Below are 48,860 nucleotides of genomic sequence, written 5' to 3' on the forward strand. Positions count from 1 at the left end.
ATGACAACGGCACTCCGTCTTCGCCGACCGGCACCTGACGCGGTGCGAGGAGATCATGCGGGCCGTATGCGAGGACTTCGAGGCCGAGCTGGTCGAGTTCAACGGCGAGGCCAGCTACGTTCACCTGCTGGTGAACTTCCCGCCGAAGGTCGCCGTGTCCAGGCTGGTGAACTCCCTCAAGGGCGTGTCCTCGCGCAGGCTCCGCCAGGAGTCCCCCGACCTCGTCCGCCATTACTGGCGGGCGCAGCGCCTGTGGTCCGGCTCGTACTTCGCCGGGTCGGTCGGCGGTGCGCCGCTCAGCATCGTGAAGCAGTACATCGAACAGCAGAACCGGCCACTCTGACCTGGGCTGAGACGAACAGCGCGGATCCGTGCACACAGCCGAGGTCCCAACGGGCCAAAGACTCGCTTCACTACCGGGCTGAAGCCCGGTGCACTGCGAATAGACCCGGTAGCGGACCGCGAAGCCGCTGCGGCGGTTGCCCTCGGCGCTGATCACCGTCGCGTTGCGGTTGGGTACGGCGGCGGTCTGGGCCCAGGCGGTGACGGTGAAGCTGCCGCTGGTGTCCACCGGGGTGCCGGACGTGGCCGCGTAGTCGTCGGTGCCGTCCAGCAGCAGGGCGCCGCCGTCGACCCGGCCCGGGCCGGTCTTCGCGCCGCCGGAGAGGGTCATGGCGCGCTGGGCGAGCGAGGCGTCCGGGGAGCCCGCCGGGGTGCCGGTGGCCGAGTCGAGCTGCCAGCGGCCCTTGACCGGGGGCGCTGCTGGAAGAGCTGGTGCGGACCTCGTCGTCGGTCACGGTTCGTCAGGAACCCCTATCTTCATGCAGGTCAGCGGCTCACACGCCGTGCTCACGCTTCCGTGAGTGCGCTCGGTGCCTCGTAGCGTGCACGCCGGACCAGGCGTTCGGGCGGTGACCCTCTATCGGATGATGGGCCGCCGCTCGTCGCCTCCTGGTAACTGACGGGGAGTACCGTCTTGTTGTAGGCGCAAGGACGGAGCCCGACATGGCGGACGCAACCGACAAGTACATCGGCGCTCGGATCGCGGAGCGGCGCGATGACAGGCACCTGACGCAGCAGGGTCTGGCGATGCTTGCCAACGTGTCGAAATCGCTGGTTTCCAAGGTGGAATGCGGCCAGAAGCCAGCGACCCCGGAATTCATCGCGGCCTGTGCGCGCGCCCTCGGGGTCGCTCCCGCAGAGCTTCTTGGCCAGCCCTACCTCGATGAGATGCGCAAGGATCAGGTTGACATACTGATCAACCCGATTCGCGAAGCGTTGAGCCTGCACAACCTTGGCCACGACCCGTCAGTCCGCCCGCGCTCATTGGATGAGATCAGCTCCGACCGGGACCGGGTTTGCGGACTGGTGCACAAAACCGACCTCAAAGCGGCGGCAATCGAGCTGCCCGCTCTGATGGTCGAGGCTGTTTCCGTCGCGCACGAGTCCGACGACCCTCGGGCCTGGGCCATTCTGGTCGGACTCGACCGCGTAGCGTTCAATGTCACGTCCAAGCTCGGGTTCCATGACCTTTCGGTTGTGGCGGCGAGTCGGGCAGAGTACGCGGCCGAGCGAGCGCAGGACCCGTTGATCGCAGCCATGCCTTTGAGTATGCAGGCAATCGCCTGTCTGCGCTCCGGCGATTTCAGCACAGGTAAGCGGCTCGAAGTGCTCGGCTTTCGTTGCATGGAAGATGCCGATCCCGGGCTTGAGCGCGATGCGGCAATGGGGCGAAGGTGTCTATCGTCGGCGCTCATCGAAGCACGCATGGGAAACATGAGCGAAGCCGAGTCCTACTTCAAAGAAGCTGAGAGGTATGCGAGTCGGACAGGCGACGTAACGCCTGAGCGCTGGCTGCATTCAGATCCGCCCGCAGAGATTTCAAGGGATCGAATCGGCTACAAGGCCCGAGGAATCCACTGGTACGTGTTCGGTCCGACCAACGTCGGAGTGCATAGAGTCTCTTCCCTGGCAGACCGGAATAATTATGGCAAAGCGATAGCGGAGGCAAGCAAGCTGCACATCCCCCAGAATTGGCCCGTAATTCGGGCTGGCCAATTTTACGTCGATGTGGCTCGCTCCTACCTGTGGACCGGGAAGGACGATGCGGCCTTCAGGAGCCTGTTGCAAGCGTCGAAGTTGGCGCCGCAACAGACGCGGTATCACCCTCAGGTGAAGGAAACCGTTATTCATCTGCGTCGGCGGGAGCGCACCCGACGCGGGAGTCTGGCGCATTTCGCGGAGTGGGTCGGCGTCTGACGCTGGCAGCACTCGCGGGGCGTTGCACGAACTCGTGCAACGCCCCGCTGTCGTATGGCTACATGCTGTGAGGTCCCAAGGCAAGACCCCCGCAACCGCGTTGCGTGCGGCCCGGGGGCTTGGCCACCAGCTTTCAGGGAGCTGACGACATTGGCAGACCTTACAGCGGCCTTAGCCGCTTGTGTGAAGCGAATTTTCGGACGTCGAACGCGTGGCCGACATCGAGTGGAGTCGGCGCCTGGTTCGGTGCCGAGCGCGGCCCTGCCGCGACCCGGCGCGGGCGGCGCGGACGTGCCGACGCTGGCCGGGCGGCTGCGTGCGGACCGGGAGCGGCGGTTACAGCGTCGGCGGCGGTGGGCGGTGTGGCTGGCCGCGTACGGGATCGACGTGGGGCCGCGCCGGATTCACGGGGTGCGGGTCGCGCGGGTGCGCGTGACGGCGTCGTGGCCGGTGGTGGGGGGTGGCTGGGCGTGACGGCGATGACGATCCGGGTCTACCGGCTCGACCCGGAGACCGGTGAGCGGGTCGAGGTGAGTTCCTGCTCGTACCTGGCCGAGCCGCGGAAGTCCTTCGCTCCGGCGTCCCCTCAGTGGCCGCGCTGCGAGTGCTCGCGCTGCCGGGAGGGCGCGGGCCCGGAGTGCGGGGCGGAGGGCGCGCGGTGATGGGGCCGGGGGTGCGGTTGCTGCCGTGGACGACGGTGGACGGCAAGCCGTGCTACGTGGTCGGGGCGTCCGGCGGCGAAGGGCCGGGGGCCGGTGTCGCGGCTGGCCGACCTGTGGGAGGCGCGGCACCTGCTGGAGGCGCGTACGTTGCTGGGCGCGCTGGGGGACAGGCTGCCGGTGCTGGAGCGTGCGGACGCGGGGCGGTTGCGGGCCGCGTGCGTGCGGCTGGTGTGGTCGCTGGCGCGGGTGCTGCGGGTCGCCGACAGCCGGGGCGAGCGGCTGGGGCGGTCGGACGAGCGGGAGGCGGCGCGGCTGGAGATGGCGTGGGTGCTGCTGGGGCACGCGCGGGACCTCCTGACCACCGGCCACGGCGAGCCCTCGCAACTCCGGTACGTCGTCCCTCGGTTGGCCGAGTGCCTTGCGGAGGCGGTGGCCGTGGCGGACGCGCGGGCGGTGCTGCTGGCCGCGCCCGACGACGACCCGCCAGACGACGACCCGCCGGACGGCGACCCGCCGGACGGCGACCCGCCGGACGGCGACCCGCCGGACGGCGACCCGCCGGACGGCGACGGCGGCGAGCCGGGTGGTGGCGGGCGGCGTTGCGGGAAGGGCGGCGGCCGGTGAGCGGGAGGGGGGTACCCCTGGGCGGCGGGTCCGGCGGAGCGGCGTGGGTGTCGGCGCAGTGCGCGGTGGCCGGGCGGCCGGGCGGTGTCGTGGAGGCGCACGCCCTGTGCCGGTCGCGCGGCCGGTGCGCGTGCCGCTGCCATCGCAAGTACGCGGTGAGTCTGGGCACGCTCATCGGCGGGCCGACCCTCGTGACCGACGCCCCCGACCCTGACCCCGGCCTGGCGCCCGCGCCGTTGCCCGTGGTCCCGGCCGGGCGGCCGGGCCGGGCGTGGGACCGGCGCCGTACCCCTCCGGTGACTCCGGCCGAAGCGGCGGCGGAGTTGCATGAGGCGGGGTTCGAGCCGATCGAGGCGTACCCGGGCCGGGCGTCGAAGGGCTGGTCGTGCCGGTGCGTGACGTGCGGCGCGGCGCGGCGATTGAAGCTGTCCGAGGTCCGCGCCGGACGCCGCTGCCTGCACCGGGGCCTACCGCCCCCATGAGACGGGGGCGGGCGCGCTCGGCCCCTTTCCGGCGATCCCCCGCGCCGGGCATGGCCAGGCCGCGCGCGCCCGCCCCTCGGCCCGGCCCGCCCGTACCGCACCGTCGGCGTCCTGTCCGGAGGCGGCGCGGCAGGCCGGGCCACCTCCAGCCGGACCGGCCGGGAGCCTGAGGACATCTCCCGGCCGGACCTCCTGACCGGTCCGCGTAACGGGTGCGGCGTCTACCAGCCCTGGCCGCGCGCCCGTCCCCTGCCCGGATGGCAGGGGCTCGGACCGACCACGGGCCCCGGGGAACGCGGAGAAGAACTCCGCGTTCCCCGGGGCCGCTTCACGCCCGTCGGCCGCCGCACCGACCCGGCGGCGGGCCCGGGCGCGGGCGTGCGCTGCCGCGGGTCCGGGCTCGCCGCCCATGGGCGCTGGTCAGGCCGCCGCCGGGGGCGCGTCCGCCGTCAACGGCGCGTCCGTACGGGCCGCCAGGCCCCGGTGGTAGCGGCGCAGGAGCAGCAGCGCGGTCGCGGCAAGCCCGGTCAGCAGGCCGAGCCACACCCCCGTGGTGTCCCAGCCCGCGAGGCGGCCGAACAGCCAGGCGGCGGGCAGGCCGACGAGCCAGTAGCCGACGAGCGTGACGCGGAAGCCGCCCTTGGTGTCGTCCAGGCCGCGCAGCAGGCCCACGCCGATGTTCTGCGTGCAGTCGAAGAACTGGAGCACGGCGGCCACCAGCAGCAGGTCCGTGGCGATGGACATCGCCGCGTGGTCCGACGCCGCGTCGGCGTCGAAGAACGGCCGCAGGACCAGTTCGGGAGCGGCCGCGTACGCGACGGCGACCACGGCCATGACCGCCGCCGCGCACGCCAGCGCGGTGTTCTTGATGCGGCGGGCGGCCTCGGTGCGGCCCAGCGCCAGCTCGCGGCTGACGTTGATGGACGCGGCGTGCGACAGGCCGACGGCGATCTGGAAGACGATGTAGACCAGCTGGTTGACGGCCGTGTGGGCGGCCAGCGCCGCGCTGCCGAAGGTGCCGACCATCAGCGCGACGACGAAGAAGAACCCGGCCTCCGAGCCGTAGGTGGCCGCGATCGGCGTGCCCAGCCCGGTCAGCCTGCGCAGCGTCGCCCCGCGGGCCTTCCAGATCCGCAGGTCGAGCAGCGGGGCCAGCTGCGGGTCGCGGCGCGCCGAGCCGTACAGCGCGAGGCAGGACAGCGCGTACACCAGCGTCGTCGCCACCCCGATGCCGGGCAGGCGCAGCGCGGGCAGGATCCACGTGCCGTGGTAGAGCGCCCAGTTCAGGGCGGCGTTGACGGCGATGGACGCGACCGTGATGCGCAGCAGGGCCTGCGGGCGGCGCATGCCGACGGTGAACTGCCGGATCGCCTGGAACCACAGGGCCGGTACGAGCCCGGGCGCCAGCGCCAGCAGCACGGGCCGGGCCTTGTCGACCACCTCCGGGTCCTGGCCGAGCCAGGTCAACGCCTGGCCGCACAGCACGATCAGGAGCGCGCCGACGACTCCGGCCAGGGTCGCCAGCGCCAGCGCCGCGCGGACGATGTCCCGGACCTCCTCCTGGGCCTTCTCCTGGGCGGCGGTACGGGCCTGGGCGTCCGTACGGGCCTGCTCGGCCGTACCGGCCCGTACGGCCTCCGGAGCCGCGGCCTCCGCCTCCGCCAGCTCCAGCCGCGCCGACGCCGCCGCCACCTGGTTGCCCACCGCCGTGACCATGCCCACGCCCATGGTGCGCATCTGGTTGAAGACGACCATGGCCAGGCCGCCCGCCGCCAGGGCCTCGGCGCTGATCATGCCCATCATCACGGTGTCCGTGGTGGTCAGGGCGACCTGCGCGAGCTGGGTCAGGGCCAGCGGGACGGCCAGGGTGGCCAGCGCCCGGCTGTCGTCGACCAGGGTGCGTATCGGTATCGGTATCGGTATCGGTATCGGCATCGGTGCGGCTCGCTGTCGGGGTCGGGGCCGGGGCCGGGCTGGATCGGGGAGGGGGCCGGGCGTCGGGTCAGTGCCCGCGCAGCTTCGTCAGCAGCTCGTCCACCTCCCGCTCCACGGCGGGGTCGATCAGGCGGCGCGCGGCCATCCACTCGTCGTGGAACACCGTGTCCATGTACTTCTCGCCCCCGTCGTTGAGCAGGGCGACCATAGTCGTCTCCGGCGGCAGGTCCGCCATGCGGGTCAGCGCCTCGTACACCACGCCGCCCGCCGAGCCGCCGATCAGCAGCCCGGTCCTGCGGGCGACCACGCGCGCGGTGGCGAACGCCTCGACGTCCCCCACCTTCACACCCTCGTCGATGAGCCCGTAGTCGACCAGGGCGCCGATCTCGGCGCCCTCGGGCGTGCCGGTGCCGGACTGGTAGTAGTCGTGGGCGGGCGGGCCGAAGGCGATGGAGCCCTTGGGTTCGACGCCGATGACATGGACGCCGGGTACGGTCCTGGCCAGCTCCCGGGCCGTGCCGCACAGCGAGCCGCCGGTGCCGACGGCGCCGATGAGCTGGTCGATCCGGCCGTCGAGGGCGGCGGCCAGCTCGTGGGCGACGGGGAAGTAGCCGACGCCGTTGCTGGGGTTGTTGTGCTGCTCGGTGAAGATCGCGTTGTCGTCGGCGTCCGCCATCTTCTCGGCCAGCTCCTCGCGGGCCGCGGTGGCCAGGTCCTCGCTGCCGTCGTCCACGACGTAGACGAGTTCGGTGCCGAGCGCCTTCATGCCGCGCAGCTTGTCGGCGCAGGCGTGGTTGTCGACGACGGCGGTGAAGGTGTAGCCGCGTTCGGCGGCGACCACGGCGAGGCCAAGGCCGGTGTTGCCGGAGGTGGACTCGATGATGCGGCCGCCCGGGCGCAGTTCGCCGCGCTCCTCGGCGTCGAGCACCATCTGGCGGGCCATGCGTATCTTGGCCGTGCCGGTGGGGTTGAAGTGTTCGAGTTTGAGCAGCAGGCGGCTGCCGGTCGCGGTGGCGCACAGCTCGAACAGCGGGGTGTAGCCGATCAGGTCGGACACGCGGCTGACGACGGCGGGGCGCAGCAGGGCCGGGTGGGTGCTGTACGTCGGGGGCCGGTACGGCGCGGGCGCGGACGGGGCGGACACGGGCGGCTCCGGGGCGGCGGGGGCCAGGGGCTGCGAGGTCGAGGGCGTCGGAGGCATCGGCTGAGTCCAATCGCGGGCGGTCACGAGGGCGGACGGCGGTCGAGGCGCCAGCGGGGCTGCTCGCCCGTGGTCTCGATGACGACCTTGGGCGGCAGCGGCAGGTCGTGGAAGGGCGATTCGTTGGAGTCCATCTGGTATCCGGCCGTGTTGGGGTAGACCAGCAGGTCGCCGGGGGCCGGACGGACCGGGAACGCGATCTTGCGCCAGGTCAGCAGGTCCGACTCCAGGCAGCTGGCGCCGCCGACGCAGGCGCGGAAGGGCGTTCCGGCGGGATCGTCTGCTGGGTCGTCGGCAGGGGTACGGCCGTCGGCGGGGCGATCGGCCGCGCGGTCGGTTGGGCGGTCGGCGGCGGGCAGGAGCACCGGGTCGGGCAGGTACTCGCTGTTGAACCACTGCTCGGACAGGCTCAGGCTGGTGCCGTCCACGGTGAGGATGCCGTAGCCGGTCCCGGCGGGCGTGCCGCGCTCCTTCACGCCTTGCACACGGAACACCGTGCAACCGGCCCGGTCCAGCAGCGCCCGGCCTGGCTCCACCAGCAGCGTCACCCCGGCCGCGCGCAGCCGGTCGGCCAGCGGGGCGCCGGTGCCGCCGGGCCGGGCGGCCAGGACGGCCCGCAGCGCGTCGGCGCCCGCGACCGGCGAGTGGTACGGGTAGAAGTCGCCCACGTTGAAGGACTTGCGAGCGTGGTAGTCCGCAGGGTCATGGGCTTCCAGGAAACGCGCCCAGTCACCGGCCGCCACGTAGTCCACGGCGAAACCGCCGCCGATGCTGATCCGGTCGGCGGACAGGCCCATGGCGCGGGCCGTGCGGCACAGTTCGACCAGTTCGCCCGCCAGGTCGGCGCGGGGCTGCACGGCGTAGCCGGACAGGTGGAAGGAGAAGCCCTCCACGCGTACGGCGCCGTCGTCCGCGCGGCACCGGTCCAGGGCCGTGCCGAGTTCGCCGCCGGTCAGGCCGAAGCGGCTGTGCGGCTGCTCCGGCGGCAGGCGGCGCAGCAGCACGCGCGCGGTGCGGCCGGTGGCGCGCGCGGTGGCGGTGATCCGCTCCAGCTCGTCCAGCGCGTCCACGGCGACCAGGCAGCCCTGGAGGACGGCCACGCGCAGCAGGTCGTCGGACTTGGCCGGGCCGGTGACGACGGTGTCCTCGCCGCGCACGCCGTGCCCCAGCGCCTCCCGCAGCTCGCCGAGGCTGGCCACGTCGGTGCCGATGCCGTGGGCGGCGCACCGCTCGATCCACACGGCGGCCTTGTTGGCCTTCTTCGCGTAGTAGACCCTGCCGTCCACGCCCGCCTCGGCGAAGGCCGCGCGGAAGGCCGCGACGTTGGCGTCGAAGCGGCCGGGCAGCAGCAGGTGGTACGGGCCGCCGAGGGCGTACGCGAGGTCGTGCGGCAGTCGGCCGCCCAGGACGGCGTCCAGTTCGGGGTCGGGGTACGCGGGCAGCCGCGGGACGGCGGTACGGGCCGCGGCCGCCGCGTCGGAGGCCCCCGATGCGGCGGAGGCACCCGATGCGGCGGAGGCACCCGGGGCGTCGGAGGCGGTCACTGCCACAGCGGCACCCGCGTTCCCAGGCCCTGCGCCAGGGCCAGCTGCGCGAAGCGGTGGCCGAGCGCGATGTCCGTGACGACCAGCCCGCTGTTGTACGCGAAGATCCGCTCTTCCGGCGAGCGCCGCCCGGGCGCGCGCCCGGCCAGCACCTCGGGGAACTCGGCGTCCACCTCCGGCAGGTCGCCCTCGGCGTCGGCCATGTCGGTGCCGGTGACCGCCATCTGCGCCGCGCTGGTGGCCACCACCCGGTCCGCGTCGTGCAGCGTGGACGGCGCGAGCCCGTGGCCGACGAGCACGGACACCGCGCCGGGCCGCAGCCAGTCGGCCTCCACGGCGGCCGGGGTGTGCGCGCCGGACGTGGCGACGATCACGTCCGCGTCGGCGGCCGCGGCCTTCAGGTCGGTGACGACCTCCACCTCCCGGTCCGGCGCGTAGCGCGCCAGCTGCTCCCGCACCGCGGCTATGCCCTCGGGATGGGTGCCGAAGAGCGTCAGCCGGTCCAGGTCCGGCAGCGTGGTCAGCAGGAACGGCAGCGCGAGCCGCCCCTGCGTGCCGGTGCCGATGACGAGGGCGGAGCGGGCGCCGGGCGCGGCCAGTTCGCGGGCGAGCAGCGCGGAGACGGCCGGGGTGCGCAGCGAGCCGACGCGGCCGCAGTCCATCATCGCGATGGGCAGGCCGGTCACGTCGTCGTAGAGGGTGAGCGAGGTGTAGTAGTGCTGCTCGGTCCGGCTTTCGTGCAGGCCGTGCTTGTAGGAGGTCTTGATGGCGACGACCTCGCGCGTGCCGTCGCGGCCCAGCATGGCGTACGCGACCGAGTGGCCGTCGTCGGGCTTGACCGTCAGCTTGCGGGGGTTGGCCGACTGCCCGGCGGCCAGGGTGCGGTAGGCCTGCTCGACCACGTCGACCACGTCCGGCAGCGCGATGTCGAGCCCGGCCAGGTCCGTGGTGCTCAGTACGCGCAGGCTGGTGTCGTCGGGCGCGGGGACGCTCTCGGGCATCGGGGTTCCTTTCACGCGGTCGGCGCGGTCGGCGCGGTCGGCGGCCGTTCCGTCGGCGGTCGGCGGGTCGGTTTCCGTACGGCCGGGATTCGTGCGGTCGGGACGCGTCAGGCCGGAGGGCGCGCCCGTACGGCCTGTGATCACTCTCACGCCGTCCCGGCCCGCCTCCGGGCGGTCGCCGCTCACGCGTACGCCTCGATCGCCGCCTGCCCGTAGCCGTGTTCGGCCTTCTCCGCCTCGGGGCGGGTGCGGCGGTCCGGGACGCGCACGGAGGCGCGCTTGAGCCACCGGTCGGTGCCGTCGTAGCGGGCCTGGAAGGGCACGCGGCCGTGCACCACCAGGTCGTTGTCCACCACCAGCACGTCGCCCGGCTCCAGGCTGACGGCCACCGAGACGCGGGCCAGCTCGTCCGACAGCCGGTCGTAGGCCGCCCGGTAGGCGGGGTCGGCGTCGTCGAGCGGCGTGTAGGCGGGGTCATAGCGCAGGGTGGGGCCGTCCGGGGTCTGGCACAGGGCGGGCACCTTCGGCGGCGCCGCGCCCGTGAAGCCCTGGGCCTCGGTGTACGCGTCGTCGGGCAGGATCGGCAGGGTCGGCCGGGACAGCAGTTCGACGTCGTCCGCGGCGAGTCGGGCCTTGCGGACGCTGGCGGCGGTGGTGGCGATCCGGTCGTGGTTGCGCATGCAGGCGAGCATCAGCAGGTGGGCCCGGCCGGGGTGGAAGGCGTCCTCGGTGTGCGGGCTGAGCAGGGTGGCGCTGCTGGCGCCGGTCTGCTCGTGCTCGTGGCCGGGGCTGGGCACGATGTTGTGCACGAACCGGCCGTCCTGCTGGCCCTCCCACGCGATCGGGTTGCCCATCGCGGTGGCGAGCAGCAGCAGCGTCACGTCCCACTCCGCGGCCTGGTCGCCGACGGTCGCCCAGCTCAGCGGCGTGGGGCCGATGTCGGCGTCGTCCAGGGGCAAGCCGCGCAGGACGAACAGGCCGTCGGCGGTGTCGACGGGTCGGCAGTGGTGGCGGGTCCGCTCGCTCAGCCGGGCGGCCTCCCGCGCGACGCGGTCGAGCACGCGCCGGTCCACCGGGTCGGTGCCGGAGCCCGGACCGTCGGTGCCGGTGCCCGGTTCGCCGCTCCGCGCCGGGGGACGTGACGCGCCTGACACCGCGTCGGCCGGTGTCCCGGGCCGGGTCTCGCGGAGGATCCGCCGGGCGGCTTCGGTGAGTTCGGCGATCGTGGCGGCGTCGAGTTCGCGGACGGGTGCGGGTCCCGTGGGCATGGGTGTGTCACCGTTTCCAGGTAGGGGAAATCGGGGCGGGACATGCCAGAGGGCATGGCTGAAAGAGACCACCTGCCGGGGGGACCGGTGGCCGTGCGGGTGTGGCAGCGTCAGCAGCCGCCGGGAACGTAGCAGTCTGATTTAGGTGAGGCAACCCTTACCCCTACGTACCGCCGTCCCGCGTCTTTTCATCCACCGCTGAGTACATGAGGCCATCCATAAGGGCGAGTTGACCACTTCTGGACATTGCGCCCCGGGAACCGAGCCAGGGGTTGTCCTGTCGACGACTTTTAGGGTAGGCACACCTAAGTAATCCCCATCTTGCAATGATTTTCAGCCCTACCTACGAGGACGACGCGTGACTCTGAACAGACGGCAACTGCTGGGAGCGGCCGGCGGCCTGGGCGCGGCGGCACTGGTCGCCGCGTGCGGTGGCGACGACTCCGCAGGCACCTCCGGAGCCTCCGCGGACGCCACCGCCAAGCCCAAGCGCGGCGGCACCCTCACCGTCGGAGCCCTCGGCCGCGCCTCGGCCGTGACCCGCGATCCGCACGGCACGCAGGCCAACGAGAGCGACTACCTGATCCTCTCGCTCGTCTACGACACCCTCACCGTGCCCGGCACCAAGCCGAACACCGTGCCGCGCCTGGCCGCCAAGTGGGAGTCCTCCGACGACCTGAAGACGTGGCGGTTCACCCTCGCCGAGGGAGCGAAGTTCCACGACGGCAGCCCGGTCACCGCCGAGGACGTGGTCTACTCGCTGCGCAGGCTGCGCGGCACCCCCTCCGGCGCGTCCCGCCTGCCGGGCATCAAGGCCGAGAACATCACCGCCGACGGCACCGGCACGGTGGTCCTCGTCTCCGACTACCCCAACGCCGAACTGCCGCTGCTCACCCGCCTCACCACCTTCGTGGTCAAGAACGGCACCAAGGACAAGGACATCGCCGGGGCGCCGGGCACCGGCCCGTTCAAGCTCGACTGGTTCCGCGGCGGCAACGCCCGGCTCGTACGCAACGACGCCTGGTACGGCGGCGAGGTGCCGCTCGACGCCATCGAGGTCAAGATCTTCGAGAGCCCGCAGGCCATGGCCAACGCCCTGCTCGCCGGGCAGATCGACGTGGCCTCCAACGTCGGCGCCGTGGCCGCCCGTACGGCCGCCAGGCGCAAGGACATCCAGGTCGTCCGCCGGCCCAACGACATGGCCATGCCGATCGTGTTGCGCACCGCCGACGGCAGCCCGTTCGCCGACCCGCGCGTGCGCGAGGCGCTGCGGCTGGCCGTGGACCGCAAGGCCATGGTCACGCAGGTGCTGTCCGGCTACGGCACCGTCGCCAACGACATCCTCGGCACCGGCGACCCCGCGTACGCCAGGGACGTCCCGCAGCGCGCCCGCGACCTGGCCCGCGCGCGGGAGCTGCTGAAGGAGGCGAAGTTCGACCTGTCGAAGACGTACGAGCTGCTGACCACCGAGGACATCGCCGGGCTCGCCGAGTCGGCGACCCTGTTCGCCACCCAGGTCCGCGAGGCCGGGGTCAAGGTGAAGGTGGTCAAGCAGGAGTCCGCGACCTTCTGGGACAAGACCTGGCTCAAGGGCGACCTGTACACCACGTACTGGGGCACCAACGACTCCGTGGTCTTCTTCGCGAGCAAGACCATGGTCTCCGACTCGGCCACCAACGAGGCGGGCTGGAAGAACGCCGCCTTCGACGCCGCGTACCGCAAGGCCATGGCCACCAGGGACCCGGCCGAGCGCGCGAAGCTGCTGCACGAGGTGCAGCGCGTCGAGCACGAGGAGTCCGGCTACGTGCTGTGGGGCATGGCCGACGGCATCGACCTGGCCGGGCCCGCCGTGCGCGGCCTGCCCACCCTGCCCGGCTACGGACGCGTTCAGCTCCAGAGCGCATGGCTGAACCGCTGACCGGCGGCGCGGCGGCAGGCGGCGCGGGACGTACCGGCGCAGCCGCCCGTACGTCCCGGGCCGCCCGCGCCGCCCTGCGGCTCGCCGGGCTGCTGGCCCGCCGGGCCCTGCTGCTCGCCGTCCTGCTGGCCGCCGTGTTCCTGGCCGTCGAGCTGCTGCCCGGCGACGCGGCCAGCGCCACCTCCGAGCGCGGCGAGAGCGCCGCCGACCTGGCGCACCGCCGCGAGCTGCTGGGCCTGGACCGGCCGGTGCCGGAGCGGTTCTGGGACTGGATGACCGGCCTGCCCACCGGCGACCTGGGCACCTCCGCGCGCGGCGAGTCCATCTCCGGCCTGCTGGACCGCCCGTTCCCCAACACGCTCATGCTCGGCGGCCTCGCCCTGCTGCTCACCCTCACCGTCTCGGTCGCCCTCGGCGGCTGGGCGGCGCTGCGGCCGGGCGGCGCGGTGGACCGTACGGTGTCGGGGGCGGCGACCGGCGTGCTGGCGCTGCCGGAGTTCATCGTCGCGGTCGCGCTGGTGCTGGTCTTCGCCCAGTGGCTGGACTGGCTGCCCGCCGTGACGCTGACCGACGGCGACGGCTATCCGGCGTCCTGGCGCATGCTCGTGCTGCCCGTCGTCGCGCTCGCCGTGCCGCAGATCGGCTGGAACACCCGCATCGTGCGGGCCGCGCTCGCCGACGAGGCCAGGGCCCCGCACGTGGAGACCGCCGTGCTGGACGGCCTGCCGCGCCGCCGCGTGCTGGTCCACCACGTGCTGCCGGGCGCCGCGCCCGCCATCGCGGCCGGGGTCGCCACCTCGACGGGCATGCTGCTGGGCGGCGCCGTCGTGGTGGAGACCATCTTCAACTACCCCGGCATCGGGTCCGTGCTCGCCGGGGCCGTCGCCGACCGGGACAGCCCCGTCATCGCGGGCGTCGTCGCCGTGACCGGCGCGGTCATCACCGGCGTGCTGCTGCTGGCCGACCTGGTACGGGCCCGGGAGTCCGGAGGGAGCCTGTGACCGCCATCCGCAACCCCCTGCGCCGGGGCCGCCTCCGAGGTGCCGGGGGCCCCGCGGCCCGTACCCGCCGGGGCGTACTGCCGCGCACCCTGCCCGCCCTGCTGCTGGTCCTCCTCGCGGTCGTCGGCCCGTGGCTGGCGCCGCACGCCGTGGACGCGCCGGTCGCCGCGCCGTACGCCGAGCCCGGCGGCGGCGCGCCGCTGGGCGGCGACCAGCTCGGCCGCGACGTGCTCACCCGGCTGCTCGCCGGGGGCCGGGACCTGATCGCCACCTCGCTGCTGGTCACCGCCCTGGTCACCGGCATCGCGGCCGTACTGGGCACGGTGGCCGCGCTGCGGCCCGGCGTCGGCCGGGTCATCGACCGGGCCGCGGACGTGCTGATGCTGCTGCCCGCCGTGCTCGGCATTCTGCTGATCACCCTGTCCTGGCCGGACGGCGGGCGGGTGGCGCTGGTCGCCGCGGCCACCGTCCTGGGCGTGCCGTACGCGGTGCGCCTGGTGGCCGCCGCGGCGGCGCCGGTGGTGGCCTCGGGATACCTGGAAGCGGCGGCGGTCGGCGGCGAGCGGCTGTGGTACCTGGTCGTCCGGGAGGTGCTGCCGAACCTGCGGGCCACCCTGCTCGCCCTGTTCGGCCTGCGCTTCGTCGCCGCCGTGTACGTGGTGGCGACGGCCGGGTTCCTCCAGGTGGGGCCGCAGCCGCCGGCCGCCGACTGGGCCCTGATGATCCGCGAGAACCAGGGCGGCATCCTCCTCAACCCGTGGGCCGTGCTGGCCCCCGGCATCGCCATCGGCCTGCTGGCCATGAGCGTCAACCTGGCCGCCGCCGCGCTCGTCCCGGCCGCCGGCCGCAAGGCGGTGACCTCCCTGTGAACCACTCCCCGACCTGGTCCTCCCCCAGCGGGACCTCCGGCAGCGAGACCTCCGGCAGCGGCCTGGCAGCCGGCGAGACGGCCGTACGCGTCGAAGGGCTCACCGTCACCGGCCCGGACGGCCGCAGGCTGCTGGCGGACGGCGACCTGACCGTGCGCGCGGGCCGCGTCGTCGCGCTCACCGGCCCGTCCGGCTGCGGCAAGACGACGCTGCTGCGGGCCGTGGCCGGGGCGCTGCCGCCGGGCGCCGCGCGCACGGCGGGCACCGTGGACGTGCTCGGCGGCGACCCGTTCGCGCTGCCCGAGGCCGAGCTGCGGGCCCTGCGGCGGCGCCGCCTGGCGTACGTCGGCCAGGACCCGGCCTCCGGCCTCAACCCGCGCATGACCGTCACCCGCCTGGTCACCGAACTGGCCGCCGAGCGCGGCCCGGACACCGTGCCCGCCCTGCTCGCCGAGGTGCGGCTGCCCGCCGAGCTGGCCGACCGCCGCCCGCGGGCGCTGTCCGGCGGCCAGCAGCGGCGGGTGGCCCTGGCCCGCGCGCTGGCCCGCCGCCCGGCCGTTCTGCTGCTGGACGAGCCGACGGCCGGGCTGGACGCGCGGCTGCGCGACGAGATCGGCGAGCTGCTGCGCCACCTGGCGGGCCGCCACCGGCTGGCCGTGGCCCTGTCCTGCCACGACGCCGACCTCGTCGCCCGGCTCGCCGACGAGGTGGTCGAGCTGCGGCCCCGCGTCCGGACCGCCGCCCGGCCCGTGCCCCCGGAGAAGACCAGCTCCGTGCAAGGCCCGCCGGTGCTGACGGCGACCGGCGTGCGGGCCGCGTACGTACGGCGCGGGCGGCGCGTGCCCGTGCTGCACGGCGTGGACCTGACCGTGCACGCGGGCGCGGCGGTGGGCGTGGTCGGCGCGTCCGGCTCCGGCAAGACGACGCTGATGCGCACGGTGGTCGGCCTGCACCGTGCCACGGGCGGCACGGTGACGCTCGACGGCGACCGGCTCCATCCGGCCGCCGCCCGCCGCACCCGCGAGCAGCGCCGCCGCGTCCAGCTCGTACCGCAGGACCCGCTGGGCACGCTCAACCCGAGCCGGACGGTCGGGGCCGCGCTGCGCCGCCCGCTGGTGCTGCACCGCCGCGCCGCCGGTCCCGAGCAGGCCGCCGAGCGGGTGCTGGAACTCCTCGACCAGGTCGGCCTGCCCGCCGACTTCGCCGACCGCTACCCGCACGAGCTGTCCGGCGGCCAGCGCCAGCGCGCCGCCATCGCCCGCGCCCTGGCCGCCGACCCGGACGTGCTGGTGTGCGACGAGGTGACCTCCGCGCTCGACGCCGACACGGCCGCGTCGGTGATGGACGTGCTCGACGGCCTGCGCGCCCGGCGCGGCCTGGCGCTGGTGCTGGTCAGCCACGACCTGCGGCTGATGGCCGACCGTACGGACACGCTGCTGGTGCTCGCCGAGGGCCGCACCGCCGAACACGGCCCGACGCGGCGGATCTTCACCGCGCCGGAGCACCCGGTCACGTCCGCGCTGCTGGGCGTCGGCTAGACCGGACGGCTTGCCGAACAGCTTGTATGAACGGCGACGGCGCCGCCCGCGCCGGGTGGACCCGGACGCGGACGGCGCCGCCGAACGGCCTTTACGGCACGAGCCGGTAGGCGTTCTCGATCGTCTGGTGCTGGGTGTTGCCCTGCTTGTCCGTCACCGTGCTGCGGAACGACACCGAGGCCGCGTCCGCCGGGTGCTGAAGGCGCAGCGCGGGCCTGCCGCCGACCGTCGTCACGGGGGCCTTGGCCCACGTCTTCCCGCCGTCGTACGACACCTCCACGGCCAGCGACTTCAGGTTCCGCCCGGCCGCCGCGCCCCGCACCTCCACCGGCACGATGAACGCCGCCCCCGCCTTCGCGGTGCTGGTCAGCGACAGCTCCGGCCGGTAGCGCACCGCCGAGATCGGCAGCGTGACCCGCTCGCCCTCGGCGGGCCGCTCGGAGGTGAACGACCAGTCGGCCGCGATCCGCGTGCTCACCAGCGACGTGGCGCTGTCCCGCGTGACTTCCGCGCTGAGCGTGTACGCCGCCCGTCCGGGCGGCAGCCCGGCCACCTCGCCCTTCGGGGGGCTGTCCTCGTCGGCGACGACCTTGCCGTCGACGGTGAGGACGGTCCGCTGGGCCAGCGGCCACCCGATGATGGCGTAGTTGTCGCCGCTGTCGCTGAACAACGAGATCCGGTAGTCCAACGCGTCGCCCGAGCGGGTGATGGCGCTGTTCGCCGGGTCGGCGTCCGGGCCGAACACGCCCACGTTGAAGGTCATCGGGTAGGTCCTGCCCGGCTGGTACGAGCGCAACGGGCCCAACTGCTTCATCTCGACCTTCCGCACACCCTCCTCGTCCTCGGGACCGAGCTGGAAGGAGTCGACGTGCCAGCTGGCCCCGGGGCCGGTCGTGACGTACTGGTGCGCGCTGCCGGGCGGATCGATCTCCACGTCCCGGTAGCCCCCGCCCGTGTAGCCGTTGCGCCAGCCCACCCGCACGGATGCCAGTTTCCCGGTGGCCGGCGCCCCCACGGTGACGTCGAGCCGGGCGAGTTCCTTCCGGGTCATCCGGTGCCTGAAGCCCGTGTAGAACGAGCCGCGCCGCTGGTAGTACGCGTGGTAGTCGGTGCGGTCGGCCGGGTCGGCCGCGGTCCACCTGCCGTCGACGAACGCCAGGAACTCCCGTTGCCCCCGCTGCCCCGTGCGTCCGCCGCGGCCGGACACCGAGCCGAGGCTCCGGGTCGCCAAGCGGCGGTCCTCGACCAGGTCGTAGAAGTTGCTGACCTTCTCGCCGGCCTCGGTGGCGGTCGACCAGCCCACCGCCCCTCCGACGAGGGCGGCCCGTGCGTCGGGCGGCGTCACCTCGACCGGCTCGGCCTCGCGGGCGTCCAGGGTGAGCGCGGTGTCCTTGTCCACGGTCAGGTCGGGGTGGACGAACAGCGCCCACCGATCCTCACCGCCCTCCCCGGGCGTGCGGACCATGGCCTCGAAGGCGTACGTGCCCTTGGGCAGCCGGACCGTGGCCGAACCGTCCCCGGCGACCTGCGCGGCGTCGTCGGGGTCGCGGTCCATGGGGATCAGGCGGCCCTCGACGGCGCCCGGCGCACCGGTGGCGTCCCGGGCGGTCAGCTTCACGTCGTACGCCTCGGCCTCCCGCTCCACGGCGAAGGCGGTCCGGACGGTGGTGGTGCCGCCGCCCTCCGCGGTGGCGACCAGGGTGCCGGAGTACACCCCGTCCTGGTCGCCCACGCGCGTGTCGGCGGTCAGGTCGGCCGTGGCGGTGCCGCCCGCGGGAACGGTCAGCTTCCGGGAGCCGACGGTGAACGCGCCCTCGGGGGCGGGCCTGCCGTCCGGGCCGGTGGCCTGCACCGCCAGGTCGAGGGTCACCGGGCGGTCGCCGTCGTTGCGGTAGGCGACCTGCTCGGTCTTCGGCCGGTCGTCGGCGTGCGGCCACTGCTGGAGGCCGAAGCCGACGGAGGTCCGCTCGCTCGCCACCCGCTGCGTGATCGCCGCCTTCAGGTCGATGCGCCCGGTGCCCTGCTGGTACGCGCTCGCCCCGGCGACCTGCGCGGCGGACGAGGCCAGCGCCTGCTTGATCCGGGTGCCCATCCAGTCGGGGTGCTGCTGGGCGAGCAGCGCCGCGGCGCCCGCCGCGTGCGGCGTGGCCATCGACGTGCCCGACAGGGTGGCGTAGCCGGGCCCCGCGGGACGCTGGGGAGTGCTCTCGGCGGCCCGCGCGGCGGTGATGTCCACGCCCGGCGCGGTCACGTCGGGCTTGAGCGTGTGACCCTCCGTCAGCCCGGCGCTGGAGAACCTCGCGAGCCGGTCCTCCTTGTCCACCGCGCCCACCGTCAGCGCGGCCTCGGCGCTACCGGGCGAATCGATCGTCCCGGCCTGCGGTCCGTTGTTGCCGGCCGCGACCGCGAACAGGACGCCCTTCTCGGCCGTCAGCCTGCCGACCGCCTCCTCCAGCGGGTCGAGCCCCGGGGTGTCGGTGCTGCCCAGACTCATGTTGACGACCTTCGCGCCCTGGGCGACGGCCCACTCCATGCCCGCGAGCACGCCCGAGGTGGTGCCTCCGCCCTCGTCGTCGAGCACCTTGCCGTCGATGATCTGCGCGTCAGGGGCCACGCCCTTGTACCGGCCGCCCGACTTCGCGCCCGAGCCCGCCGCCGTGGACGCCACGTGCGTGCCGTGCCCTTCGCGGTCCACGGCGTCCTCGGCGTCGCTGAAGTTCCGCTCCGCGACCTCCCGGCCCGCCAGGTCCGGGTGCGTCTGGTCCACGCCCGTGTCCAGGACGGCGATCTTCACACCCTTGCCGGTGTACCCGGCGGCCCACGCCTCCGGCCCGCCGATCTGCGGAACGCTGCGGTCCAGGCTCGCCCGTACCTTCCCGTCCAGCCAGACCTTCGCGACGCCGGACCTCCCGGACCTGCCGGATCCCTGCCGGGCCAGCCCGTCCGCGAGCGCCCGCCAGGCGGCCGACGCGCCGTCCTTGCGCACGCTGACCGCCTGCCCGCGCACGACCGGCAGCTCCCGGCGCACGGTGAGCCCCGGCGCGCGCAGCGCCGCCGGGGTGCCGCCGCCGGGGTAGGTGACGATCAGCGGCGTGGACGCCTGGTGCCGGTCGTCGTACCCGTCCGCGACCAGCGCCGTCACGTCGAACAGCCGCGCGTCCAGGCGGCCCTGCCGGATGAGTTCCGCCGCGTCCGAGGGGATCACGCGCTGGTGGCCCCCGTACTGCTGGACGTGGACCAGGATGTTCTCCCGCCCCGCGCCCCGGGTGACGCGCTCCACCCGGCCCTCGGCGTCGAGTTCCACCCGGTCACCGGTGACGAGCGTGACCGTACGACCCGCATCCGCCGCCCGCTGCCCGCCCGGCCGCCCACCGGCGGCCCCGGCGCCGTCCGCCCCGGTCACCCCGACGGCCAGCGCCGCCACCGACGCGACGGCCATCGCCGCCGCGCCGGTCTTCCTCCTGCCTGCTCCTGACAAGGTGTCAGTCCTCCCCGTACCTGGTCCGCTTCGGCCCGACCGGTGCTCGGCTGGTCATGGCGGAGCGGCCGGTCGAGGAGGAAGAGCGTGTTCAGCGGTCGGAGGTTGCTGTGGGTGGCAATCTGTTCTGGGCGGGTCCTCACGAGTCCGGACGTGCCGAGCAGGTAGATCACCGGCTGTGCTTCTCCGCGTGGTGCAGCCGTTCGGCGTCCTCTACGGCGCCCCACTCACGGGCACGCTCGAAGTGACGGCTGATGCGTGTCGCGCGCTCCTGCTGCTCGACATAGAAGCGGAGGGCCAGATTGACCGCCTCCTTTGTGGTTCGGACCCTGGCCAGGGTCGTGGCACGCTCCAGCGCGTCGTCGTCGATGTCGACCTGAGTCACCGACACGTCACATCTCCTCTCCGACAACCGTGATGTACGTATGCACACAGCCAACATGAGTGTGGCGACACCTCGGGCGTCGGGGCACCGGCGCGGAAAGGCGAGGAGGAGATGGCCGAGGCCGGGCTGGTCAAAACGTGGGGCACGGCACCGTGGAGCGGGAAGCTCCTCGCGGAGCTGCTGCGCGGCGCGGGCGTGGCGGCCGTGGCCGACGTGCGCACCGCGCCCGGCGACGCGGCGCTGCTGCTGTGCCAGACGCCCGCCGTGCACCTCATGCACGACGGGCGCCTCACCCCGCACCGGCCGACCCCGGGCGTACGGGTCCGGGCGGACGGGCTGCTGGTCTACGACGACCTCGCGGCGGCGGCCGCGGGCGCGTGACGGCCGGGGCGCCGGCCTGGCGGTCGGGTCAGCAGCTGTTCTTGGGCGCCTTCCCGGCGAAGCGGTCCGCCAGGAAGTCCAGCGAGCTGCCCAGCCTGACCAGGTACTCCAGCGAGTGCTCGCCCAGCAGGTCCCAGTCGGAACGCACGGTGGCGCCCTTGGCGCACCAAGCGCGGACCATGGTGTGGGCCTGCCCGACGGGCACGATCTCGTCGGTGACCGCGTGGTAGGTGTAGACCGGTGTCGCGGGAGCGGCGGCGCCCAGGGTGTTCTCCTTCAGCGCCTTCGCGACCGAGGGCACCGACAGCGGGTCCTTCACGGTGGTGTAGTCGGAGAGCTTCTTGAAGGCGAAGCCGGTCAGCAGGTCCGGCAGGCACGCGCCGCGCGCCTTGTTCATCGCTTCCCTGCCCGCGGGGTTGAGCAGGCCGTCGATCCCGGCCTCGGGGTACTCGGCGTTCAGGCTCACCGACGCGGCGGCCTCGAAGCCGGAGAACAGACCGCCGTCGATCGACCGTGCCACCGCCGCCGGGTCGGCCGGGGTGCCGCCCATGGCCGCGCCCGCGAGCGTGACCTCGGGGGCGTAGGACGGCTGGAGCTGGGCGGCCCAGCCGGTGGCCTGGGCGCCGCCGGAGTAGCCGTTCAGCGCCCAGGGGCTGGCCGCGCCGATGCCGCCCGGGGCGAAGTTCTTCACCGCCCGGATGCCGTCGAGCACGGCGTGCCCGGCCTGGACGCCGCCCATGAACACCGACTTGGGCCCCTCGAAGTCGGGCACCGCCACGGCCCACCCGCGGTCCAGCAGCGAGGTGGTGTAGATGCCGGCCGTGGCCGCGTAGCCGCTGCCGGAGGCGAGTCCGTAGGAGGGTGCGCACTGGGTGCCGGTGGAGTCCTCGGCCGCCTGCGCCGACACGGCCGGCCGCGCGCCCGGCCCGGTCCACGCCTTCTTGGGCACCAGCAGGGTGGTGACGGCCAGCTCCGGCCGGTCGTGGGAGTCGTTGGTCCGGTACGAGATCTGCCACGCCTCGACCGAGTCGGCCGAAGGACCGGCCTTCGGCGTGATCGGCCTGCTGGCGACGACCGCGCCCGGCGCGTACGAGCCGATGTCGGCCGGTGCCGCGTAGAACGGGTCCTCGTCCGGTGGCACCGACCCGGGCGCCGGACCGGTACCGGCGGCGGCGTGGCCGGTGGTGAGACCGGCGAAGACCAGCGCGGCGGCGATCGGAAGCGCCGCGGCCGCCCTGACTCCGGCCGGGACGGTGGGCAGTGCGCGTCTCATACTCACTCCAGGGGGGGTGGCAGACCGGGGCAGGTGTGCACCGGTTCGCCGACTGTGCCCCACGGTTCCTACTTGGGGGTAGGGGCTGGGGTGCATTTTGGTCCCGGTAACAAATGGGTTGGTCGCGGCAACAAAACGCCGGGCGCGGCGGGCCCTGGGCCAGGCCCGGCGGCCTCACACCGGGCGCGGCAGGCCGATCGGGTTCGGGAAGGGCAGCGTCCCGCTGGCCGTGACCCGTTCCACGGTCGGCAGCAGCGCCGCCAGCAGGGCGTCCGCGTCCGCCTCGGACAGCGGGCGCAGCAGCGGCGCGGCCAGCCGGTCGGTGGCGTCCTCGATCCGCTGCCGCTCCTCGCGGCCGTGCGCGGTGGCCGTACCGGCGGCGTCCACCAGGCCGCGCGAGCGGAGCCGGTCGGCGGCGGCCGCCCACTCCTCCTCGGTGAAGCCGCGCGCCTCGCGCATCCAGCCGCCGGGCACCCGGCCGTCGGCCGCCGCCAGCACCAGGGCCTCGCAGGCGTCCAGTCCGTGGTCGGCCAGCACGGCCACGTGCGCGTCGCCCCGGAACTCCCGCAGCGCGGTCGTCAGCTGCCACAGCCGCTCCACCGGGTCCGCCCGGTCGCACACCTCCCGGTTGGCGGCGAACAGCGGGCGGCCGACCAGCGGCGCCCGCTCGACCATGGCCGCCAGCGGCCCGGCCAGCGCCGCCGCCCGCGCGTCGAGCTCCGGGTCCAGCTCGCGCAGCGACGCGGCGGCCGCGCGCGCCCGGTGGTCCAGCACCTCGGCCGGGCTGACGACCTCCCAGGAGGCGGGCAGCGCGCGGGCGACCATGCCGGGGGCGAAGACGCCCAGGACGGCGGTGGCGGCGCCGGGCCCGACGGCGCCCAGGGGGGCCGTACGGACGGCGAAGTAGCCCATCCAGAAGCCCTTAAGACCCATCGCCCGGCCGAGGCCCACGCAGCGCTCGGCGAAGTAGACGACCGCGTGCAGCGGTTCGGTGCGCTGCCACAGGGCCCGGGCCCCGGCCTGACTGGTCTCCATGGCGGGGACGCTACCGCCCCGCGCGGGCCGCGCCCCCGGCCCCGGCCCGGTGGTCCTCGTCACGGTCCCGCCGCGCGTGCGCCTCCCGGCGGATGTCCCCGCCGCCGCCGTGCGTCCGCCGGAGGACCGCCGTACGCCCCGAGCTGCCACGGCCGGAGCTGGACGGGCCGGTGCCGCGGACGCCCGAGGTCAGGTTCAACAACCCGTGAACCGGTCGGTGCCCACCGGGCGGCCCGTCCCGGCCACGGCCGCGCCGCCGCCCGCCGCCTACCCGCCCGTACCGACCTCGGTGCCCGTACCGACCCCCGCGCCCGTACCCGCCCGCGGGTCCGGCGGCTCGGCGAGGGCCGCGCTGCCGCCCGCGCCCGCCAGGCCGCCGGGCCGGAAGGCGGCCAGGCGCGGCGCGAAGCGGCGGATCTGCCGACGGCCCAGCGGCCCGCCCAGGACGTGCGGCACGACGCCGCGCACGGGCACCACGGCAGGCAGCCAGCGCTGGCCGTAGACGTGCGGCGCGCGGCGCTCGATTCCGGCCGCGAGGCGTTCGACGGCGGGCGCGAGCGGATACGTGCGGTGGAACGGCCACGGCAGCCGCTGCCGCATCTCGGCCAGCAGCGGGTCCTCGTCGCCGCCGCGCACCATGTCGGTGTCGGTCCAGGTCAGGTACGCCACGCCGACCCGCACCCCGTACGGCGCCACCTCCGGCCGCAGGCAGTGCGCGAACGCCTCGACGCCGGACTTGGAGGCGCAGTAGGCGGACATCGTCGGATTGGGCGTCATGGCGGCAAGTGAGGCGACTTGCAGGTAGTAGCCCTTGCTGTCGGTGAGGGCGGGCAGGAACGCGCGGCAGGTGACCGTCGAGCCGATGAGGTTGATCTCGACGACCCGCCGCCACACGGCCTCGTCCGAGGAGGCGAACGGGCCGCCGGTGCCCACTCCGGCGTTGGCCACCACGGTGTCCACCCGCCCGAACCGGGTGGTCACCTCGGCGGCCACGGCGCGCATCGCGGCGGTGTCGGTCACGTCGGCGTGCCAGTGCGCCGCCTCGCCGGGCAGACCGGCGGCGACCCGCTTCAGCTCGTCCGGCTCCAGGCCGACCAGGGCGATCCGCGCGCCCCGTACGGACAGGGCGCGGGCCAGTGCGGCGCCGATGCCGCGGGCGGCGCCGGTGACGACCACGACCTGCCCTTCCAGGCTCCGGGACGTGGCGCGGCGCAGGGGGTTGAGGGGGCTCACAGGTGCTCCTTGGCGAGTGCGCGCAGGACGTCGGCGACCGGGCCGGGCGCCTCGACGGGGGTCATGTGGCCGACGCGGGCCGGGCGGGCGTACGCGGTGCGGCGCGGCAGCCGGGCGGCGGCGCGCCGGGCCGGGACGGGCGGGGCGGTGTCGGCGCCGAAGCCGGAGCCGACGGCGGGCGCGGTGGCGGCGGTCTCGGCGTCAGGCACGGCGCAGCACCTCGTACTCGCCGAGGTCCACCGTCTTGGTGACGCGGCGGAACTCGCGCGTCGTCCCCGGCCAGATGATGGTGTTGCGGCCGCCCGCGTCCAGGTACCAGCTCTGGCACCCGCCGCTGTTCCACACCGAGCGGGCCAGCCGCCGCTGGAGCCGGTCGTTCCAGGCGGTGACGGCCTCGGGGCGCGGGTCGAGGGCCGCCGCGCGTGAGGTGTCGAGCGTGCGCAGGTAGTCGGCGAGGTAGTTCAGCTGGGCCTCGATGATGAGGATCATCGAACTGTTGCCGAGGCCGGTGTTGGGCCCGGTGATCACCAGGAGGTTGGGGAAGCCGGAGACGGCCGTGCCGCGCAGCGCCGCCATGCCGCCGCGCCACTCCTCGGCGAGGGTGGCGCCGCGGGCGCCCTTGAAGCGGTGGGCGATCGGCATGTCGGTGGCGAGGAAGCCGGTGCCGAAGATGATGGTGTCGACCTCGGTCTCGCGGCCGTCGGCAGCGATCAGCGTGGAACCGCGCACCTCGCGCAGACCGGAGTCGACCAGCTTCACGTGCGGCCTGGTGAGGGCGGGATACCACTCGTTGGACAGCAGGATCCGTTTGCAGCCGATCCGGTAGTCGGGAGTGAGGCGGCGGCGCAGGTCGCGGTCCCTGACGGCGCGGCGCAGGTGCAGGCGGGCGACCTGCTCGACCACCCGCATCCCGTTCGGGTGCTTTGCGAAGGCGCTGACTTGCATCTCGCGAATGCCCCACAGCAGGCCGCGCCGGGCGGTGCGGGTGAACGGCAGCCTGGTGTGCAGCCACCGCTCGACGCCGGTGATCTTCCGGTCGGCGCGCGGCAGCACCCACGGCGGCGTGCGCTGGAAGACGGTCAACTCGGCGACCTCGCGCTCGATGCGCGGTACGAACTGGATGGCGGAGGCGCCGGTGCCCACGACAGCCACGCGCTTGCCTCGCAGGTCGTGGCCGTGGTCCCAGCGGCCGGAGTGGAAGACGTGCCCGGGAAACCCGTCGAGCCCCGGCAGGTCGGGCATCTTCGGCTCGGACAGCGACCCGGTGGCCGAGACGACCACGTCGGCGATGAGCGGTCCGGTGCTGGTCTCCAGGACCCAGCGCAGCTCGTCGGCGTCCCAGCGGGCCGACTCCAGCTCGGTGTTCAGCCGGATGTGCGGGCGCAGGCCCTCGCTGTCGGCGACCCGTTCCAGGTACGCGCGGATGTCCGGCTGCCCGGAGAAGTTGCGCGGCCAGCGCGGGTTCGGGGCGAAGGAGAAGGAGTACAGGTGGGAGGGGACGTCGCAGGCGCAGCCGGGATAGGTGTTGTCCCGCCACGTGCCGCCCACCGCGCCCGCCCGCTCCAGGACGACGAAGTCCTCGACGCCCATGCGGCGCAGCTTCACCGCCACGCCGAGCCCGCCGAAACCGGCCCCGATCACCGCCACTCGTACGTGCACTGCCGCAGCCTCCTTGGGTGGGAGCCGGTCCGCAGCCGACTCATGCGCCAGTGATTACTGGCGCATGAGGAGGGTACGGCCAACGGGCTACCCGTGGGTAGTGGCCGCCTCCCACAAACTTCCGGGCGGTAGACTCCGGGCGTGGAGCGGCGAGAGAGCGGCCGGGACGCCGCCGGGCCCGGCCCGGCGGACGCCGCCGCCGCGGAACGGCCCGGCCCGGCCCAGGCGAGCCCGGCCCAGGCAAGCCGGGCCGAGGTGGACCGGGCCGAGGCGAGCCGGGCCGACGAGCCGCGCGAGTTCCGGGCCGCCGAACTGGCCGAGCTGGCCGGGATCACGATGCGCACCCTGCGCTACTACCGCCAGCTCAAACTCCTGCCGCCGCCCCGCCTGAAGGGCCGCACCGCCTACTACGACGACCACCACCTGGCCCGGCTGCGCGCCATCTCCTCACTGCTCGCCCGCGGCCACACCCTCAGCGGCATCGGCGAGCTCATCTCGGCCTTCGCCGCGGGCCGCGACGCGGGCCGGACCGCGGAACTGCTGGGCCTGGACGCGGCCTCGCCGTGGACCGAGGAGGAGCGGGTCTCGCTGAGCCCGGGCAGGATCGCCGAGTACTACGCGGGCGAGGCCACCCCGGAGAACCTGGCCGCCGCTTTGGATATCGGATACATCGCGGTGGACGGCGCCCGCCTGGTCCACTCCAGCCGCGACCTGCTGGAGGCGTCGTCGGACCTGGTCAAGGAGGGCATCCCGCTGTCGGCGATGCTGTCGTACGGCCGGGAGCTGCGCGAGCACGTGGACGCCCTGGTGGAGGGCTTCACCGGCCTGATGCGCGAGCACCTGATCCCGGAGGTGCTGGGCCCGGAGGCGGGCGCGCCGGGCAGGCGGCTGTCGGAGGACGACGTCAAGCGGCTCACCGAGACGCTGCACCGGGTGCGGCCGATGGTGAAGAAGGCGGTGTACGCGGAGGTCTCGCTGGCCATCGACCGCCGGGTGCGGGCGGAGCTGGAGGAGCTGGGGGAGTAGGCGGGCCCCCGCTCCCGGCGTCCCGGCCGGGCCTGGGCACTCGGTGATCAGGCGTTGTCGTAGTCCCATGCCCGGCCCGTCTGCCGGTACTGCTCCACTGGGATCGGTTCGACGCCGGGTCGCATCCGCGCGGTGTAGAGCAGGCCGTCGAGGTGGTCGATCTCGTGGTGGATGAGCCGGGCGAGGCCGCGCTCGTACTGCGTGGCGACGATCTCCCCGCTCGGTGCCGTGGTCTCCACGGTGATCCGCAGCGGGCGGGGCACGAGGCCGCGGACGTCGAAGAAGGACAGGCAGCCCTCGTACTGCTCGTCGGCTTCGTCAGAGCTGGCGGTGATCCGCGGGTTGAGCAGGATGATGGCGGGAGCGTCGCCGGGCGGCTGAACGACGGCGGCGGCACGCGAGATACCGATCTGCGGGGCCGCGATACCCATGCCTTTGGCGAAGGGGTGGACCTGCCCGATCCGCTCCATGGCGGCGAACAACTCGGCCACGGTGCGTTCGGCCTCGTCGCGCTCGGCGGGCAGGTCGAAGACGCGGGCCGGTTCGGCGAGGATTCCGGCGCCGTCCTGGACGACGCCGAGGTCGCGCATGCGCTGGCTTGGCCGCACGTCAATCACCTGAACTCCCCTTGGTTCTGTGTCGCTTCGAGCCGTGCCCGAAACCGCCATTCCAGACGGTAGCGAGCGTGCAGGGCGGGTGTGGACGTGGTCCACGTGATCAGCCGTAGCTCGCCGTCGTCGCTGCATACGGGAGGGGTCCGAAGCGGGGACGCCTCGGCTGTCAGGGAGGTCTCGGTACCCCAGACCACTGGATCGAGGGCCGCGGGGAAGACCAGTTGGACTTCCAGGTGCTCGGTGGGCAGGCGTACGGCCCGCTGAAACCAGTCGCCCCACTTGTCATCGCCCACGGTGTAGGCGTATTCGATCCAGACGGACTCGCCGGGGTAGAGCGGGAAGCGGCCGCGTTCGTTGTCGAACAGCAGCCAGACTTCCTTGAAGGCGTCGCGGTCGTGCTTGGCCTGCCAGCGCATGGCCTCACCCCGGCAGGTGGCTGTGAGACCGAGTTCGGCCCAGGTCAGCGGGTGGGTCCGGTAGTGGACGTTGGATTGCTCCGGGTTACCGGGATAGCGGTCCACAGAGATGCGGATCAGGTAGCGGGTCACCGGCTGCTCGCCGGTGTTCCGCAGCAACCGCCTCATGGTGAGACGGTAGTAGCGGCCGTCGTACTGGAGGCGGGCGGCGTCGTGTTCGACGACGAGGGCGGAGCCGGTCGCGTACGGCTGCTCGGGCCTGCGCGGAACTGGTGGAATCGTGGAAGGGCGCCGGGACCGGGCTCTGGCCTGTTCGTAGTCGCACCAGCGCCTCCAGATCGCCTTCCCGGCGTTCAGGGCCTTGTCGGCGTGCCGTGCGAACTCCTCGCTGGGCTTGTGGCGGCCGGACTCCATGTGGCTGACGTACGACGGGTCGAAGCCCATAGCCAGTGCCAAGGCCCGCTTGGACATGCCTCGTACGTCCCGCCACCGCGCGACCTCGGCCGCAAAGTCCTCGGCGGCCTGCTGGACGGTAGTGGTCTCCTGGTCCTGCGCGTCCATCGAGGCCCCCGCCCCGCGTCATCGTTGGTGAGCGTGAATGAACTGTGAGTGATCCCAGTTCACCATACCGTCACGGCCGTCGCCGCCGGTTTCCTTCCTTCACTGACCCGGATCGACTCCGCCCGGCAGATGAGAGAGGCGGCTCATACGCGTGCTGTACCAGAAAGCTGCTGCTACGCCCCTGGGGAAGCGGCCGGCGTCGGGACCGGTTCTCTCACGACCAGGCGGCAACGCAGGCGTCGCAGGGGAACTCGAGGCGATCGCCTTTCACGAGGTCGGGGGAGCCATGCGGCTGACCCTGCCCGCGACGGCTGCGGCCGTGCCGCGGGCCCGCCAGGAGGTGCGCGATGCTCTTGCGGCCCTGGGCATGCAGCGAGAGCACCCGGTCGCCGACACTGCCCTGATCACGCTGAACGAACTGGTCACGAACTGCGTTCAGCATGCAGTCGTCACGTCGGCGACCTTTGACATCGCCCTCGCCGCCCACGACGGATGGCTCGGGCTCGCTGTCCACGACCGTCACCCCTACCGTCCCGAAGCACTTCCCGAACCCCACGCCGACGCCAGCGGAGGATGGGGTCTGCTCTTGGTGCGCCGCCTGGTCGCAGAGGCCGGAGGCACGATCAGCATGCCTCTCGACCCGGACGGCGGCGGCAAGACGGTGGTGGTCCGCCTCCCACTGCACGCTCCCGGCCCACCGAAGTCCCAGCTTTCCGACCACTGAGACCAGCGGCCGACGCCGCGCCCGGTCGACCGCAGCAGACCGGCCGACATCACTCCTGACACACCGCCTGAGGCCCGCCGGGCGATCCCCGGCCCTCCCAGATTGGCCGACAGCCATGGACGTACTCGTAACCGGCGGAGCCGGGTTCATCGGCTCGCACTTCGTCAAGCGCCTCCTGAAAGCCGACGACATCGGCCAGGTGACCGTCCTGGACGCGCTCACCTACGCGGGGCATATCCACAACCTGGGGAAAGCGTTCCTGTCTCCCCGGCTGGCCTTCGTCGAGGGTGACATCCTCGACCGGCCGCTGGTCGACCGGCTGGTCCAGCGCCACGACGCCGTGGTCCACTTCGCCGCCGAATCCCACGTCGACCGCAGCTTCTACGCCGCGGGCGCCTTCCTGGCCACCAATGTGATGGGCACGCAGACCCTGCTGGACGCCGCGCAGCGCTTCGGCGTCAGCCGCTTCGTCCACGTCTCCACCGACGAGGTCTACGGCTCGCTGCCGACCGGTTCGGCCACCGAGGAGTCCCCGCTGCGCCCCTCCGTCCCGTACGCGGCGTCCAAGGCCGCCTCCGACCTGATCGCGCTGTCGTACTGGCACACCAGCGGCGTGCCGGTGTGCGTCACCCGGGCCAGCAACAACTACGGGCCGAACCAGCACCCGGAGAAAATCATCCCGCTGTTCGTGACCAGGCTCCTCAAAGGCGAACCGGTCACCTTGCACGGGCAGGGGCAGCACATCCGCAACTGGCTGCACGTCGCCGACCACTGCGCCGGGATCGACCTGGTTCTGCGCCACGGCACGCCGGGCGAGGTCTACAACCTCGGCGGGGGAACGGACCTGTCCGGTCGCGAACTCACCGCGCTGATCCTCGACGCCTGCGGCGCCGACTGGGACGCGGTCACCTACGTCCCGGACCGGCCCGCCAACGACCTGCGCTACTCCATGGACTGCTCCAAGGCCGTCCACAGCCTCGGCTACCAGCCCCGCCACGACCTGAAAGAGGGCCTGGCGCAGACCGTGGAGTGGTACCGCGCCCACCCGGACCGGTGGGCGCCGATGCTGCGCGCCTCCACCGCTCAGCTCCAGCTCTCCGCCCCCTCGACCCCCGGCAGGTGATCCGTATGTCCACGACGCAGAGCAGCCAGGTCGGCGCCAATGCCAAGCCCTTCCTCCACGGCCCCGAGGCGGAAGCGGTGGCCGCCGTGCTGGCCGGTGGCCAGTACGGGCACAGCCGGGAGACGGAGGCATTCGAGCGCGAACTGGCCCGGTTCCTCGGCGTGCCCGAGGTCGTCGCCGTCGCCTCGGGAACCGACGCCCTGCACATCGCACTCCTGGCCCGCGGCATCGGCGAAGGCGACGAGGTCGTCGTGCCGTCGATGACCTTCTGCGCGAGTGTGCAGGCGATCCTGATGTGCGGGGCAGTCCCGCGCTTCGCCGACGTCGACCCCGGCACGCTGTGCGTGACCCCGTGCACCGTCATGGACGCGATCACCGCGGAGACCCGGGCCGTGATGCCGGTGCTCTACGGCGGGCGGGCCGTGGACCTGAGCGGCCTGCACGGCACCCTGGCGGCCCGCGGCATCGCGGTCGTCGAGGACGCCGCCCAGGCGTTCGGCTCCTTCTGCGGCCCGCACCGGGTCGGGGCCCGCCCGCAGGCGGCGACCTGCTTCTCCTTCGGCCCGATCAAGCAGCTCACCTGCGGCCAGGGCGGAGTCGTCGTGCCGCGTACGCCCGAGGAGGCCACCTCGGCCCGAAGCCTGCGCATGCTGGGCATCGTCCAGCCGCAGAGCGAACGCTTGCGGACCACCACGTACACCGTCGAACGCACCGGCCTGCGCGCACCGCTGTCAGGCATCAACGCCGCGATCGGCCGGGTCCAGTTGCGGCACTTCGAGAGTTCGGCGGCTCGGCGCGGGACACTGTGGCGTGCCTACCAGGACGCGCTGCGCAACGTCGGCGAAGCGGTCCTGGTCGATGTCGGGATCGACAGCACGGTCCCGTTCAACTGCGTGGTCCGTGTCCCCAGGCGCGATGCCGTCTTCCGCGTGATGCAGGCCGAGGGCATTGCCGTGGGCGTCCACTACCCGCCCAACCACCTCCAGCCCGCCTTCTCCCGCTGGCACCGGGACCTGCCCGCCACCGAGATGACGGCCCGGGAGATTCTGACCCTGCCGTTCCACCCTGCCATGACCTGCTCCGACGCGGACCACGTCGTCACCGTGCTCGAACGCGCGCTGCGCGCCACCTGCCCCGGCACAGTCGAGCACTCCGCCCTCGGGTCCTACGCGCGGCCCTCCGCGACGACCGACAGCAGCACGTCGACCAGCCGCTCGGCGGCCTCGGGGCGGCCGTGAGCACGGGCCTGCTTCGCGATTTCATCGCGGCGCGCCGGGTCGGCCAGCAGCGGGGCGACCGCCTCGCGCAGCGCGTCCGGGGTCACCTCGCCGGGCAGCGCGACGGCGGCCCCGGACTCGTGCAGGTGAGCGGCGTTGTGGGCCTGCTCGTTCCCGGCCGAGGTGGCCAGCGGGATCAGCACCGCGGCCTTGCCCAGCGCGGTGATCTCCGCGATGGTGCCCGCGCCGCTTCGGGAGACCAACACGTCGGCCAAGGCGAGTACGTCCGGCAGTTCGGCGCCGACGAAGCCGGTGAGGAAGTAGCGGCCCGCCAGATCGGCCGGGAGCGCGGCGGCGCGGGCGGTCAGCTCCTCGACGGCGGCCGGGCCGCACTGGTGCATGACGTTCGCCCGCTCCAGCAGCCACGGCAGGATCGCGGTCACGGCCTGGTTGATCTGCCGGGCACCCTGCGCGCCGCCGGTTACGTACAGGGTGGGCAGCCCGCGGTCGAAGCCGTCCAGGCCCAGCGCCGCCACCGCCTTGTCCGCCTGCCCGGCCAGCACCTGCGGCCGGACCGGGTTGCCGGTCACCACGGCCGTACGCCGGGCGCCCTCAGGCAGCAGCTCCAGCGACGCCTCCGAAGAGACCGCGACCCGGGCCGCCGCGCGGGCCAGCGCCTTGTTCGCCAGGCCCAGCCGGACGGTCTGCTCGTGGATCACGAGCGGCACCCGGCACAGCTTCGCCGCCAGACCGACCGGCACCGCCACGTAGCCGCCCGTGGCCAGCACCACGTCAGGGCGGAAAGCGGCCACGGTGGTACGGGCCTGGGCGACGCCGAGCGGCACCCGGCCCATGTCCTTCGCGTTCGCCACCGACAGCATCTTCAGCGGATTGCGGGAGCGGCGGATCTTGCCCGTGGCCACCGGCGTGAAGGCGATGCCCTCGCTCGCCGCGACGCGCTCCTCCAGACCGCCCGCCGCCCCGACCCACAGCACCTCCAGCGCCCGGCCGTGCACGGCCAGCCGCGCGGCGAGGGTGCGCACCGCGGTCAGCGCCGGGTAGGTGTGCCCGCCGGTCCCGCCTCCCGACACGATCAGGCGAAACGCCCGGTCAGGACCGAACGGCAGAGGGCTGTGGGGGTCGCTGGACATCGCGAGGCTTCCTGTCTGGTGCGTCGGGGGCGCGCCCGGGGCACTGGAGATCGACTGATCACGGGACAATAGCAGACTTTTCACCCACCATGCGACGTGAACCATCCGTGCAGCGAACGCAGTTCAGGAGAGGAGACCACGAGCCGTGAAACGCGCAGCCGTGCTCGGGAAAGGCGGCCTGGCGGCCCACGCCTGCGAGACGATCGCCGCCCTGCCCGAAACCACCCTGGACACCGTGGTCCCGGTCGCCCGCGAACCCGACTGGGACATCCGCCTGTCCGACCACGTGGCCAGCCGCTGGCCCGCGACCCGCCTGGTGCGCTCGGGCGACTGGCGCGACCTGGGAGGACGGTTCGACCTCGTCTTCTCCATCCTCTACGACAGAATCATCGGCCCCGACCTCATCGCCCGAGCCGAGCGGATCATCAACTTCCACCCCGGCCGCCTGCCCCAGTACCGGGGCGTACGACCGGTGAACTGGGCCCTGCACAACCGCGAGCACCTGCACGGCGTCACCATCCACACGATCGACCCCGGCGTCGACACCGGCCCCATCCTCGCCGAAGCGCTCTTCTCCATCTGGCCGGACACCGACGAGGTCCGCGATGTCTGGCAACGCTCCATGCGGCACGGACGCCTGCTCATCACCGACACCCTGCCCCGGCTCGACCACATCGTCCCTCGCCCCCAGAACGAATCCCACGCGAAGACCCACCGCAGCCGGGACAACCACAAGCTCGGCGACCGCGGCGACTGGACCCGCGAGACGTCACGGTGACAGCCTCGGGTGCTGCCGCTGCTGAAGAAGGCGGTGTACGCGGAGGTCTCGCTGGCCATCGACCGCCGGGTGGGGGCGGAGTTGGAAGGGCTGGACGAGTAGACCGGCCCCCGCTCCCGGCGTCGGGCCGGGAGCGGGGGCCGGTCGTCGCAGGCGCGGCCTACGGCTCGACAGGTCTACGGCTCTACGCCTCGAAGGCGCCGGACTTCACGCCCTCCAGGAAGGCGTGCACCGAGTCGCGGCCGAACAGGAGCGCCGGGCCGGTCGGGTTCTTGGAGTCGCGGACCGCGACGCGCGGCCCGGCCACCGCCGTCTCCACGCAGTCGCTCTGAGCGAGGCTGTGGCTCGACTTCTGCCAGGCCGAGGGAAGTGCGCTCAGGTCCATCTCCGCCGTCTCGACGCAGTCACCCTGCGCGAGACTCCGGCTGGACTTCTTCCAGCGCACGGGAAGTATCGAGGCGTCGGGTATGCGTTTCGTCATGTCTTGGCATCCAATCCAGCGATGAAGGCGAGGGAGTCCTCGAAGGACAGGGCCGCGGCCCTCAGCCACTCGAACGCCTGCCCGTAGACCTTGACTTCCGCCAAGTCCTCCACGTACAGGGCGTTGGTCAGGTGTTCGAGGTAGACCACGTCCAGGTCCGTGTGCTCGGGGAAGCCCAGGATGGTGAACGCGCCACCGGCACCCGGGTGCGGGGCCACATTCGACGGCATCACCTGGATGCTGACGTTCGGAAGCTCGGCGACGCTGAGGAGTTTCTGTCGCTGCTCACGCATGATCGCGGGGTTGGAGCACTCCATCCTGAGCACGGCCTCGTGGATGATGGCCCACAGGTGCAGCGGCTCGTCGCGGCTGGTGAGTACGGCCTGCCGCGCCAGCCGCACCTCCACGAGCGCGTGCACCCGCTCGGCGAGAGCGTCGGTCATGGCCGTGGCCCGCAGCGTCTCCTTCGCGTACGCGGCGGTCTGGAGCAGCCCGGGGATGACGCCGTGCTGGTACGTGCTGACGGCCGAGGCTTCGGACTCCAGGCTGATCAGGTCCTCGTACAGCGGCGTCAGGACGCCCCGGTACGACTGCCACCAGCCGCGCTTGCCGCCGTCGCGCGTCAACGTGAGCAAGGCGGCGCGCAGTTCGCCGTCCACGCCGTAGACGTCGAGCAGTGCCTCGATGTCCTCGGCCTTCGCGGCGGTACGGGCCGTCTCGATGCGCGACAGCTTCGACGGTGTGAAGTCCTTACACCGGTCGGCCGTTTCTTCCAGGGTGAGCTTCCGTTCGAGGCGCAGCGCCCGCAACTTGGCACCGAGCCGCCGACGGCGGACCGTTGGCGCACTCATCTACTGCTGTCCCTCCCGGTCGTTGGGGTCAGTCTGCCCGGAGCGGTGATCACACGCCACCTGCTCCGCAAGCCCTTCTACACCCGTCACCCACAAGCGTGCAAATTTTCATAAGCGACGTGACAGGCTTGCATGGTGGCCCCCGGAGGGGCACTCTAGACGCCACCACCTGCCGAGACAGAGTGGCGACCTTGCATCGTGACGCTACCGGACCTTCCGACTCCGGAGCGCCACCATCGGGAGGGCCCATGAGCACCACAGCGGAGGACTTCACACACCAGTTCGCCCAGTCCCTCGACCTCAGCCCGGAGGCGATCCCCACCGTGCGCGGCATCGTCCGCGCGCACCTCGGGCTGTGGGACCTCTCCGCCTTATCCCACGACGTAGCCCTGTGCCTGAGCGAGTTGCTGAGCAACGTCGTCAAGCACACCGACTCCCCGTATTGCGTGATCGTGATCCAGTACTTCGCCGATTCCCTGCGCGTCGCCGTCAGCGACACCGATCCGACCCCGCCGGTCGTGCTCCGCCCCGACTTCCTCGCCGAAAGCGGGCGCGGCATGGCGCTGATCGACAGAACCGCCGACACGTGGGGGGTGGACCGGACGCCGGACGGAAAGCGGGTCTGGTTCGAGCTTCGCACCGCTGCGACGGCGGTGCGCCCGTGAGCACGTCGCCGCCTTCCCGCGCGTTACTCAACACGGTGACCACGTGGACATGGGTGGAAGTGTGGGATTCCCTGCCGATCCCCACCCTGCTGATCACCCACCCGGAACCCCGGCACCCCGTGGAGACCGCCGACTACGTCGAACGGCAGATGCGCGGCCTCGCGATCGCCCTCGACCTGGTCGTACCGCCGGTCACGGACGAGACCGCCACTCCGGGAGTGACCCTGGCGTGCCAGGATCACATTCTGCTGTCCGTCGACGGACTCCAGCCCTACAGCCTGCGGGCCCGAATAAACCTCACGTGGTGGTGGACCGCCGCCATCGGATATCCGGTCCTCGTCATCGTCGGACTCGACCCGCTGTCAAAGTCCTCGGGGCGGAGCGGAGTCGACCAGTATCTGGTCGATTCGCATGGCGGGGAATCGACGCCGAGTGCTCAGCGGGCACACGTACGCCGTCGTCGCCGACCACAGGAAGCGGCAGTGACACTGGCATCGCCGTCACCCGGAAGAACTCAGGGGCCGAATGACTCCGCGCGGACATCGGCGACGCGACCGCCCGATGACGAACACCGAGCGCACCATTCAGCGCTTCGTGAATCCGCCCGAGAGGACGTTACGCGACCGCCTGTGGTCGGTACTCGTGGCGGTGGAAGACGCGTGGTGCCGCCACGTCACGCAGCGCGCCCTGTACCGCGAGCTGGACCGGGCCCGCGACAGCCTCCGGCGGCAGTGGGCCGACCTGGAGTGACACGTCACGGCAGGGGCGCGGGCGCGGCGGGCGGGGCGCTGGGAGGGCATCGCGCGCCGGGCGGGGCTCGCGTCCTTCACCCGGGGAGGCGCCGCCTCCGCGCGGCCGCGGACGGGTCATGTCCCGGGGCCGCGCGGAGGACTCCCAGGAGGGCGGCGGTGGCAAGCCCGCCGGCCGCCAGCACCGCCTTGCGGCCGCGCGGCATGGGGGTGATGGCCGGTCGGCACCCGTGCCGACCGGTCCAGGTGGTCAGGTGACGGCCCAGCACCCACTCGCGGAACAGCCACCAGGCGATCAACGGCCCGGTGAGACCCTGCATCGCCACCCAGCCCGGAAGGCACTTGGCCGTCGTCCGCCACCCGAGCTGCCGGACGGCCACACCGAGCGACGACAGCATGACGGCCGCCCAGAGCGGGCTCCACCAGGTCAGCAGGCCACGTGGGCAGCCATGACGGGCGAGGTAGCGCGGCAGACTGCATATCGCGACGCCGCCGAGCGCGGCGTCGACGACCTGCGTGCCGACGACGATCAGTGACGCGACGTCCATCAGCGGCGTACGGTGCCGGACCATCGTCTGCGCGAACCCGGCTGTCCAGCGGTGCATCTGGGACAGGATTTCGGACAGGGACGCGGGCTCCTGGGTGTAGACGAAGGCTTTGGGGGTGAAGCCGACCGGCTGGGCGCGGCGGTGCAGCGTCCAGGTCAGGTTGAAATCCTCGGTGATGTTGTCGTCGGGGAAACCGCCGACCTCGCGGAGCACGTCCGTGCGGTGGCAGTTGGACATGCCGCTGAGGACCAACTGCCGCCCGAGCCGGTCTTGCAGGGGGCGCACCCAGCCGTTGGCGATCGCGTGGTAGAGCGTGCGGTACTGGCTGTAGACGGTGCTGGTGTCCTTGGGCCGTGCCGACGTGCAGGTGCCCGCGCGGCCACCGCGCAGGGTGCCCATCATCAGTTCCACCGCGTCCGGGCTCAGGGTGGCGTCCGCGTCGAGGGCCACCACGGCGTCGCTGGTGATGTGGGGCAGGGCCAGGTTCTGTGCCGACGCCTTGGAGCCGCCCCGGCCCTCGATGACCACGGCTCCCTGACCGCGCGCGATCTCCGTGGTGCGGTCCGAGCAGTTGTCCGCGACCACGATGATCTGGTCGAGGGGATGGGTCTGTGCCCGGCAGGAACGGATGGTCTCGGCGATGGTCGTCTCCTCGTTGTGCGCCGGAATCACCACGGAAACACTGCGCGGCGTCCTCCGGTCTCCCGCGGCCACTTCTTCACCGGATTTACCGGAATTCCTGGCGAGGGCGAGCGCTGAAATTGTCAGCGCGGCCGCGCCGACGCCGGATGCGGCAAGCATGGACATCGTGCGTGATCCTCGTGTCCGGTGGATACGGCCGGCCCGCGGATGACCACGGGTCCCGCCCGGAAAGAAAGGGATGATCTGCCGAGAAATATACATGCGGTCGCCTGTTTCCGCAGCGTGAGACGAGTGATCTGCCGCGGGCGAAGTCGGGCGCAGGCGGAGCGTTGTCCCCTGCCACTCCTCGTGTCCGGCTCCGGCAGGACAACCCCGCGGAAAGGAGTTAGCTTCGGAGGTGTCGCCTGCCGTCGTGCCGCGGACCGACGGCGCGGAGCACGAGCGGAAAGGTGCTGAGCAGACCATGACCGTGCCCGGCGCTCAGTTCGGAATCGTCAGTGCGAGCAGCGGAAAGGTGCTGACCGCCGACGGTCACCGGGTGCGCCAGTCGTGGCCGGCGGCGGACCGCCGACCCGTACAGCAGTGGCGGCTGGAGCCCGCTTGCGGAGGGCGGCACACCTTTCTGGTCAGGAATACGGGAAGCGGCCTTTTCCTGACCGCGGCCGTCTCGGCTGGAGCCGCGGAGGTCGTACTCGCACCAGACCGGGGGAATCCGCTCCAGTGCTGGCGTCTCGTCCCTCTCCATACGGGCCGGTACGCCTTGGAGAATCTGGCCTACGGCACGTGCCTGGACCTCTGGGACGCGCGGGACGACGACGCGGCCAGCGTCGCCCTGCACTCCTTCTGGGGCGGATCGCAGCAGCAGTGGGCGCTCCGGGAGGCCACCGGCCACCGGAAAACCCGCGCCGTGCTCACCCTCGTCCGCGAGGAACCCGAATTCCTCCCCATCTGGCTGCGCTACTACTCCCGCTTCTTCCCACCCGAGGACATCTATGTGCTCCACCACCGGCCCTCACCGGATCTTCGTCCGGCCAACCGGTTCGTCCACATACCCGTCCACCAGGAGGTGTTCAGCAGCGACTGGCAGCGTGACCTCGTCCAGCGGCACCAGCACGAGCTCGTGGACCGCTACGACACCGTGCTCTGCACCGACGTCGACGAGATCGTCGCCCCCGACCCCCACACCTGCGATCTCGGGACGTACATAGACCACTTCGGCGACGACTACGTCAACTGCACCGGATACGAGATCCTGCATCTCAGGGACCAGGAACCGGCCTTCGACCCCGCGCGCAAGATCCTCTGCCAGAGATCGGCGTGGTTCGCCAACCCGCTGTACTCCAAACCGCTCCTCGCCCGCGTTCCGATGATGTGGCGGGGCGGCTTCCACGAGCGGGCCGACTACGGCACCAACCCGGATCCGCACCTGTATCTCATTCACCTGCACCGCATGGACTACGAGATCTGCCGGAGACGCCATCAGCGCCGCTCGAACTACGCGCGCGCACAGGACGACATCGACAACAGCCGCGGATACCAGAACCGGATCACCGATGCGGCCGAGTTCCATCACTGGTTCTACAAGGACCGGGCCAACGGCGATCCCATTTATCCTGAACCCGTTCCGGAGCACTGGCGGCAGGTCGCGTAGGAGAACCCGCCTTCCCTTTTTCTGTCCGCACTCCCTCGCACCTGTTCGTCTTTCCCGGACGTACCCCTCCTTACGGAATTCATCGCCAGACCGACAGAACCAGCACGAGAAAGGAAGATTTCTCATGTCTACTCAGAGCCCGTCGAGCCTCAACCTCGTGGTCAGCCAGAACCCGGCGGACGTCCTCCACCAGAACCTTCAGGTGAACGTTCCCGCGACAGGCACCATACCCAGGATCGACGTGTATTTCCTCACCGACAGCACCGGAAGCATGGGCCCCGTCATCGAGAGCGTGAAGGCGGGCGCATCCGAGATCCTGAGCAGATTGGTGCAGGAAGCGGTGGGGGTGGGTGCGGACATCCGGTTCGGTGTGGGCAACTACCGGGACATCGTGGAGCCCACGGACCGTTGGTTCGCTCATCAGGTGTCGCTGACCAGCGACACCCTCGCGGTGCAGAGCGGCATGAACGCCTGGGACGTGGGCGGCGGCGGAGACACCGCTGAGGGACAGTTCTACGCCCTGGACCAACTCGCACAGCCGCCCAGCGGGTCGATCGGCTGGCGCGAGAACGCCAAACGGATCATCGTGTGGTTCGGTGACGCGCCCGGCCACGACCCGATCCGCTCCGGCGTCACCGGCCTGCCCTACGACATCACCGAGGTGTCGGTGGCCCAGAAACTCCAGAACGAGCAGATCTTCGTCCTGGTGATCAGCACGAACGGAGTGGGACTGAACAGCGACCCCGGCCCGCTGTCCCACATCGGCGGGAACCCGGGCCAGGGCGAGAGAATGGCCTCCGCCACCCTGGGCACGTACGCCGAGGGCATCAGGCCCGACGAGATCGTCGCGAAGATCATCGAACTCGGCACGGCAGAGGTCGCGCAGCTCAGCAACATCCGCCTGGTGCCGGACACGAAGATCGCGCCCTTCGTGCGGGTGCACCCGCCGGGCGGGCTCGGGCCGTTCTCCAGCGGCACGGCCAACACCGTCGACTTCACGCTGGAATTCCCTCAGCTGACCAACGCGACATCCTCCGTGCCCACGGCGACGACCATGCCGATCACCACCAACGGAGCCATCCACGTGCAGATCGACGGAGTCACCACCGGAACGATACCGGTGGCGATCAGCACACCGGATCTGAGCGGCACCTACACGATCCAGTCCACGCTCAGCAGCCTCCACCTCCAACTAGAGGACCCGTCCTGGACAGGCGACGGCGCCAACATCGTCCAGAACGACTACTCCGGCGCCGCCGCGGAGCAGTGGGAGCTCGTCCCGGTGCCGGGCGGCGGCTACCGGATCAGGAACGCGGACGCCGCCCGGGAGCGCTACCTTGAGGTGGTGGGCGGGTCGACAGCGAACGCGGCGGAGATCCTGACCCGCGCCAACCCGAGCGGCTCGCACAAGGAATGGCTCCCCGTTCCCGCCGGTGCCTCGGACACCGACGGCATCGTGTTCAAGCTGAAGAACCGGAACAGCGGCAAGGTCATCGACGTCGTCAACCGAAGCACGGCACCGGCCGCGCGGGTGAACCAGTACTCGTACTGGGGGGACTGGACCTCCTACAGTCAGGACCATAACCAGCACTGGTATCTCCAGCGCGTCTGACGGTCAGCGGCCACGGCATGAGGCAGCGGCGTCCCGGCTGACCACCGGCCACCGAACCACCAGCGAGGACGTGCCCGTGCGCGCCACCCCTGCCGCCCGCATCCCCGAACCGCCCGGCGCCGCCGACCTCGCCGCCCGGCTGCGCCGTGCCGGGCTCGCCGATGTCGACATCTCGACGCGGCGCCGGGCCGAGTACTCCACCGACGCCTCCCTCTACCGCGTCCTGCCCCGCGCGGTCGCCTTCCCCCGGCACGCCGACGAGGTCGCCGCCGCGCTGGAGGTGTGCCGGGCGGCCGGGGTGCCGCTGACCTCGCGCGGCGCGGGCACGTCGATCGCCGGGAACGCGGTCGGCACCGGCGTCGTCCTCGACCTCTCCCGGCACCTGAACGCCGTGCGGGCCGTGGACCCCGACGCCCGTACCGCCGTGGTCGAGCCCGGGGTGGTGCTGGCCGACCTCCAGCGCCGCGCGGGCCCGTACGGGCTGCGCTTCGGGCCCGACCCGTCCACCCACAACCGCTGCACCCTCGGCGGGATGATCGGCAACAACGCGTGCGGCTCCCGGGCCCTCGCCTACGGCCGTACGAGCGACAACGTGCTCGCGCTGGACGTGCTGGCGGGCACCGGCGAGCGGCTGAGCCTCGACAGCGGGTCCGGGGCCGACTCCCCGCTGCTGGAACGCCTCGCCGAGGTCGCCCGCGCCCACCTCGCCGTCATCCGCACCGAGCTGGGCCGCTTCCCCCGCCAGGTCTCCGGCTACGCCCTCGAACACCTCCTCCCCGAGCGCGGCTTCGCCGTGGCCCGCATGCTCACCGGCTCCGAGGGCACCTGCGCGGTGACGCTCGGCGCGACCCTGCGGCTGGTCGACGCGCCCGCCGCGACCGTGCTCGCCGTGCTCGGCTACCCGGACATGGCCACGGCCGCCGACGCCGTGCCCGCCGTGCTGCCGCACGGGCCGGTGGCGCTGGAGGGCATCGACGCGCGGATCGTCGGCGTCGTACGGGACCGGCGCGGGCCCGCGGCCGTGCCGCCGCTGCCCGCGGGCGGCGGCTGGCTGTTCGCCGAGGTGCCCGGGGCCACGCCCGCCGAGGCCGCGCACCGGGCCGCCGCGCTGGCCGCCGGCGCCGGGGCGCTGGACGCCGTCGTCGTCACCGACCCCGCGCAGGCCGCGGCGCTGTGGCGCATTCGCGAGGACGGCGCCGGGCTCGCCGCCCGCAGCCCGGCCGGGAAGCCCGCGCACGCCGGGTGGGAGGACGCCGCCGTCCCGCCCGACCGGCTCGGCGGCTACCTGCGCGACTTCGACGCGCTGCTGGCCGACCGGGGCCTGACGGGCGTGCCGTACGGGCACTTCGGCGACGGCTGCCTGCACGTCCGTATCGACTTCCCGCTGGACCGGCCCGGCGGCACGGCCGACTTCCGCGGCTTCCTGTGCGACGCCGCGCGGCTGGTCGCCTCCTACGGCGGCTCGCTGTCCGGAGAGCACGGGGACGGGCGGGCGCGCGGCGAGCTGCTGCCGCTGATGTACTCGGCCGACGCGCTGGCCGCGTTCGCCGCCGTGAAGGGCGTCTTCGACCCGGACGACGTGCTGAACCCCGGCGTGATCGTACGGCCCCGCCCGCTCGACGCCGACCTGCGGCCCGCGCCCGACGGCGCCCGGCCGCGCCTGCCGCGCCGCGACCTGGCCCTGGCCTACCCGCACGACGGCGGCGACCTGCACGCCGCCGTGCACCGCTGCACGGGCGTGGGCAAGTGCCGGGCCGACACCACCGCGGGCGGCGGCGTGATGTGCCCGTCCTACCTGGCCACGCGGGACGAGAAGGACTCCACGCGCGGGCGGGCGCGGGTGCTCCAGGAGCTGGTCTCCGGTTCCCTCACCCCGCGCGGGTGGCGCGCGCCCGAGGCGCTGGAGGCCCTGGACCTGTGCCTGGCCTGCAAGGGCTGCGCCTCCGACTGCCCTACGGGCGTGGACATGGCCTTGTACAAGGCGGAGATCCTGCACCAGTCCTACCGGCGGCGCCTGCGCCCTGCCTCCCACTACTCCCTGGGCGCCCTGCCCCGCTGGGCCCGCCTGGCCGCGCTCGCGCCGCGCGCGGTCAACCGGCTGCTGGCGCTGCCGCCGGTGGCCGCCTCCGCCAAGCTGCTGGGCGGCGTGGACCGGCGCCGGGACCTGCCGCGCTTCGCGCCGCGCACCTTCCGGCAGTGGCTCGCCGCCCGTACGGCCGCTCCACCGCACGCACGGCCCGTACTGCTGTGGGTCGACACCTTCACCGACCACTTCACGCCCGAGGTCGGCGTCGCGGCCGTGACGGTGCTGGAGGACGCCGGGTTCGCCGTCCGGCTCACCGAGCGGAAGGTGTGCTGCGGGCTGACGTGGATCAGCACCGGGCAGCTCGACACGGCCCGGCGCGTGCTGTCCCGGGGCCTGGACGCGCTCGGCCCGCACCTGGCCGCCGGGGTGCCGGTGGTCTCGCTGGAGCCGTCCTGTACGGCCGTGCTGCGCGCCGACGCCGCCGCCCTGCTCGGCCCGGACGACGCCCGCGCCGTACGGGCCGCCGAGGCCACGCACACCCTGGCCGAACTGCTCGCCCGGCACCGCCCGGAGTGGACCCCGCCGCGCCTCGACGGCGTCACGGCCGTGGCCCAGCCGCACTGCCACCAGCACGCGGTGATGGGCTGGCAGGCCGACGAGCGGCTGCTGCGCGCGGCGGGCGCGTCGGTCCGTACGGTCGGCGGTTGCTGCGGCCTGGCGGGCAACTTCGGCGCCGAGCGCGGGCACTACGACGTGTCGGCGGCGGTCGCGGAGACGGCCCTGCTGCCCGCCGTACGGGACCTGCCCCGGGACGGTGTCGTGCTGGCGGACGGCTTCTCCTGCCGAACGCAACTGGACCAACTTGCCGACCGCCGCGGACTGCATCTGGCCGAACTCCTGGCCGCGCGGCTGGGCGGCGGCGAGGGCGAAGCGGACGGCGGCGGCTCCGGCGGCCGGGCGGCGCGGCCGTGACACGCGGCGGTGCCGGGGCGGGCGGTCTCGGTGCGGTCGGGGGCCGTCGGCGAGGGTCCGCCGACGGGCGACGACGGACGCGCGTGGCAGCCGCTCGTGGGCCGCTCCGGCGGCGGCCCGGGCGGTCGATGGCGTGAGCCGCCTGTCGCCCGTACAGGTTTATCGGAGATACTGCCCGCCGTGGAGCAGCGCACAGGTCCGATCACCCCACCCATGCCCGCGGCCGGAACCGACCCGGCCTACATCCCCGGCCTGACGCCCCCGCCATCCGGCGGCGCGGAGGAGGCGGCCGCGGAGGAGCGGGCGGAGGAGCACGCGCCCGAGGACGCCGCCGCGGAAGCCGCGGACGCGCCCGTCCAGCTGGTCGAGGACGCGGAAGAGGCCGAAGACGCCGAAGACCTGGCGGAGCCGGAGGGCGCGCCGGAGGACGGCGGGGCCGACGGCGGGCCGGTCTTCGAGGCCGCCGACCGGCGCAGCACGATCCGCGCCGACCGCGCGGGCGTCACGCTGCGGCTGGACGGCGAGACGGCCGAGTTCGACTGGGACGAGATCGGCGCGGTGGAGATCGACACGCCCCGCTTCGGACGCCGGTTCTCCGTCACCGTCTACACCACCTCCCGCCGCTGGTACCAGGGCGACGTGGACGCTCCCGCCAAGAGCGCGCTCAAGGAGTGGACGGCGCAGCTCGACGCGGTCCTCGACGCCTACTTCGAGGACGGCGGCCAGGACGAGGAGCCGGACGGGACGGACGAGGCGGCCGGGACGGACGGGACCGCCGAGGCGGCCGAGGGCGGCGACGGGGACGGCCCGAAGGGCTCGAAGGCGTAGGGCCGCCGCCCGGCGCCCGCCACCCCGGCGTACGGATTTCCCGCGCGCGTCGCTTTTCCGGGCGGCCCAGGGCGTACGCGGTGGGCGCGTCACCCTATGCGATAGCCGGTGGCACACCGGCCTTCAGCCCGCCCCCGCCGGCCAGGTCCGGGTTCGTCGGCTGGCTCATGGACGCGTTGGCCCGTACCACCCCGGCCTTCCACCCCGGCCTTCCCCTCCGGAACCGCCGCGCGCGGCACGGCGCCGCGGCCCGCCGCCTGGGCGTCCGCGCGCCCAGCCTTGACCGACCGGTCGGTCATAGCTACGGTCTCGGGCATGCCCCTCAACGAAGAGTCGCGGCCTGCCGAGTTCCTGACCGTGCCCACCGCGCTGGGCGAGGTGTCGGTGCGCCTGTCCGGACGGGTCGGCGACGACGCGCCCGCGCTGCTGCTCCTGCACGCCAACCCGGGCGACAGCCGGGACTTCGACGCCGTCCTGCCCGCGCTGGAGCGGGAGTTCGCCGTCGCCGCGCCCGACTGGCCGGGGTTCGGCCGGTCCACCGCCCCCTACCCGGACCGGGTCGGCGCCGAGGACCTGGTGGACGTGGCCGAGGACGTGCTCGACGCGCTGGCGGCGCGCGGCCTGCGCCGGTTCGCGGTCGTGGGCAACAGCGTCGGCGGATACGTCGCCGCCCGGCTGGCCCGGCGCCGTACGGCCGCGACGGCCGCCGTGGTCCTGGTCTCCCCGGGCGGCTTCACCCGGCACTCGCCGGTCACCCGGGCGTTCTGCCGCCGTGTCATGGGCCGTCCCGCGCGCGCCCGGTGGCTCGTGCGCCCGCTGGCCCGCGCGTACCTGGGGCGGCTGGCCACCGACAGCATCCGCGCCACGTACGCGCGGGCCTGCGCGGTGCCCGGCGAACCGCGGCGGCTGGCCGTGCACTGCGCGCTGTGGCGCAGCTTCGCCGAGCCCGGGTTCGACCTGACCGACCCGGCCGCCGGACCGGCGGGCACGGGCGTGCCGGTGCTGCTGGTCTGGGGCCGCCGGGACCCGGTGGTGCCTGCCGCGACGGACGGCCGCCGCGCGCGGCGGGCCCTGCCGGACGCGGCCTCGTCGGCGCTGCCGACCGGGCACGAGCCGTACAACGAGCGGCCGGAGCTGTTCCTGGCCCACGTCCTGCCGTTCCTGCGCGAGCACGCCGGGCGGCCGGGGGAGTCCGGGGCGCCTGGGACTTCCCGGCCGTACGAGGGTTACGCGCCGGACGGAGCGGAAGCGCCGGAGCGGCCTCGGGAGCGGCCGGACGGTCGGCCGGAGCCGGAGCCGGAGCCGAGGTCGGAGCCGGGGTCGGAGTCCGAGTCGCGGGAGGGGCGCCGTGCGGCCGGCTGAGCCGGGGCAGCGGGCGCTCCTCGACGCCGGGCTGCGGCTGCTGGCCACCACGGACGTGCCCCGCCTGTCGGTCAACGCGGTCGTCGCGGCGGCGGGCATGGCCAAGGGCAGCTTCTACCAGCACTGGCGCAGCCGCCACGCGTACCTGGTCACCCTGCACCGAGCCTTCCACGACCGCCTCGCGCGCGCGGTGGAGGCGGCCACCGCGCCGCTGCCGCCCGGCCGCGACCGGCTCGCCACCGGGATCGCCGCCTACCTCGACGGCTGCCTGGCCGACCCCGCCACCAAGGCGCTGCTGGTCCAGGCCCGCACCGACGCCGACCTCGGCCCCGAGGTCGGCGCCCGCAACCGCGCCTTCACGGCCGTCGCCGTCGCCGACCTGGCGGCCCTGGGCTGGCGGCCCGCCGAGCCCGTCGCCACCCTCCTGGTCGCCGCCGTCGCCGAGACCGCCCTGCACGAGCTGGCCGCGGGCGAACAGCTCGACGCCCTGCGCGGCGCCGTGCTGCGCCTGGCCGCGCGGGAGCCGCACGAGGCGGACGCCGACGCAGGCGCGGCCGGGGCGGCGGGGCCGGGCCAGGGGCCGCGGGCGGGCTCGTAGGCCGGTAGCCGGAGGGGTCCGAGCGGGCCCGCACCGGCCCGGTACGGGTCGGCACGGCCCGGTACGGGTCGGCACGGCCCGGTACGGGTCGGCACGGGTCGGCCGTCCGGCCGGTGGGCCCGCCCGGTGCCGCCGCGCGGCCGCCGCCGCCGCGCGGCCGGTCACCCGGGCCGGGACACGCCGGGGCCCCGGCGCCCGTCACCCCGCGACGCCCGCGGCCCCCGGGGCACCCGCCGCCTGCGCCGCCTCGGCCGCCTGAGCGGGAGAGGCGGCCGGTGTGCCGCCGCGGATCAGGTCGGCGGCCCGTTCGGCGATCATGATGGTCGGGGCGTTGATGTTGCCGCGCACGAGCGACGGCATCACCGACGCGTCCACGACCCGCAGCCCCGCCACGCCCAGCACGCGCAGCTCCGGGTCCACGACCGCGCCGATCGCGCAGGTGCCGACGGGGTGGTACAGCGACTGCGCGCCGCGCCGCGCGAAGGCGAGGATGTCGGCGTGCGAGGCGGCCGCGGCGCCGGGCGGCACGCGCAGGGGCGCGCTCAGGTGGCGCGCGAGCGCGGGCTGTTCGGCGATCTCCAGCACGGTCCGCAGGGCCCGTACGAGCGTGTCGCGGTCCTCGGGCGTGGCCAGGTAGTTGTGCTGGATGCGGGGCATGGCCGAGGGGAGCGCGGAGCGCAGGGTCACCTGCCCGCGGCTGGTGGGCCGCAGCACGAGCGCGCCCATGGTGAAGGCGTGTTCGGTCACCGCGCCGAGGCCGTCGTCCAGGAACAGCACGGGCGCGGCGTGCAGCTGCGCGTCCGCGGCCGGCAGCCCGTCCCGGGTGCGCAGGAAGCCGCCCGCCTCGGCGATGTTCGAGGTCAGCGGGCCGCGCCCGGCCTCGGTCAGCAGCGCCAGGTTCTCCGGGGTGCGCGCGCTGAGCAGGGTCTCGGCGCTCGTACGGTAGGCGAGGCCGACGTGCGGGTGGTCCTGGAGGTTGGCGCCGACCGGCAGGTCGACGCGCGGCGGGATGTCGAGGGCGGCGAGGGCGGCGGCCGGGCCGATGCCGGAGAGCATCAGCAGCTGTGGCGAGTTGTACGCCCCGGCGCACAGCACGACCTCGCGCGCCGCGCGCAGCTCCGCCGTCTCGTGGGCCCGCTCGATGACCACCCCGGCGGCCCGGTCGCCCTCGAACAGCACGCGGTGGCACAGGGCGCCGGTGATCACGTCGAGGTTGGGCCGGTCCCGGGCCGGGTGCAGGTAGGCGACGGCGGCGCTGCACCGCAGCCCGGCGCGCTGGGTGAGCTGGTAGTAGCCGACGCCCTCCTGCCGCGGGCCGTTGAAGTCCTCGTTGTACGGCAGCCCGGCCTGCCGCGCGGCCTTCACGAAGGCGTCCATCAGCGGGTGCCGGGAGCGGCCGTCGCTGACGGTCAGCGGGCCGCCCGCGCCGTGCAGGGCGCTCGCCCCGCGCTCGTTGTCCTCGGCCCGCAGGAAGTACGGCAGCACGTCCTGCCACGCCCAGCCGGGCGCGCCGAGGCCGGGCCACTCGTCGTAGTCCGCGCGGTCGCCGCGGATGTAGACCATGGCGTTCATGGAGGACGAGCCGCCGAGCATCCGGCCGCGCGGTAAGTAGGCCCGGCGGCCGTCGAGGGCGGGTTCCGGCTCGGTGTCGTAGTCCCAGTCCAGCTCGGTCTTGAACAGGCTGCCGAAAGCCACCGGTGTGTGGATCTCGGGCGCGTCGTCCGGCCCGCCCGCCTCCACCAGCGCCACCCGCACGTCCGGATCCTCGGTCAGCCGGGCCGCCAGCACGCAGCCCGCCGATCCGGCTCCCACGATCACGTAGTCGTACACATCCGCTCCTCGACGCCTCGGAGAACTTCCGGTCTGCCGTGCTGTGTCGCGCTGTGCCTGTGCTCGTGCTGTGCCTGTGCTCGTGCTCTGTGGTGCTCTCCGCCCGGTGCGGCCGGGGGAACACCACGTTCTCACGCAAGAGTCAGTTCGCTGTATGGGCGCGCGGCGAACCCTGGGGCCGCCCGTGGTGCGCCCGCCCAGCGGTCCGCCCGGCGGGCACCGTACGGGCCCGGAGTCAGACGAACTGCCGGGCGATCTCGTAGGCGACGAGAACGACGGCGGCCAGGACGAGCCCGGTCCAGGCCAGCGGACGCGCGAACCTGGCGAGCAGGCTCGCGGTGCCGGCCGTACGGGCGTCGTAGCGCTTGGGCGCGGACCGGACCTCGCGCCGGGCGAGCGCGGCGAGCACGAGTCCGGCCGCGGCCGTGAGCAGGCCGGCGAGCACGTACTGCCGCATGGAGGTGTCGCCGACCAGGCCGCTGAGCGTGGGAGAGCAGTTCTCCTTCTTGCCGCACACCTTCGACGCCGCGTCGATCGCGTCGACGGTGGCGAGGATGGCCAGGACGGCGGAGACGACGGCCAGGGCCAGCGCGCCGGCGGCCATCGCGGGGGCGCGCCAGGCGGCGATGTCGCGGGGGCGGCGGCCGACGGGCCGCGCCGGGCGCGGTCGGGCACCGGCAGGTGCGGGC

The 48,860-nt window shown here is 73.5% G+C and carries 41 protein-coding genes and 3 pseudogenes; 24 read left to right on the forward strand and 20 right to left on the reverse strand.

Annotation, left to right across the window (positions count from 1 at the left end; genetic code table 11):
• Nucleotides 1-16 precede the first annotated feature (16 nt).
• From tnpA to RKE29_RS00245, 6 genes and pseudogenes are all read left to right on the forward strand, one after another.
• Nucleotides 17-343: pseudogene (gene tnpA / locus RKE29_RS00220) on the forward strand (IS200/IS605 family transposase); the annotation flags it as partial.
• A gap of 662 nt (nt 344-1,005) precedes the next feature.
• Nucleotides 1,006-2,259 (forward strand): helix-turn-helix domain-containing protein, encoded by a 1,254-nt coding sequence (locus RKE29_RS00225; protein ID WP_312002867.1) that lies wholly within the window; start codon nt 1,006-1,008, stop codon nt 2,257-2,259.
• Nucleotides 2,260-2,505: 246 nt separating this feature from the next.
• The gene (locus RKE29_RS00230) at nt 2,506-2,733 is read left to right on the forward strand and encodes a hypothetical protein (protein ID WP_312002868.1); all 228 of its coding nucleotides are present in this window, start codon (nt 2,506-2,508) and stop codon (nt 2,731-2,733) included.
• A complete protein-coding gene (locus tag RKE29_RS00235) occupies nt 2,730-2,921 on the forward strand; it encodes a hypothetical protein (RefSeq protein ID WP_312002869.1) in 192 nt (63 codons plus the stop codon). The genes RKE29_RS00230 and RKE29_RS00235 overlap by 4 nt, the downstream gene beginning before the upstream one ends.
• A 93-nt stretch (nt 2,922-3,014) precedes the next feature.
• Nucleotides 3,015-3,545 carry a hypothetical protein gene (locus RKE29_RS00240; protein WP_312002870.1) on the forward strand — a complete coding sequence of 177 codons (531 nt, stop codon included), beginning with the start codon at nt 3,015-3,017 and terminating at the stop codon, nt 3,543-3,545.
• A gap of 47 nt (nt 3,546-3,592) precedes the next feature.
• Entirely contained in the window at nt 3,593-4,027 is a 435-nt protein-coding gene (locus tag RKE29_RS00245) for a hypothetical protein (RefSeq protein ID WP_312002871.1), read from the forward strand.
• Nucleotides 4,028-4,447: 420 nt separating this feature from the next.
• Here RKE29_RS00245 and RKE29_RS00250 read toward each other — a convergent pair whose 3' ends face one another.
• From RKE29_RS00250 to RKE29_RS00270, 5 genes are all read right to left on the reverse strand, one after another.
• Nucleotides 4,448-5,962 carry an MATE family efflux transporter gene (locus RKE29_RS00250; protein WP_312002872.1) on the reverse strand — a complete coding sequence of 505 codons (1,515 nt, stop codon included), beginning with the start codon at nt 5,960-5,962 and terminating at the stop codon, nt 4,448-4,450.
• Between the two features lie 67 nt (nt 5,963-6,029).
• Nucleotides 6,030-7,106: a cysteine synthase family protein gene (locus RKE29_RS00255; RefSeq protein WP_312002873.1), complete on the reverse strand. Its 1,077-nt coding sequence runs from the start codon at nt 7,104-7,106 to the stop codon at nt 6,030-6,032.
• Between the two features lie 80 nt (nt 7,107-7,186).
• Nucleotides 7,187-8,605 (reverse strand): alanine racemase, encoded by a 1,419-nt coding sequence (locus RKE29_RS00260; protein ID WP_312002908.1) that lies wholly within the window; start codon nt 8,603-8,605, stop codon nt 7,187-7,189.
• Between the two features lie 98 nt (nt 8,606-8,703).
• Nucleotides 8,704-9,708, reverse strand: coding sequence for an ornithine cyclodeaminase family protein (locus RKE29_RS00265; protein ID WP_312002874.1), 1,005 nt, complete (start codon nt 9,706-9,708; stop codon nt 8,704-8,706).
• A gap of 182 nt (nt 9,709-9,890) precedes the next feature.
• On the reverse strand, nt 9,891-10,976 hold the full coding sequence (locus RKE29_RS00270) for a TauD/TfdA family dioxygenase (protein ID WP_312002875.1): 1,086 nt from the start codon (nt 10,974-10,976) through the stop codon (nt 9,891-9,893).
• Between the two features lie 358 nt (nt 10,977-11,334).
• Here RKE29_RS00270 and RKE29_RS00275 point away from each other — a divergent pair, with 358 nt between their 5' ends.
• The 4 genes from RKE29_RS00275 to RKE29_RS00290 all read left to right on the forward strand — a co-directional run bounded on the left by RKE29_RS00275 (nt 11,335) and on the right by RKE29_RS00290 (nt 16,302).
• Nucleotides 11,335-12,894 (forward strand): ABC transporter substrate-binding protein, encoded by a 1,560-nt coding sequence (locus RKE29_RS00275; protein ID WP_312002876.1) that lies wholly within the window; start codon nt 11,335-11,337, stop codon nt 12,892-12,894.
• The gene (locus RKE29_RS00280; RefSeq protein WP_312002877.1) at nt 12,879-13,895 is read left to right on the forward strand and encodes an ABC transporter permease; all 1,017 of its coding nucleotides are present in this window, start codon (nt 12,879-12,881) and stop codon (nt 13,893-13,895) included. The genes RKE29_RS00275 and RKE29_RS00280 overlap by 16 nt, the downstream gene beginning before the upstream one ends.
• A gap of 77 nt (nt 13,896-13,972) precedes the next feature.
• Nucleotides 13,973-14,764: an ABC transporter permease subunit gene (locus tag RKE29_RS00285; protein ID WP_312002909.1), complete on the forward strand. Its 792-nt coding sequence runs from the start codon at nt 13,973-13,975 to the stop codon at nt 14,762-14,764.
• Nucleotides 14,761-16,302, forward strand: coding sequence for an ATP-binding cassette domain-containing protein (locus RKE29_RS00290; RefSeq protein WP_312002878.1), 1,542 nt, complete (start codon nt 14,761-14,763; stop codon nt 16,300-16,302). The genes RKE29_RS00285 and RKE29_RS00290 overlap by 4 nt, the downstream gene beginning before the upstream one ends.
• 91 nt (nt 16,303-16,393) lie before the next feature.
• On the opposite strand, the gene RKE29_RS00295 is transcribed toward RKE29_RS00290, so the two are convergent.
• Both RKE29_RS00295 and RKE29_RS00300 read right to left on the reverse strand, forming a co-directional pair.
• The gene (locus tag RKE29_RS00295) at nt 16,394-19,780 is read right to left on the reverse strand and encodes a S8 family serine peptidase (RefSeq protein ID WP_312002879.1); all 3,387 of its coding nucleotides are present in this window, start codon (nt 19,778-19,780) and stop codon (nt 16,394-16,396) included.
• A 169-nt stretch (nt 19,781-19,949) separates the two neighbouring features.
• Nucleotides 19,950-20,171: a type II toxin-antitoxin system VapB family antitoxin gene (locus RKE29_RS00300; protein WP_312002880.1), complete on the reverse strand. Its 222-nt coding sequence runs from the start codon at nt 20,169-20,171 to the stop codon at nt 19,950-19,952.
• Nucleotides 20,172-20,429: 258 nt separating this feature from the next.
• Here RKE29_RS00300 and RKE29_RS00305 point away from each other — a divergent pair.
• Nucleotides 20,430-20,546 (forward strand): annotated as a pseudogene (locus RKE29_RS00305) (DNA repair protein); the annotation flags it as partial.
• Nucleotides 20,547-20,574: 28 nt separating this feature from the next.
• Here RKE29_RS00305 and RKE29_RS00310 read toward each other — a convergent pair.
• The 5 genes from RKE29_RS00310 to RKE29_RS00330 form a co-directional block, all read right to left on the reverse strand.
• Nucleotides 20,575-21,819, reverse strand: a complete 1,245-nt coding sequence (locus tag RKE29_RS00310) for a lipase family protein (protein WP_312002881.1) — start codon at nt 21,817-21,819, stop codon at nt 20,575-20,577.
• 174 nt (nt 21,820-21,993) lie between these two features.
• Entirely contained in the window at nt 21,994-22,854 is an 861-nt protein-coding gene (locus tag RKE29_RS00315) for a hypothetical protein (RefSeq protein ID WP_312002882.1), read from the reverse strand.
• Nucleotides 22,855-23,121: 267 nt separating this feature from the next.
• Nucleotides 23,122-24,087, reverse strand: coding sequence for an SDR family oxidoreductase (locus RKE29_RS00320; RefSeq protein WP_312002883.1), 966 nt, complete (start codon nt 24,085-24,087; stop codon nt 23,122-23,124).
• Nucleotides 24,084-24,296 carry a hypothetical protein gene (locus tag RKE29_RS00325; RefSeq protein ID WP_312002884.1) on the reverse strand — a complete coding sequence of 71 codons (213 nt, stop codon included), beginning with the start codon at nt 24,294-24,296 and terminating at the stop codon, nt 24,084-24,086. Before RKE29_RS00325 ends, RKE29_RS00320 begins: the two co-directional genes overlap by 4 nt.
• Nucleotides 24,289-25,746: an NAD(P)/FAD-dependent oxidoreductase gene (locus RKE29_RS00330; RefSeq protein ID WP_312002885.1), complete on the reverse strand. Its 1,458-nt coding sequence runs from the start codon at nt 25,744-25,746 to the stop codon at nt 24,289-24,291. The genes RKE29_RS00325 and RKE29_RS00330 overlap by 8 nt, the downstream gene beginning before the upstream one ends.
• Before the next feature lie 141 nt (nt 25,747-25,887).
• On the opposite strand from RKE29_RS00330, the gene RKE29_RS00335 reads away from it, so the two are divergent.
• Nucleotides 25,888-26,772: a MerR family transcriptional regulator gene (locus tag RKE29_RS00335; protein WP_312002886.1), complete on the forward strand. Its 885-nt coding sequence runs from the start codon at nt 25,888-25,890 to the stop codon at nt 26,770-26,772.
• Between the two features lie 47 nt (nt 26,773-26,819).
• Here the strand turns inward: RKE29_RS00335 and RKE29_RS00340 are convergent, their stop codons facing one another.
• Both RKE29_RS00340 and RKE29_RS00345 read right to left on the reverse strand, forming a co-directional pair.
• The gene (locus RKE29_RS00340) at nt 26,820-27,380 is read right to left on the reverse strand and encodes a peptide deformylase (RefSeq protein WP_312002887.1); all 561 of its coding nucleotides are present in this window, start codon (nt 27,378-27,380) and stop codon (nt 26,820-26,822) included.
• Nucleotides 27,381-27,385: 5 nt separating this feature from the next.
• Entirely contained in the window at nt 27,386-28,258 is an 873-nt protein-coding gene (locus RKE29_RS00345; RefSeq protein WP_312002888.1) for a helix-turn-helix transcriptional regulator, read from the reverse strand.
• 391 nt (nt 28,259-28,649) lie between these two features.
• On the opposite strand from RKE29_RS00345, the gene RKE29_RS00350 reads away from it, so the two are divergent.
• The 3 genes from RKE29_RS00350 (at nt 28,650) to RKE29_RS00360 (ending at nt 31,448) form a co-directional block, all read left to right on the forward strand.
• Complete coding sequence (locus tag RKE29_RS00350; RefSeq protein WP_312002889.1) at nt 28,650-29,087, forward strand: ATP-binding protein; 438 nt, start codon at nt 28,650-28,652, stop codon at nt 29,085-29,087.
• A 115-nt stretch (nt 29,088-29,202) separates the two neighbouring features.
• Nucleotides 29,203-30,210, forward strand: a complete 1,008-nt coding sequence (gene rfbB, locus RKE29_RS00355) for a dTDP-glucose 4,6-dehydratase (RefSeq protein WP_312002890.1) — start codon at nt 29,203-29,205, stop codon at nt 30,208-30,210.
• Between the two features lie 5 nt (nt 30,211-30,215).
• Nucleotides 30,216-31,448, forward strand: coding sequence for a DegT/DnrJ/EryC1/StrS family aminotransferase (locus tag RKE29_RS00360; RefSeq protein ID WP_312002891.1), 1,233 nt, complete (start codon nt 30,216-30,218; stop codon nt 31,446-31,448).
• On the opposite strand, the gene RKE29_RS00365 is transcribed toward RKE29_RS00360, so the two are convergent.
• On the reverse strand, nt 31,376-32,578 hold the full coding sequence (locus tag RKE29_RS00365; protein ID WP_312002892.1) for a UDP-N-acetylglucosamine--N-acetylmuramyl-(pentapeptide) pyrophosphoryl-undecaprenol N-acetylglucosamine transferase: 1,203 nt from the start codon (nt 32,576-32,578) through the stop codon (nt 31,376-31,378). The two genes, RKE29_RS00360 and RKE29_RS00365, sit on opposite strands and share 73 nt — an antisense overlap.
• A gap of 145 nt (nt 32,579-32,723) precedes the next feature.
• Here RKE29_RS00365 and RKE29_RS00370 point away from each other — a divergent pair, with 145 nt between their 5' ends.
• On the forward strand, nt 32,724-33,356 hold the full coding sequence (locus RKE29_RS00370) for a formyltransferase family protein (RefSeq protein ID WP_312002893.1): 633 nt from the start codon (nt 32,724-32,726) through the stop codon (nt 33,354-33,356).
• 184 nt (nt 33,357-33,540) lie between these two features.
• Here the strand turns inward: RKE29_RS00370 and RKE29_RS00375 are convergent, their stop codons facing one another.
• The gene (locus RKE29_RS00375) at nt 33,541-33,837 is read right to left on the reverse strand and encodes a DUF397 domain-containing protein (protein WP_312002894.1); all 297 of its coding nucleotides are present in this window, start codon (nt 33,835-33,837) and stop codon (nt 33,541-33,543) included.
• Nucleotides 33,834-34,688, reverse strand: coding sequence for a helix-turn-helix transcriptional regulator (locus RKE29_RS00380; RefSeq protein ID WP_312002895.1), 855 nt, complete (start codon nt 34,686-34,688; stop codon nt 33,834-33,836). The genes RKE29_RS00375 and RKE29_RS00380 overlap by 4 nt, the downstream gene beginning before the upstream one ends.
• A gap of 248 nt (nt 34,689-34,936) precedes the next feature.
• Here RKE29_RS00380 and RKE29_RS00385 point away from each other — a divergent pair, with 248 nt between their 5' ends.
• Nucleotides 34,937-35,353, forward strand: a complete 417-nt coding sequence (locus RKE29_RS00385) for an ATP-binding protein (protein ID WP_312002896.1) — start codon at nt 34,937-34,939, stop codon at nt 35,351-35,353.
• 561 nt (nt 35,354-35,914) lie between these two features.
• Entirely contained in the window at nt 35,915-36,103 is a 189-nt protein-coding gene (locus RKE29_RS00390) for a hypothetical protein (RefSeq protein WP_312002897.1), read from the forward strand.
• A 76-nt stretch (nt 36,104-36,179) separates the two neighbouring features.
• Here RKE29_RS00390 and RKE29_RS00395 read toward each other — a convergent pair whose 3' ends face one another.
• Nucleotides 36,180-37,757 carry a glycosyltransferase family 2 protein gene (locus tag RKE29_RS00395; protein WP_312002898.1) on the reverse strand — a complete coding sequence of 526 codons (1,578 nt, stop codon included), beginning with the start codon at nt 37,755-37,757 and terminating at the stop codon, nt 36,180-36,182.
• Between RKE29_RS00395 and RKE29_RS00400 the strand changes: the two genes are divergently transcribed.
• The 6 genes from RKE29_RS00400 to RKE29_RS00425 all read left to right on the forward strand — a co-directional run bounded on the left by RKE29_RS00400 (nt 37,756) and on the right by RKE29_RS00425 (nt 46,341).
• Entirely contained in the window at nt 37,756-38,943 is a 1,188-nt protein-coding gene (locus RKE29_RS00400; protein ID WP_312002910.1) for an RICIN domain-containing protein, read from the forward strand. The genes RKE29_RS00395 and RKE29_RS00400 overlap by 2 nt on opposite strands.
• A 124-nt stretch (nt 38,944-39,067) precedes the next feature.
• The gene (locus RKE29_RS00405) at nt 39,068-40,555 is read left to right on the forward strand and encodes an RICIN domain-containing protein (RefSeq protein ID WP_312002899.1); all 1,488 of its coding nucleotides are present in this window, start codon (nt 39,068-39,070) and stop codon (nt 40,553-40,555) included.
• 76 nt (nt 40,556-40,631) lie between these two features.
• Entirely contained in the window at nt 40,632-43,553 is a 2,922-nt protein-coding gene (locus RKE29_RS00410) for an FAD-linked oxidase C-terminal domain-containing protein (protein ID WP_312002900.1), read from the forward strand.
• A gap of 180 nt (nt 43,554-43,733) precedes the next feature.
• Nucleotides 43,734-44,381 (forward strand): hypothetical protein, encoded by a 648-nt coding sequence (locus RKE29_RS00415; protein WP_312002901.1) that lies wholly within the window; start codon nt 43,734-43,736, stop codon nt 44,379-44,381.
• A gap of 315 nt (nt 44,382-44,696) precedes the next feature.
• Nucleotides 44,697-45,743, forward strand: coding sequence for an alpha/beta fold hydrolase (locus tag RKE29_RS00420; RefSeq protein ID WP_312002902.1), 1,047 nt, complete (start codon nt 44,697-44,699; stop codon nt 45,741-45,743).
• The gene (locus tag RKE29_RS00425) at nt 45,730-46,341 is read left to right on the forward strand and encodes a TetR/AcrR family transcriptional regulator (protein WP_312002903.1); all 612 of its coding nucleotides are present in this window, start codon (nt 45,730-45,732) and stop codon (nt 46,339-46,341) included. The genes RKE29_RS00420 and RKE29_RS00425 overlap by 14 nt, the downstream gene beginning before the upstream one ends.
• Before the next feature lie 198 nt (nt 46,342-46,539).
• Here the strand turns inward: RKE29_RS00425 and RKE29_RS00430 are convergent, their stop codons facing one another.
• Both RKE29_RS00430 and RKE29_RS00435 read right to left on the reverse strand, forming a co-directional pair.
• The gene (locus RKE29_RS00430) at nt 46,540-48,171 is read right to left on the reverse strand and encodes a GMC family oxidoreductase N-terminal domain-containing protein (RefSeq protein ID WP_312002904.1); all 1,632 of its coding nucleotides are present in this window, start codon (nt 48,169-48,171) and stop codon (nt 46,540-46,542) included.
• A 235-nt stretch (nt 48,172-48,406) separates the two neighbouring features.
• A pseudogene (locus RKE29_RS00435) lies at nt 48,407-48,860 on the reverse strand (hypothetical protein); the annotation flags it as partial.

The sequence above is a fragment of the Streptomyces sp. B1866 genome (genome assembly GCF_031932565.1).
In the GTDB taxonomy this organism is placed as follows: Bacteria; Actinomycetota; Actinomycetes; order Streptomycetales; family Streptomycetaceae; genus Streptomyces.

Excerpts from the sequence above, each read along its gene's own strand:
- RKE29_RS00400 (WP_312002910.1), top strand. The coding sequence starts at position 37,756 with ATGACCGTGCCCGGCGCTCAGTTCGGAATCGTCAGTGCGAGCAGCGGA.
- RKE29_RS00360 (WP_312002891.1), top strand. The coding sequence starts at position 30,216 with ATGTCCACGACGCAGAGCAGCCAGGTCGGCGCCAATGCCAAGCCCTTC.
- RKE29_RS00375 (WP_312002894.1), bottom strand. The coding sequence starts at position 33,837 with ATGACGAAACGCATACCCGACGCCTCGATACTTCCCGTGCGCTGGAAG.
- RKE29_RS00250 (WP_312002872.1), bottom strand. The coding sequence starts at position 5,962 with ATGCCGATACCGATACCGATACCGATACCGATACGCACCCTGGTCGAC.
- RKE29_RS00270 (WP_312002875.1), bottom strand. The coding sequence starts at position 10,976 with ATGCCCACGGGACCCGCACCCGTCCGCGAACTCGACGCCGCCACGATC.
- rfbB (WP_312002890.1), top strand. The coding sequence starts at position 29,203 with ATGGACGTACTCGTAACCGGCGGAGCCGGGTTCATCGGCTCGCACTTC.
- RKE29_RS00280 (WP_312002877.1), top strand. The coding sequence starts at position 12,879 with ATGGCTGAACCGCTGACCGGCGGCGCGGCGGCAGGCGGCGCGGGACGT.
- RKE29_RS00420 (WP_312002902.1), top strand. The coding sequence starts at position 44,697 with ATGCCCCTCAACGAAGAGTCGCGGCCTGCCGAGTTCCTGACCGTGCCC.
- RKE29_RS00405 (WP_312002899.1), top strand. The coding sequence starts at position 39,068 with ATGTCTACTCAGAGCCCGTCGAGCCTCAACCTCGTGGTCAGCCAGAAC.
- RKE29_RS00315 (WP_312002882.1), bottom strand. The coding sequence starts at position 22,854 with ATGGAGACCAGTCAGGCCGGGGCCCGGGCCCTGTGGCAGCGCACCGAA.
- RKE29_RS00265 (WP_312002874.1), bottom strand. The coding sequence starts at position 9,708 with ATGCCCGAGAGCGTCCCCGCGCCCGACGACACCAGCCTGCGCGTACTG.
- RKE29_RS00310 (WP_312002881.1), bottom strand. The coding sequence starts at position 21,819 with ATGAGACGCGCACTGCCCACCGTCCCGGCCGGAGTCAGGGCGGCCGCG.
- RKE29_RS00225 (WP_312002867.1), top strand. The coding sequence starts at position 1,006 with ATGGCGGACGCAACCGACAAGTACATCGGCGCTCGGATCGCGGAGCGG.
- RKE29_RS00390 (WP_312002897.1), top strand. The coding sequence starts at position 35,915 with ATGACGAACACCGAGCGCACCATTCAGCGCTTCGTGAATCCGCCCGAG.
- RKE29_RS00350 (WP_312002889.1), top strand. The coding sequence starts at position 28,650 with ATGCGGCTGACCCTGCCCGCGACGGCTGCGGCCGTGCCGCGGGCCCGC.
- RKE29_RS00395 (WP_312002898.1), bottom strand. The coding sequence starts at position 37,757 with ATGGTCTGCTCAGCACCTTTCCGCTCGTGCTCCGCGCCGTCGGTCCGC.
- RKE29_RS00385 (WP_312002896.1), top strand. The coding sequence starts at position 34,937 with ATGAGCACCACAGCGGAGGACTTCACACACCAGTTCGCCCAGTCCCTC.
- RKE29_RS00365 (WP_312002892.1), bottom strand. The coding sequence starts at position 32,578 with ATGTCCAGCGACCCCCACAGCCCTCTGCCGTTCGGTCCTGACCGGGCG.
- RKE29_RS00380 (WP_312002895.1), bottom strand. The coding sequence starts at position 34,688 with ATGAGTGCGCCAACGGTCCGCCGTCGGCGGCTCGGTGCCAAGTTGCGG.